Origin of the sequence: Pseudomonas sediminis (assembly GCF_002741105.1) — a bacterium.
GTDB lineage: Bacteria > Pseudomonadota > Gammaproteobacteria > Pseudomonadales > Pseudomonadaceae > Aquipseudomonas > Aquipseudomonas sediminis.
Genome location: NZ_NIQU01000013.1, coordinates 1 through 57,671 on the forward strand (window position 1 = coordinate 1; position 57,671 = coordinate 57,671).

At 63.4% G+C, this 57,671-nt stretch carries 51 protein-coding genes; 34 read left to right on the plus strand and 17 right to left on the minus strand.

The annotated features are described in order from the left end of the window. Positions 1 to 666: 666 nt before the first annotated feature. Together CDO35_RS22295 and CDO35_RS22300 are read right to left on the minus strand one after the other, a co-directional pair. Positions 667 to 1,890, minus strand: a complete 1,224-nt coding sequence (locus CDO35_RS22295) for a CaiB/BaiF CoA transferase family protein (RefSeq protein ID WP_099526748.1) — start codon at positions 1,888 to 1,890, stop codon at positions 667 to 669. A 58-nt stretch (positions 1,891 to 1,948) separates the two neighbouring features. Continuing rightward, entirely contained in the window at positions 1,949 to 3,127 is a 1,179-nt protein-coding gene (locus tag CDO35_RS22300) for an acyl-CoA dehydrogenase (protein ID WP_099526749.1), read from the minus strand. Positions 3,128 to 3,306: 179 nt separating this feature from the next. Between CDO35_RS22300 and CDO35_RS22305 the strand changes: the two genes are divergently transcribed. The 9 genes from CDO35_RS22305 (at position 3,307) to CDO35_RS22345 (ending at position 11,384) form a co-directional block, all read left to right on the plus strand. Further along, positions 3,307 to 4,203, plus strand: a complete 897-nt coding sequence (locus CDO35_RS22305; RefSeq protein ID WP_099526750.1) for a LysR family transcriptional regulator — start codon at positions 3,307 to 3,309, stop codon at positions 4,201 to 4,203. 467 nt (positions 4,204 to 4,670) lie between these two features. Further along, complete coding sequence (locus CDO35_RS22310) at positions 4,671 to 5,792, plus strand: Re/Si-specific NAD(P)(+) transhydrogenase subunit alpha (RefSeq protein WP_099526751.1); 1,122 nt, start codon at positions 4,671 to 4,673, stop codon at positions 5,790 to 5,792. 11 nt (positions 5,793 to 5,803) lie between these two features. Continuing rightward, positions 5,804 to 6,118 carry an NAD(P) transhydrogenase subunit alpha part 2 gene (locus tag CDO35_RS22315; protein WP_058171402.1) on the plus strand — a complete coding sequence of 105 codons (315 nt, stop codon included), beginning with the start codon at positions 5,804 to 5,806 and terminating at the stop codon, positions 6,116 to 6,118. Between the two features lie 2 nt (positions 6,119 to 6,120). Then, positions 6,121 to 7,557 carry an NAD(P)(+) transhydrogenase (Re/Si-specific) subunit beta gene (locus CDO35_RS22320; protein WP_099526752.1) on the plus strand — a complete coding sequence of 479 codons (1,437 nt, stop codon included), beginning with the start codon at positions 6,121 to 6,123 and terminating at the stop codon, positions 7,555 to 7,557. Positions 7,558 to 7,915: 358 nt separating this feature from the next. Then, the gene (locus CDO35_RS22325; RefSeq protein WP_099526753.1) at positions 7,916 to 8,131 is read left to right on the plus strand and encodes a DUF1127 domain-containing protein; all 216 of its coding nucleotides are present in this window, start codon (positions 7,916 to 7,918) and stop codon (positions 8,129 to 8,131) included. A 224-nt stretch (positions 8,132 to 8,355) separates the two neighbouring features. Continuing rightward, positions 8,356 to 8,559: a DUF1127 domain-containing protein gene (locus CDO35_RS22330; RefSeq protein WP_099526754.1), complete on the plus strand. Its 204-nt coding sequence runs from the start codon at positions 8,356 to 8,358 to the stop codon at positions 8,557 to 8,559. An 83-nt stretch (positions 8,560 to 8,642) separates the two neighbouring features. After that, on the plus strand, positions 8,643 to 8,966 hold the full coding sequence (locus CDO35_RS22335; protein ID WP_099526755.1) for a DUF2388 domain-containing protein: 324 nt from the start codon (positions 8,643 to 8,645) through the stop codon (positions 8,964 to 8,966). A gap of 145 nt (positions 8,967 to 9,111) precedes the next feature. Beyond that, positions 9,112 to 9,432, plus strand: a complete 321-nt coding sequence (locus CDO35_RS22340; RefSeq protein ID WP_099526756.1) for a DUF2388 domain-containing protein — start codon at positions 9,112 to 9,114, stop codon at positions 9,430 to 9,432. Next, on the plus strand, positions 9,429 to 11,384 hold the full coding sequence (locus tag CDO35_RS22345) for a DUF7844 domain-containing protein (protein ID WP_099526757.1): 1,956 nt from the start codon (positions 9,429 to 9,431) through the stop codon (positions 11,382 to 11,384). The genes CDO35_RS22340 and CDO35_RS22345 overlap by 4 nt, the downstream gene beginning before the upstream one ends. Positions 11,385 to 11,413: 29 nt before the next feature. Here CDO35_RS22345 and CDO35_RS22350 read toward each other — a convergent pair whose 3' ends face one another. Beyond that, positions 11,414 to 11,818, minus strand: a complete 405-nt coding sequence (locus CDO35_RS22350; protein ID WP_099526758.1) for a GFA family protein — start codon at positions 11,816 to 11,818, stop codon at positions 11,414 to 11,416. Between the two features lie 107 nt (positions 11,819 to 11,925). On the opposite strand from CDO35_RS22350, the gene CDO35_RS22355 reads away from it, so the two are divergent. Beyond that, positions 11,926 to 12,792 carry an AEC family transporter gene (locus tag CDO35_RS22355; RefSeq protein WP_243699129.1) on the plus strand — a complete coding sequence of 289 codons (867 nt, stop codon included), beginning with the start codon at positions 11,926 to 11,928 and terminating at the stop codon, positions 12,790 to 12,792. A 4-nt stretch (positions 12,793 to 12,796) separates the two neighbouring features. Here the strand turns inward: CDO35_RS22355 and CDO35_RS22360 are convergent, their stop codons facing one another. Continuing rightward, positions 12,797 to 13,537 carry a substrate-binding periplasmic protein gene (locus CDO35_RS22360; RefSeq protein ID WP_099526760.1) on the minus strand — a complete coding sequence of 247 codons (741 nt, stop codon included), beginning with the start codon at positions 13,535 to 13,537 and terminating at the stop codon, positions 12,797 to 12,799. 188 nt (positions 13,538 to 13,725) lie between these two features. Between CDO35_RS22360 and CDO35_RS22365 the strand changes: the two genes are divergently transcribed. Next, positions 13,726 to 14,856, plus strand: a complete 1,131-nt coding sequence (locus CDO35_RS22365) for a PilT/PilU family type 4a pilus ATPase (protein ID WP_099526761.1) — start codon at positions 13,726 to 13,728, stop codon at positions 14,854 to 14,856. Between the two features lie 87 nt (positions 14,857 to 14,943). Next, entirely contained in the window at positions 14,944 to 16,584 is a 1,641-nt protein-coding gene (locus CDO35_RS22370; RefSeq protein ID WP_099526762.1) for a Na/Pi cotransporter family protein, read from the plus strand. 1 nt (position 16,585) lies between these two features. On the opposite strand, the gene CDO35_RS22375 is transcribed toward CDO35_RS22370, so the two are convergent. The 3 genes from CDO35_RS22375 to CDO35_RS22385 all read right to left on the minus strand — a co-directional run bounded on the left by CDO35_RS22375 (position 16,586) and on the right by CDO35_RS22385 (position 21,888). Beyond that, positions 16,586 to 18,094 (minus strand): uracil permease, encoded by a 1,509-nt coding sequence (locus CDO35_RS22375; protein ID WP_041975370.1) that lies wholly within the window; start codon positions 18,092 to 18,094, stop codon positions 16,586 to 16,588. A gap of 114 nt (positions 18,095 to 18,208) precedes the next feature. Further along, on the minus strand, positions 18,209 to 20,767 hold the full coding sequence (locus tag CDO35_RS22380; RefSeq protein WP_099526763.1) for a TRAP transporter permease: 2,559 nt from the start codon (positions 20,765 to 20,767) through the stop codon (positions 18,209 to 18,211). A 149-nt stretch (positions 20,768 to 20,916) separates the two neighbouring features. Continuing rightward, complete coding sequence (locus tag CDO35_RS22385; RefSeq protein WP_099526764.1) at positions 20,917 to 21,888, minus strand: TAXI family TRAP transporter solute-binding subunit; 972 nt, start codon at positions 21,886 to 21,888, stop codon at positions 20,917 to 20,919. Between the two features lie 171 nt (positions 21,889 to 22,059). Here CDO35_RS22385 and CDO35_RS22390 point away from each other — a divergent pair, with 171 nt between their 5' ends. From CDO35_RS22390 to CDO35_RS22400, 3 genes are all read left to right on the plus strand, one after another. Then, positions 22,060 to 23,088 (plus strand): AraC family transcriptional regulator, encoded by a 1,029-nt coding sequence (locus tag CDO35_RS22390; RefSeq protein ID WP_099526765.1) that lies wholly within the window; start codon positions 22,060 to 22,062, stop codon positions 23,086 to 23,088. Positions 23,089 to 23,279: 191 nt separating this feature from the next. Then, a complete protein-coding gene (locus CDO35_RS22395; protein ID WP_099526766.1) occupies positions 23,280 to 24,281 on the plus strand; it encodes an LLM class flavin-dependent oxidoreductase in 1,002 nt (333 codons plus the stop codon). A gap of 84 nt (positions 24,282 to 24,365) precedes the next feature. Further along, entirely contained in the window at positions 24,366 to 24,791 is a 426-nt protein-coding gene (locus CDO35_RS22400; RefSeq protein WP_099526767.1) for an OsmC family protein, read from the plus strand. A 59-nt stretch (positions 24,792 to 24,850) separates the two neighbouring features. Here CDO35_RS22400 and CDO35_RS22405 read toward each other — a convergent pair whose 3' ends face one another. Beyond that, positions 24,851 to 25,273 carry a PA0061/PA0062 family lipoprotein gene (locus tag CDO35_RS22405; RefSeq protein WP_099526768.1) on the minus strand — a complete coding sequence of 141 codons (423 nt, stop codon included), beginning with the start codon at positions 25,271 to 25,273 and terminating at the stop codon, positions 24,851 to 24,853. A gap of 124 nt (positions 25,274 to 25,397) precedes the next feature. Here CDO35_RS22405 and CDO35_RS22410 point away from each other — a divergent pair, with 124 nt between their 5' ends. Both CDO35_RS22410 and CDO35_RS22415 read left to right on the plus strand, forming a co-directional pair. Further along, positions 25,398 to 26,459 (plus strand): aminopeptidase, encoded by a 1,062-nt coding sequence (locus tag CDO35_RS22410; RefSeq protein WP_099526769.1) that lies wholly within the window; start codon positions 25,398 to 25,400, stop codon positions 26,457 to 26,459. A gap of 64 nt (positions 26,460 to 26,523) precedes the next feature. Then, positions 26,524 to 26,754 (plus strand): DUF1161 domain-containing protein, encoded by a 231-nt coding sequence (locus CDO35_RS22415; protein ID WP_099526770.1) that lies wholly within the window; start codon positions 26,524 to 26,526, stop codon positions 26,752 to 26,754. 9 nt (positions 26,755 to 26,763) lie between these two features. Here CDO35_RS22415 and CDO35_RS22420 read toward each other — a convergent pair whose 3' ends face one another. From CDO35_RS22420 to CDO35_RS22435, 4 genes are all read right to left on the minus strand, one after another. Beyond that, positions 26,764 to 27,417: an HAD family hydrolase gene (locus CDO35_RS22420; protein ID WP_099526771.1), complete on the minus strand. Its 654-nt coding sequence runs from the start codon at positions 27,415 to 27,417 to the stop codon at positions 26,764 to 26,766. A 59-nt stretch (positions 27,418 to 27,476) separates the two neighbouring features. Next, positions 27,477 to 28,448 carry a hypothetical protein gene (locus tag CDO35_RS22425; RefSeq protein ID WP_099526772.1) on the minus strand — a complete coding sequence of 324 codons (972 nt, stop codon included), beginning with the start codon at positions 28,446 to 28,448 and terminating at the stop codon, positions 27,477 to 27,479. Positions 28,449 to 28,593: 145 nt separating this feature from the next. Continuing rightward, positions 28,594 to 29,094 carry a GNAT family N-acetyltransferase gene (locus tag CDO35_RS22430; protein ID WP_208019989.1) on the minus strand — a complete coding sequence of 167 codons (501 nt, stop codon included), beginning with the start codon at positions 29,092 to 29,094 and terminating at the stop codon, positions 28,594 to 28,596. Continuing rightward, positions 29,091 to 29,633 carry a gamma carbonic anhydrase family protein gene (locus CDO35_RS22435; protein WP_099526773.1) on the minus strand — a complete coding sequence of 181 codons (543 nt, stop codon included), beginning with the start codon at positions 29,631 to 29,633 and terminating at the stop codon, positions 29,091 to 29,093. The genes CDO35_RS22430 and CDO35_RS22435 overlap by 4 nt, the downstream gene beginning before the upstream one ends. 130 nt (positions 29,634 to 29,763) lie before the next feature. Here CDO35_RS22435 and prlC point away from each other — a divergent pair, with 130 nt between their 5' ends. Both prlC and CDO35_RS22445 read left to right on the plus strand, forming a co-directional pair. Next, positions 29,764 to 31,812, plus strand: coding sequence for an oligopeptidase A (prlC, locus tag CDO35_RS22440; RefSeq protein ID WP_099526774.1), 2,049 nt, complete (start codon positions 29,764 to 29,766; stop codon positions 31,810 to 31,812). Further along, positions 31,809 to 32,096, plus strand: coding sequence for a YheV family putative zinc ribbon protein (locus CDO35_RS22445; protein WP_099526775.1), 288 nt, complete (start codon positions 31,809 to 31,811; stop codon positions 32,094 to 32,096). Before prlC ends, CDO35_RS22445 begins: the two co-directional genes overlap by 4 nt. Before the next feature lie 224 nt (positions 32,097 to 32,320). Here CDO35_RS22445 and CDO35_RS22450 read toward each other — a convergent pair whose 3' ends face one another. Next, positions 32,321 to 33,112: an AraC family transcriptional regulator gene (locus CDO35_RS22450; protein ID WP_099526776.1), complete on the minus strand. Its 792-nt coding sequence runs from the start codon at positions 33,110 to 33,112 to the stop codon at positions 32,321 to 32,323. 81 nt (positions 33,113 to 33,193) lie between these two features. Between CDO35_RS22450 and CDO35_RS22455 the strand changes: the two genes are divergently transcribed. The 13 genes from CDO35_RS22455 to CDO35_RS22515 all read left to right on the plus strand — a co-directional run bounded on the left by CDO35_RS22455 (position 33,194) and on the right by CDO35_RS22515 (position 48,698). After that, entirely contained in the window at positions 33,194 to 34,180 is a 987-nt protein-coding gene (locus CDO35_RS22455) for a bile acid:sodium symporter family protein (RefSeq protein WP_099526777.1), read from the plus strand. Positions 34,181 to 34,255: 75 nt separating this feature from the next. Further along, positions 34,256 to 35,317, plus strand: coding sequence for a PA0069 family radical SAM protein (locus CDO35_RS22460; RefSeq protein WP_099526778.1), 1,062 nt, complete (start codon positions 34,256 to 34,258; stop codon positions 35,315 to 35,317). Positions 35,318 to 35,377: 60 nt separating this feature from the next. Next, positions 35,378 to 36,283 carry an AraC family transcriptional regulator gene (locus tag CDO35_RS22465; RefSeq protein ID WP_099526779.1) on the plus strand — a complete coding sequence of 302 codons (906 nt, stop codon included), beginning with the start codon at positions 35,378 to 35,380 and terminating at the stop codon, positions 36,281 to 36,283. Positions 36,284 to 36,510: 227 nt separating this feature from the next. Further along, positions 36,511 to 37,821 carry an ABC transporter substrate-binding protein gene (locus tag CDO35_RS22470; protein ID WP_099526780.1) on the plus strand — a complete coding sequence of 437 codons (1,311 nt, stop codon included), beginning with the start codon at positions 36,511 to 36,513 and terminating at the stop codon, positions 37,819 to 37,821. A gap of 228 nt (positions 37,822 to 38,049) precedes the next feature. Continuing rightward, a complete protein-coding gene (locus CDO35_RS22475) occupies positions 38,050 to 38,982 on the plus strand; it encodes a carbohydrate ABC transporter permease (protein WP_099526781.1) in 933 nt (310 codons plus the stop codon). Positions 38,983 to 38,992: 10 nt separating this feature from the next. Next, positions 38,993 to 39,826: a carbohydrate ABC transporter permease gene (locus tag CDO35_RS22480; protein WP_099526782.1), complete on the plus strand. Its 834-nt coding sequence runs from the start codon at positions 38,993 to 38,995 to the stop codon at positions 39,824 to 39,826. A gap of 15 nt (positions 39,827 to 39,841) precedes the next feature. Then, a complete protein-coding gene (locus CDO35_RS22485; protein ID WP_099526783.1) occupies positions 39,842 to 40,945 on the plus strand; it encodes an ABC transporter ATP-binding protein in 1,104 nt (367 codons plus the stop codon). A gap of 26 nt (positions 40,946 to 40,971) precedes the next feature. Beyond that, a complete protein-coding gene (locus tag CDO35_RS22490; protein WP_099526784.1) occupies positions 40,972 to 42,447 on the plus strand; it encodes a mannitol dehydrogenase family protein in 1,476 nt (491 codons plus the stop codon). Positions 42,448 to 42,463: 16 nt separating this feature from the next. Further along, positions 42,464 to 43,426, plus strand: coding sequence for a transaldolase (tal, locus tag CDO35_RS22495; protein ID WP_099526785.1), 963 nt, complete (start codon positions 42,464 to 42,466; stop codon positions 43,424 to 43,426). A 2-nt stretch (positions 43,427 to 43,428) separates the two neighbouring features. Further along, positions 43,429 to 44,928 carry a xylulokinase gene (xylB, locus tag CDO35_RS22500; protein ID WP_099526786.1) on the plus strand — a complete coding sequence of 500 codons (1,500 nt, stop codon included), beginning with the start codon at positions 43,429 to 43,431 and terminating at the stop codon, positions 44,926 to 44,928. 29 nt (positions 44,929 to 44,957) lie between these two features. Further along, entirely contained in the window at positions 44,958 to 45,911 is a 954-nt protein-coding gene (locus CDO35_RS22505; RefSeq protein WP_099526787.1) for a carbohydrate kinase family protein, read from the plus strand. Positions 45,912 to 45,924: 13 nt separating this feature from the next. Then, positions 45,925 to 47,589, plus strand: coding sequence for a glucose-6-phosphate isomerase (gene pgi / locus CDO35_RS22510; RefSeq protein WP_099526788.1), 1,665 nt, complete (start codon positions 45,925 to 45,927; stop codon positions 47,587 to 47,589). Positions 47,590 to 47,969: 380 nt separating this feature from the next. After that, positions 47,970 to 48,698, plus strand: a complete 729-nt coding sequence (locus CDO35_RS22515; RefSeq protein ID WP_099526789.1) for a carbonic anhydrase — start codon at positions 47,970 to 47,972, stop codon at positions 48,696 to 48,698. Between the two features lie 250 nt (positions 48,699 to 48,948). Here the strand turns inward: CDO35_RS22515 and oadA are convergent, their stop codons facing one another. Then, entirely contained in the window at positions 48,949 to 50,760 is a 1,812-nt protein-coding gene (gene oadA / locus CDO35_RS22520; RefSeq protein ID WP_099526790.1) for a sodium-extruding oxaloacetate decarboxylase subunit alpha, read from the minus strand. A 97-nt stretch (positions 50,761 to 50,857) separates the two neighbouring features. Further along, entirely contained in the window at positions 50,858 to 52,273 is a 1,416-nt protein-coding gene (locus tag CDO35_RS22525) for an acetyl-CoA carboxylase biotin carboxylase subunit (RefSeq protein WP_099526791.1), read from the minus strand. Between the two features lie 154 nt (positions 52,274 to 52,427). Between CDO35_RS22525 and CDO35_RS22530 the strand changes: the two genes are divergently transcribed. Both CDO35_RS22530 and CDO35_RS22535 read left to right on the plus strand, forming a co-directional pair. Then, entirely contained in the window at positions 52,428 to 53,402 is a 975-nt protein-coding gene (locus tag CDO35_RS22530; protein WP_099526792.1) for a LysR family transcriptional regulator, read from the plus strand. 71 nt (positions 53,403 to 53,473) lie between these two features. After that, a complete protein-coding gene (locus CDO35_RS22535; protein ID WP_099526793.1) occupies positions 53,474 to 54,661 on the plus strand; it encodes an XdhC family protein in 1,188 nt (395 codons plus the stop codon). Positions 54,662 to 54,944: 283 nt separating this feature from the next. Here CDO35_RS22535 and CDO35_RS22540 read toward each other — a convergent pair whose 3' ends face one another. Next, entirely contained in the window at positions 54,945 to 57,182 is a 2,238-nt protein-coding gene (locus CDO35_RS22540) for a xanthine dehydrogenase family protein molybdopterin-binding subunit (protein ID WP_099526794.1), read from the minus strand. Between the two features lie 13 nt (positions 57,183 to 57,195). Further along, a complete protein-coding gene (locus tag CDO35_RS22545; RefSeq protein WP_099526795.1) occupies positions 57,196 to 57,654 on the minus strand; it encodes a (2Fe-2S)-binding protein in 459 nt (152 codons plus the stop codon). Between the last annotated feature and the right edge of the window lie 17 nt (positions 57,655 to 57,671).

A 57,671-nucleotide genomic window follows, 5' to 3' on the forward strand; every position in this document is an offset into this window, starting at 1 on the left:
TTGCATGTGTTAGGCCTGCCGCCAGCGTTCAATCTGAGCCATGATCAAACTCTTCAGTTCAATACTGCTTGGGTTTTGAGAAAACCCTAAACTTGGCTCAGCAATCGCAAATAAACTCTCGAATTCACGAGTGTTACTTGTGATGCTGATAATCAATTGACTATCAGTCTTACCTCACAAGCACCCACACGAATTGCTTGATTCAGTTGTTAAAGAACAGTTGGTTAAGCTTTTCGTCTCAACCGAGGCCGCGCATTCTACAGCAGCCTTACTACCTGTCAAGCTGTTTTTCGAATTTGTTTCCAGAGAAACTTCTTTCTACTCAACCACTTGCGCCTTCGATCCGAACTTCTTCTCTCCAGCGGGAGGCGCATTCTACAGCGTTCAAAACCGCTGTCAACACCTCTTTTCTACCGCTTTCGATCCATTCGACCGAACCACCAACAGGACTAAACCACCACCCTGTCGACCGGCGCGCATTCTACACGCCAGATCCAGCTTTGCAAGCCCTTCGCTCAACTTAACTTATTGATTAATAAGAAGTTTTTGAAGCGCTTCATCGCTGAAGTGGCGCGCATTCTACATGAGCACGACGAGCTGTAAACCCCTGACATGCAAATAATTGCGTAAATCGGAGCAACTACTCTCCCGCCTATATATAGAGGCTCAGAGAACCCCTGCCTCGCGTAACTCGGCAATCTGCGCTTCACTCATGCCGAGCAACCTCTGCAGCAGGCTATCGGTGTGCTGGCCCAGCAGTGGCGGAGCCGAACGATAGGCCACCGGTGTAGCGGATAGGCGCAGCGGACTGGCGACCTGCGGAGTAGAACTCCCCAACGCATTGGGCAGATCGAGACGCAACCCTCGCGCCTGAACCTGAGGGTCGGCGAACACCTGCTGCAGATCATTGATCGGCCCACAGGGTACGCCGGCCTTTTCCAGCAGCTCGATCCACTGCGCCGTGGTCTTGAATACCGTGGCCTGGCGCAGTAGCGGGATCAATTCAGCACGGTGCGCGACACGCGCCTTGTTGGTGACGAAGCGCGGGTCATCGGCAAGGTTCGCAATACCCGCCACCTCGCAGAACTTTCGGAACTGTCCGTCGTTACCCACAGCAAGGATGAAGTTGCCATCGGCACTGGGGAAGTCCTGATAGGGCACGATATTGGGATGGGCGTTGCCCAGACGCCTCGGTGATACACCTGTCGTCAGGTAGTTCATGGCTTGGTTGGCCAGACAGGCGACCTGCACATCAAGCAACGCCACATCTATATGCTGACCTATACCCGATTGCTCACGCTGATTCAGCGCAGCCAGCACACCTACGGTGGCATACAGCCCGGTGAGGATATCGGTCAGCGCCACGCCGACCTTCATCGGTCCGGCACCCTCTTCATCTTCCGGCCGCCCGGTCAGACTCATCAGACCACCAAGCCCCTGGATCATGAAGTCGTAACCCGCGCGCTTGGCATAGGGCCCGGTCTGACCGAAACCAGTAATGGAGCAGTAGATCAGCCTTGGGTTGATCACTTTCAGCGACTCGTAGTCGAGCCCATAAGCCGCCAGGCCGCCGACCTTGAAGTTCTCCAGCAGCACATCGCACTGCGCGACCAGCTCACGCACCAGGCGCTGGCCTTCGGGTTGGGTGAAATCGAGAGTCAGCGACTGCTTGTTGCGATTGGCACTCTGGAAGTAAGCCGCCTCACGCGAATCGTTACCCTCGGCATCCTTTATATAGGGAGGCCCCCAATGCCGGGTGTCGTCGCCCGAGCCCGGTCGCTCGACCTTGATCACCTCGGCACCCAGGTCACCCAGGATCTGCCCGCACCAAGGGCCGGCCAGTACGCGGGACAGATCGAGCACGCGGATATGGGAAAGGGCGCCAGACATGGAGATTCTCCGCAGGGTGCGCCACGCGCACCATGGATCGTAAGAAAGGCGTGCGCCCTTAGAAGAAGGCCTGTATGCCGGTCTGAGCGCGACCGAGGATCAGTGCATGCACATCGTGCGTGCCTTCATAGGTATTAACCACTTCGAGGTTGACCAGGTGGCGGGCGATGCCGAACTCGTCGCTGATGCCATTGCCGCCCAGCATGTCGCGCGCCATGCGGGCGATATCCAGCGCCTTGCCGCAACTGTTGCGCTTCATGATCGAGGTGATCTCCACAGCGGCGGTGCCTTCGTCCTTCATCCGCCCTAAACGCAGACAGCCTTGCAGGGCCAGGGTGATCTCGGTCTGCATATCGGCCAGCTTCTTCTGAATCAACTGGTTGGCCGCCAGAGGGCGACCGAACTGATTGCGATCGAGCACGTACTGGCGCGCGGTGTGCCAGCAGAATTCGGCAGCGCCCAGCGCCCCCCAACTGATGCCATAGCGCGCAGAGTTCAGACAGGTGAACGGGCCGCGCAAGCCACGCACATCCGGGAAGGCGTTCTCTTCAGGGCAGAACACGTTGTCCATGACGATCTCGCCAGTGATCGACGCGCGCAGGCCGACCTTGCCATGAATCGCCGGAGCAGAGAGGCCTTCCCAGCCTTTTTCCAAGACGAAGCCGCGAATCTCGCCAGCATCATCCTTGGCCCAGACCACGAAGACATCAGCGATCGGGCTATTGGTGATCCACATCTTGCTGCCAGTCAGGCGGTAGCCGCCGTCGACCTTCTTGGCGCGGGTCACCATGGCGCCAGGGTCGGAACCATGATTCGGCTCGGTCAGGCCGAAGCAGCCGATGTACTCGCCGCTGGCCAGCTTGGGCAGGTACTTCTGCTTGGTCGCCTCGCTACCGAACTCATTGATCGGCACCATCACCAGCGACGACTGCACGCTCATCATCGAGCGGTAACCAGAGTCGATGCGCTCCACTTCGCGCGCGATCAGGCCGTAGCACACATAGTTCAGGCCACTGCCGCCGTAGGCTTCGGGGATGGTCGCTCCCAGCAAGCCGGTTTCGCCCATCTCACGGAAAATCTTCGGATCGGTCTGCTCATGACGGAAGGCTTCCAGCACACGGGGCGCCAACTTGTCATCGGCGAACTGCTGGGCGCTGTCGCGCACCATGCGCTCTTCTTCAGTCAGTTGCTGATCCAGCAGCAGCGGGTCGATCCAGTTGAAGCTTGCCTTGGCCATTACGAGAAACCTCGAAGCAGGGTGTGAGCGGTCGATCCAGCCGACCCGGAATTTCATTGATCCTAGGCCGGCTTCAGGCAATGGACAAACGCAGATTTTGCACAGACCTGTGCTTTTTGCTCACTTCGAGCTAGCTTAACCAGCCATAAATACCGCTCATGAGTGAGGCTTTTGCATCAATGCGTCGCAAGATCCCCAGCACCGCCGCCCTGGTCGCCTTCGAGTCGGCCGCTCGTCACCAGAGCTTCACCAAGGCGGCCGATGAGCTCAACCTCACGCAGAGTGCGATTTGCCGGCAAATCGGCGGACTGGAGAGCTTTCTCAATGTGGAACTGTTCCGTCGATCACGGCGCGGCGTAATCCTGACCGAAGCAGGCGTTGCCTACAGTCGCAAGGTCGCGGCACAACTCGATGCCGTGGAGCGCGACACCCTGGCACTGATGGGCACTCAGGGCACCACCAGCATCGAGCTGGCTGTGGTGCCGACCTTTGGCACCCAGTGGCTGCTCCCGCGCCTGCGTGCCTTTCAGCAGTTGCACCCGGAAGTGACAGTACACCTGACCAACCGCACCCGGCCCTTCCTGTTCGCCGACACCCACTTCGATGCAGCCATCTATTACGGTGATGCCGAGTGGTCAGGCACCGAGGCCCACTTTCTGATGCACGAACACTTGCTGCCGGTTTGCAGCCCGGCATTGCTGGGCGATACGCCTGCGACAGTCGAGCGCATCGCCGCGCTACCCCTGCTGCAACAAACCACCCGCCCATATGCGTGGCGCCAGTGGTTCGCCGCCCAGGGCATGAGCGTGGCTCGCGACATGACAGGCCCAAGACTGGAACTGTTTTCCATGCTGGCGCAGGCCGCTCAGCATGAAATGGGTATTGCACTGATCCCACCCTTCCTGATCCAGCGCGAACTGGAAGAAGGCAGCCTGGTGATTGCCTTCGACCGCGCCGTACCAAACAACGACCGCGCCTATTACCTGATGGTGCCGGAGCGCAAGGCCGAGTCTGCAGCACTGAAGGCCTTTCGAGATTGGCTTCTGGCCCAGGCCGACGCCTATCGAGACTCGTAACCATCGTCAGAGCAAGATCACTTTAGGCTCGAAGATAATAGATACGCCCAAGAAAAGAACCCGTAGCAAACAAACAGTCACACTACAAAGATTTTTCAGGAAAAGTGCATAGAGACCACTACTTTCGGGCTATAGCACTATTCTGAACGGATCGTTCGTTACTCTCCACACCCCTCCCAATTCGACCGGCGGTCGCCCTCCGCGTGACTACCTATACTGCCCTGCAAGCTGCGCAAAACGTGCTGCCGGCCTTAACCCGCGCGGGCTGCGGGCAGTATAAAAATCCCTTATAGACCCATTACTTGTAGTAATGCATTTTTTTTACTCCATAACTTCTTGTAAGGGTTTGCGTTCGATTGCACAATCGCCGCGCTCGCCACCTCCGGCGGGTTATGTGCTGATCCCCAATCGCCGGCGCGCCAGCGCAGTGCCCCGGTTCACAAAAAAGATCACGCAGGAGATTAGAAGTGCACATCGGTGTTCCTCTCGAAACCCATGCCGGGGAGACGCGGGTTGCCGCGACCCCAGAGACCATCAAGAAGCTGGTCGGCCAAGGTCATCAGGTGACCGTCCAGGCCGGCGCAGGCATCAGCGCCAGCATTCCAGACAGCGCTTACGAGGCCGCTGGCGCGACCATTGGCAACGACTCTGCCGCGTTTGGCGCAGACCTCGTGCTGAAGGTGGTCGCACCGACCGACGCCGAGCTTGCTCATATGAGAGTCGGAGCCGTGTTGGTTGGCATGCTCAACCCGTTCTGCAACGAGACCATCGCACGCATGAACGCTCGCGGCGTCACCGCCTTCGCCCTGGAGGCCGCACCGCGCACCTCTCGTGCGCAGAGCCTGGACGTACTGAGTTCGCAGGCCAATATCGCCGGCTACAAGGCCGTACTGCTGGCAGCCCATCACTATCCACGCTTCATGCCGATGCTGATGACTGCTGCCGGTACCGTTAAGGCCGCGCGTATTTTGATTCTCGGTGCCGGTGTTGCCGGTCTGCAGGCCATCGCCACGGCCAAGCGCCTGGGCGCAGTGATTGAGGCCTCCGATGTGCGTCCGGCAGTCAAAGAGCAGATCGAGTCGCTCGGGGCCAAGTTCGTCGACGTCCCGTTCGAGACCGACGAGGAGCGTGAGTGCGCGCAAGGCGTGGGCGGCTATGCCCGGCCGATGCCGCAGTCCTGGATGGAGCGTCAGGCCAAGGCCGTGCACGAACGCGCCAAGCAGGCCGATATCGTCATAACCACTGCACTGATTCCGGGCCGCAAAGCGCCGACGCTACTCCATGAGAGCACAGTGGCCGAAATGAAGCCCGGCTCCGTGGTCATCGACCTGGCCGCCGCCCAGGGCGGCAACTGCCCGCTGACCGAAGCCGACAAGGTGGTGGTCAAGCATGGCGTGACCTTCGTCGGCCACACCAACCTGGCTGCATTGGTGCCGGCAGACGCTTCCGCCCTGTACGCACGCAACCTGCTGGACTTCCTCAAGCTCGTGATCGACAAGGAAGGCCAGTTCCAGCTCAACCTCGAAGACGACATCGTCGCGGCCTGCCTGATGTGCAATGCCGGCGAAGTCGTGCGCAAGAACGGCTAAGGAGTAGGGACATGGATCTGATTTCCGACGGCATCTACAACCTGATCATCTTCGTGCTGGCCATCTATGTCGGCTACCACGTGGTGTGGAACGTCACCCCGGCCCTGCACACCCCGCTGATGGCCGTGACCAACGCCATTTCCGCCATTGTGATCGTCGGCGCCATGCTGGCCGCCGCGCTCACCGTCACCCCACTGGGCAAGACCATGGGCACCCTGGCCGTGGCACTGGCCGCAGTCAACGTGTTTGGCGGCTTCCTGGTCACCCGACGCATGCTGGAAATGTTCAAGAAGAAAGCGCCCAAGGCGCCTGTGGAGAAACACTGACCATGAGCATGAACCTGATCACTGTTCTCTACCTCGTCGCCTCGGTGTGCTTCATCCAGGCGCTCAAGGGCCTGTCGCACCCGACCACGTCGCGGCGCGGCAACCTGTTCGGCATGATCGGCATGGCCATCGCCGTGCTGACCACCGTCGGCCTGATCTACAAACTCGGCAGCGAGCTGGCCGTTCAGGGCCTAGGCTTCGTCATCGTAGGCCTGCTGGTCGGCGGCAGTGTCGGCACCATCATGGCCAAGCGCGTCGAGATGACCAAGATGCCGGAACTGGTCGCCTTCATGCACAGCATGATCGGCCTGGCGGCTGTGTTCATCGCCATTGCCGCTGTAGTCGAGCCGCAGTCGCTGGGCATCGTCGCCGCGCTGGGTGATGCGATTCCATCCGGTAACCGCCTAGAGCTGTTCCTCGGCGCCGCCATCGGTGCCATCACCTTCTCCGGTTCGGTGATCGCCTTCGGCAAGCTGTCCGGCAAGTACAAGTTCCGCCTGTTCCAGGGCGCGCCTGTCGTGTTCAAGGGGCAACACCTGGTCAACCTGGTGATCGGCCTGGCGATTCTCGGCCTGGGCCTTTACTACACCTTCACCGGTGACATCACGGCCTTCGCCGTGCTGGTAGCCCTGGCTTTCGTCATCGGCGTACTGATCATCATCCCTATCGGTGGCGCCGATATGCCAGTGGTGGTGTCGATGCTCAACAGCTACTCGGGTTGGGCGGCTGCCGGTATAGGCTTCTCGCTGAACAATTCGATGCTGATCGTCGCAGGGTCCCTGGTCGGTTCTTCGGGTGCCATCCTCTCGTACATCATGTGCAAGGCGATGAACCGTTCGTTCTTCAACGTCATCCTCGGTGGCTTCGGCGCCGATGCAGATGCCGGTGCAGCCAGCGGCAGCCAGGAGCAACGCAGCGTGAAGTCGGGCTCTTCCGACGACGCCGCCTTCCTGCTGACCAACGCCGACACAGTGGTCATCGTGCCCGGTTATGGTCTGGCCGTGGCCCGCGCCCAGCACGCACTGATGGAGCTGGCCGAGAAACTGACCCACCGTGGCGTGACTGTTAAGTACGCGATCCACCCGGTCGCCGGCCGTATGCCGGGCCACATGAACGTGCTGCTGGCCGAGGCCGAGGTGCCTTACGAGCAGGTGTTCGAGATGGAGGACATCAACTCCGAGTTCGGTCAGACCGACGTGGTGCTGGTGCTCGGCGCCAACGACGTAGTCAACCCGGCAGCGAAGAACGATCCGAAGTCGCCGATCGCCGGTATGCCGATCCTCGAGGCCTACAAAGCCAAGACCGTAATCGTCAACAAGCGCTCGATGGCCAGCGGCTATGCCGGTTTGGACAACGAACTGTTCTACATGGACAAGACCATGATGGTCTTCGGCGATGCCAAGAAGGTCATCGAAGACATGGTCAAAGCCGTGGAATAAGCCCTGACCAGTCAGACAGGAAACCCGGCCATGCGCCGGGTTTCCTGTTTATGAAGCCAGCAAAAAAGCTGATTTTCAGGTCAATCATCGCAACAGATCAATTCCAAACTGTACTGCTTTAAATACCAAGATAAACGGGTTGCACCCAGTGAATAATCTCGCAAAAAACGGTTGCACCCAGTCTTTTCACTTATGGCAAGTACAGTTATATCGATTCCTGACCGAACAGTTACAAAGCAACCTATCTAATAGCACAACAATTTCATTCAGCTGTGACTACTGAGCCATCACTGCGCTCGGGATAATTTGCCCATCGAAAGCAAACACCAGCGCCGCCACAAGCGGAAGGATGACCACCATGGAACGTACCCTCAGTTCCGCCCTGCTCCAAACCCACAGTGTTGCCAGCGACAAATCGGCCTGGCTGCTCCGCACTATCGCCACCCTCAGCACGTGGCAGCGCCGCATCGTCAGCCGTCGTCAACTGGCTCGACTGGATGCCCGCCTGCTCGCTGACGCCGGCATCAGTGAAAATCAGCGTTACGTCGAACTGCAGAAGCCGTTCTGGCGTTAACACCCTCTCTTTGCTCCATCCCAAGTTGGGATCTTCTGAGAGCTCCACCGTCTCTGCTGCGGTGGGGCTTTCGTTTTATCTGCAACAGTCATCGCCATGGCGAGCAGTACAGTTGCCATAAACCTTCCACTGCCCCCGCACAATTCCCTCCGTTTGTATCTGCTCGTTCGCGAGCGCTTGCGACACCATGAGCTGCCACCCTTGTCTCTCGACAGGAACACGCCATGGACCGCACTCACAAACCACTCTCACACCCTGCATACAACAAGCCCCTGCACTGGCTCGGCTTCTACTCGACGCTCCGTCAATGGCAGCGCAACCGCCGTACCCGTCGACAGCTGGCGCTGCTCACCGAGCAACCACTGGCTGACGCCGGCATCAGCACAGCTGAGCGTGAACAGGAACTGGCCAAGCCGTTCTGGCGCTGAGCCAGTAATGGAGCCAGGAATGCCGTTGGGCTAAGCTGCGGATGCGGGCAGAACAGCGTCCCGCACTACCGGAGTAAGCCCATATGCACCTGAACAAATTCCTGATTGCAGCGCTTCTGTCATTAGGGCTGGCAGGTACCGCCTACGCCAGCAGCCTGGTCGCGACCACTGATACCCTGGGAGCAGCCCTGGCCGGCACCGTCGAGGGCACATCGGACGCGACCAGCTCGCTGCGCGACATGAAACAGCTGCGCGCGGCCCGTGATGACGCCGCCAGTTTCGTCGCCAGTGATGGGGCGATCCGCAGCGCGCGGCTCGAGGCGGCCCTGGCGTATATCCGCCGTCACGACAGCGAGCTGGCGACAGCGGATGACCTGGCCCTGGCTCAGGCCATCCTCAGCCTGTGAAAACTTTGCACACGTCTATCGATCAGCTCGCTGCTGACCGGTGCTGCCTGGCCCCGTAAACTTCGTCTACCTGCCTGGTCGCGGGGAACCGCGCCGGCCTGTCCGCGTCAAATCGTCCGTTCTGCAGTTCTCGGAGCTACTTATCATGCGTCGTTCATTCGTCATCGCCGTCGCCGCCTGTGCCCTATTAAGCGGCATCGCCCAGGCGCAATCCGTGGTCGCCACCAGCAACATCGTGGTGCGCGCCCTGGATCGCAGCATCAACTTCACGTCCGACACCACCACCTCGCTGCGCGACATGAAAGCCGTGGTGCAGGCCCGTGACGATGCGGCCAGCTTCGTCGCCAGTGCCGGTGAGATTCGCGGCGCACAACTGGAAGCCGCGCTACAGACCATCCGCCAGCAGCTGCCACAAGCGCAGACCGCCAGCGATCTGCAACTGGCCGAAGCTATTCTCGCTCTGTGATCCGCATCGCCGCCTGGTGCTGCGTCGCGCTGCTGGCGATTGCCGCAGGCGGCGCCCAGGCGCAGTTGCGTCTGGATCTGGACGGCAGCGATCTTGATCCTGCCGAACGCCAGGCGAGCCAGACCCTGCTTGACGAGGCCGTGGCGGCATTGCCCCCGCGCTTCGTCCAGCATCTGGACCGTGAAGTGAAGGTCCGCTGGCGCACAGCAATGCCCGCAGAGGTCTACGGCCAGGTCGGGCGCTTCAGCGGTATTGAACTCAACGCCGAACTCCTGCCGAAGCTGGTCGATGGCTCAGCAGCAGAGAATCGTACCGGTCGCCCGCACGGCACCGAGCGCCAGGAATTACTGGCCACTCTGCTGCACGAGCTGACCCACCTGTACGACCGCGCCCGCCTCTGGCCTGCGAGCGATCACCGCCACATCAGCCAATGCCGACAGCGCGCCAACTCGGTAGGCCTGGTAGGGCTGCCAGAGGATTGCCGTGGCCAGACCGAGCGCCGCTTCACCCTCAGCGATGACCCGCGCCTGCTCGATCTGGCCGGCTGGCAGCAACGTGTCGGCCAACGTGGCGCGCGCGATCTGAACAACGGCCAGGTCGCACGCAGCCCGGACAGCTACGAGCTGACCAACCCGCTGGAATTCGTCGCGGTCAACCTCGAATACTTTCTGCTCGACCCCAGCTATGCCTGCCGCCGCCCCTCGCTGGCGCGCTACTTCCGCGAGCACTTCGACTGGGCGCCCTCCAGCGAGGCCTGCGCCACCGACTATCCCTACCTCAATGCCGGGCGCGACTTCGCCTTGCAGCCACTGGGACGACTCGATCCTGAGCGCGTGTATGAAGTCGACTACCTGCTCGCCGAGGCCAACGATGCCTGGATGAGCCGCTGGGGTCACAGCATGCTGCGTCTGGTGGTCTGCGCACCGGGCCGGCCGCGTGGCCCGGACTGCCGCCTGGATCTCGAGCACCATCTGGTGCTTTCCTACCGCGCCTTCGTCGGCGACCTGCAACTGTCGAGCTGGGACGGCCTGACCGGCGTCTATCCATCACGCCTGTTCGTTCTGCCGCTGGAGCAGGTGATCGACGAATACACCAAGGTCGAGCTACGCAGCCTGGCCTCGGTGCCGCTGCGCCTGTCGCGCGACGAGGTCGAGCAACTGGTGGCACGCGCTGCCGAACAGCATTGGAGCTATGACGGCGACTACTACTTCGTCTCCAACAACTGCGCGGTGGAAACCCTCAAGTTGCTGCGCAGCGGCACCGACAATCCACGCCTGCATGCACTCGACAGCATCCTGCCCAACGGCCTGCTGGAATTGATGGATGCCCGCGGCTTGGCTGATACCACCGTGCTCGACGATCCGCGCGAGGCGCTACGCCTGGGCTATCGCTTCGACTCCTTCCGCGAGCGTTACCAGGCCATGTTCAAGGTGCTGCGAGAACGCTTGCCGATCACTCAGGACAGCGTCGAAACCTGGCTGGAACAACCAGCCGAAACGCGGCGCAACTGGTTCGCCCAGGCCGACCTGCGCGCCAGCGCCGCCCTGCTGCTGCTGGAGCAGGCCGCGCTGCGCCGGCAGCTGCTGCTGGCTCAGGACGAACTCAAGCGCCGCTACCTCACAGGCCGTGCAGCTGGAGACCCGAGCCTGAACAAGGCCGGTGCCGCGCTGGAGCAAATTCTCGCCAACAGTGGCTTCCTCAGCCGCCCGGCCGAACTGCTCGAAGGTGGCTACGGCTTGCCACAACAGCAGGAATGGGAGCGTCTCGAGGCCAGCAGCCGTGACCGCCAGCAGCAGCTGCGCCAGCTCAGCGACGAGCTCGACGGGGAAGTACGCAACCTGCTGCAACCCGAGCGCCTGGCCGAACTGGAAGCCAACGAGGCCAACCTGGTCGCCCTCGGCGAGCATCTGCGGGCCTTGCACAAGGCCAGTGGCGGGCTCGAACTGCCCTAGATTCGCGAGCGAGACTTCGGCTCAAGGCACTAGGGAATGATCTCCTGATCTTCTTCCGGCAATTGCGGATCGACCCTCAACCACGGTAGCCGGCTGCCCACCCAGATATGCCGATCCGCCGGAGCCTGTTCCGGCTCGTCCAACGTGGCGACGGTCACGTCCAGCGTGTGCGGGCTGAGCGAAGTGAACAGCGCCAGATGTGCGCCGCAGTCCGCACAGAAATAACGCGTACAACTGGCCGACGACTTGAAAGCCTTCGGCGTGCCGCTTAACCAGCGAAACGTCTCATGGGGCACGGTGACCCAGGTGGTGAGAATCCCGCCCGTGCTCCGCCGGCAGATCGAGCAGTGGCAATGAGCGATGTCCTCCAGCGGCGCATTGATCTGATAACGCAGCGCACCGCACTGGCAGCCACCCTGATGTTCAGACTTCATCCCGCCTCCGCCTTGCATTGCCCCGCGCCGCTGACCAAGATAGGCGCTCACCACCACCGGGGGTTCCCGTGATAGACCTGTTGCTGGCCCTGTGGCCGCTGTTCGCCATGATAGTCGCCGGCTACTGGCTGCGCCTGCGCGAGTTCCCCAGCGAGGCCTTCTGGCCGGGCGCCGAGCGCCTCAATTACTTCATCCTGTTCCCTGCCCTGCTGTTCTCTAGCCTGGCCCGTGCGCCGTTGAACAACCCCGCCTTGCCGCGCCTGGCGCTTGCGGTGCTGCTCGGCCTGGGCATCGCCTGGCTGGCACTGCTGCTGGTGCGCCGCTTGCGCGGCTGGCCCGCTGGGCGTTTTGGCGCCTTCACTCAGGGCATCCTGCGGTTCAACACCTATTTGGGCCTGGCCGCAGTCGGCAGCCTTTTCGGCCAGGAAGGCCTGACCCTCGCCGCGCTGATGCTGGCCTTGATGGTACCGACGGTGAACGTGTTGTCGGTCTGGTCGCTGACGGCCGAACGCGGCATCAGCGCACGCAGCCTGCTGCTGCCGATCATCAAGAACCCACTGATCCTCGCCTGCGTCGGCGGAGCGCTGTTCAACCTCACGGGTATCGGCCTGCCGGGTGGCAGCGACCGCCTGCTCAACCTGCTGGCTGCTGCCAGCCTGCCGCTGGGCCTGCTCTGTGTGGGTGCCGCACTCAAGCCAGAGCAACTGGGCGGAGAAATCCCGGCGCTGACCTGGAACAGCGCGCTACGCCTGCTGGCCATGCCACTGCTGGCCTGGGGCGTGGCCTGGGCGCTGGCATTGCCGGCGATGGAGAGCGCAGTGCTGGTGCTGTTCTTCGCTCTGCCCACCGCCCCTACGGCCTATGTGCTGACTCGCCAACTCGGCGGCGACAGCCAGTTGATGGCCGGCATCATCACCCTGCAGACGTTGCTGGCAGCGGGTAGTCTGGTGGCGATCATGATGATGCTGGCGTGAGCCGCTACTGCGCATAACTCTCGATCAGCCGCTGATATTCTCCGCGTGCCTTGAGCGTTTCGAGCCCGCGGTTGAACCGCTCGATCAACTCGGCAGAGCGCGGATGCTGTCGCGAAACGATGAAGTGCAGCGTACTGCTCTGAAACGGCACTCGTGAGCGATGAAACTGCTGCATATCGGCACCGGTAGCGCGTAAGGCGCTACCTCCCAGGTGGCGGTCGGCGATGAACAGGTCGTCACGCTTGAGCAACAACAACCGCGCACATTCCTGCAGCCCCAACGGAGAATGCCGACGCAACACGCCCTGATCGAGCAGTTGCTGAATCGCCGCTGGCGGTTGCCAGCCCAGCGGATAACAGACCTGTCGACCAGTCATGGCGGACAGATCAGCGACCTCGATGTGATCACCGGCTCGGCTGAAGATGTACTGCTCGGCCACATAAATGGGCGCCGAATAGAGAAACTCCGCCTCGCGCTCGGCAGAGCGGACGTAGGGAAAGGTGGCATCGTAGTCACCGCGCTTGGCTTTCAGATAACCGCGATTCCAGGGCAACCAGTCGAGCGTGATCGCCGTGCCCTGCTCGGCCAATGCCGCACGCACCACCTGGGTAAGCATGCCTTGGCCGGGCAGGGCCTTGCCGGTGAATGGTGCATAGTCGTCACCGGTAGCCAGGTGCAACACCTCCGCTCGCACCGATGCGCACAACAGCAGGCCCAGCAGAGCCGCCCCCCAGAATCCCACCATCAATCTCCAATAACAGGCGTGCATGCGCCTTACAAACCCTGATCATTGACTCTCGCTTTCGCGAGCCAGGCTGTCCAGTGCAACCCGGCTATAGGGCGACAATTCGTCCCGTTCTCTTGATACGGAACAAGAGGCATTGCAAGACCACGACTATCCTTGCCGCATCACCAGCTAACAGCGACACGCCGATGACCGACACCAGCAGCACCGATCAAGCCGACGTTTTCCCCTACCTGCAGCTGATGCATCAACATGCCGGCTCGGACCTGTTCTTCAGCGTCGGCGCGCCGCCGCACATGAAGGTCGAAGGGCATAGCCAGCCCGTCGGCCAGCGCATCATGAAGGCCGGTGAGGTGCAGCAGCTGGCCTATCAACTGATGACGCAGAAGCAGATCGCCGAGTTCGAACGCGACCTGGAGATGAACCTGGCCGTCAGCCTGCAGGGCGCCGGACGCTATCGGGTCAACGTCTATTACCAACGCGGCGAAGTGGCCATGGTGGTGCGCCTGATCAAGAGCGAGATCCCTGGTTTCGAGGCGCTCGGTCTACCCAAGCTGCTGGAGAAACTGGCCATGCAGGACCGCGGGCTGATCCTGGTCACCGGCGCAGCCGGCTCGGGCAAGTCCACCACCCTGGCGGCGATGCTGGATTTTCGCAATCACCACAAGAGCGGGCATATCGTCTGCATCGAAGACCCCATCGAGTTTCTCCACAGCCATCAGCGCTCGATCATCGACCAGCGTGAGGTCGGCCTCGATACCCACAGCTTCGATGACGCCCTGCGCAACGTGCTGCGTGAAGCACCGGACGTGATCATGCTCGGCGAAATCCGCGACGCCGCCACCATGCAGCACGCCCTGCACTACGCCGAAACAGGCCATTTGTGCGTCGCCACCCTGCATGCCACCAGCAGCAGCCACGCCATCGAACGCATCGCCCGCTTCTTCCCCGACGACGCCCGCAAACAGGTACTGGCCGACGTGGCGCACAATCTGCTCGCGGTGATCGGCCAACGCCTGGTGCCGGGCATCGAGCAGAAGCGCGTCGCAGCGATTGAGCTGCTGCTGGGCACGCCCTATATCCGCGATCTAGTCCAGCGCGACGAGCTGGATGAACTGCGCGAGGCCATCGCACGAGCCGCCGAGCAGGGTTTGCAGACCTTCGACCAGCATCTGTTCGCCCTGCTCGAGGCCGGACGCATCAGCCTGGCCGAAGCGCTCAAGTTCGCCGACTCGCGTACCGACCTCAGCCTCAAGTTCAAACTCGAGCGCGGCTTCTCCGCCGACGAGGCCGAACTCAAGGTGCTGCGCGACGGTTGACTGGCTTTCTGAATGATTTCGGCCGATGCTCATCTATACAGGCCGAAACCATAACCTCTAATCGGCCGTCTTTCAGGGGGCCGATTTATGCTGACCCTGCTGCATTTGCTGTCAGCCATTGCCCTGTTGGTCTGGGGCACACACATCGTACGTACCGGCATCCTGCGCGTGTTTGGTTCACAACTGCGCAAGGTGCTCAGTCACAACATCGGTCGTCGGCCGCTGGCGTTCGTCGCCGGCATCGGCGTCACGGCGCTGGTGCAGAGCAGCAACGCCACCGCGCTGCTGGTCACCTCCTTCGTCGCTCAGGGCCTGATGGCACTGGCGCCGGGGCTGGCGATCATGCTCGGGGCCGACGTCGGCACCGCGCTGATGGCACGCGTGCTGACCCTCGACCTGAGCTGGCTCAGCCCGCTGCTGATCTTCCTCGGGGTGATCTTCTTCCTCTCGCGACGGCAGACCCGAGCAGGACAACTCGGCCGCGTGGCCATAGGCCTCGGGCTGATGCTGCTGGCGTTGGAGTTGATCGTTGCCGCCGCCACGCCGATCACCGAGGCACGTGGGATTCGCGTGCTGTTCGCATCGTTGACCGGCGATCTGTTGCTCGATGCCCTGGTCGGCGCGATGTTTGCCCTGCTCACCTATTCCAGCCTCGCAGCGGTGCTGCTCACCGCGACCCTGGCTGGCGCCGGGCTGATCAGCCTGCCGGTGGCCATCGGGCTGGTGATTGGCGCCAATATCGGCAGCGGCCTGCTGGCCTTTCTTACCAGCAGCCTGCAGAACCCAGCCGGGCGCCGCGTGGCACTGGGCAGCCTGATCTACAAGCTGATCGGGCTGTTGCTGGTACTGCCCGTACTGCAACCACTGGCCGATTGGCTGGACAGCCTGAACTGGCGCCCGGCGGAGCTGGTGATCTTTTTCCACCTGCTCTACAACAGCCTGCGCGCGGTACTGATGTTGCCCAGCGTCGGGCTGATGGCGCGCTTCTGCAACTGGCTGCTGCCGGACCGAGCCGACGATAGCGGCATCGCCCGACCACGCCACCTCGACCCGACAGCACTGGCCACGCCGAGCCTGGCGCTGGCCAACGCCGTGCGTGAAACCCTGCGCGTGGGCGACAAGATCGAAGCCATGCTCAACCGTCTGCTACCGGTGCTGGAGCAGAACCAGCCAGCACTGAACAAGGAGCTGCGCAGCCTCAATGACGATGTCGCCAGTCTCTGTCGCGCGGTCAAACTCTATCTCGCGCAGATCCCGCGAGAAGCGCTGAGCGAGCATGACAGCCGGCGCTGGGCGGAGATTCTCGAACTGGCGGTCAACCTCGAGCAGGCCGGCGATCTGATCGAGCGCATGCTCGGCAAGATCCAGAACGAGAAGACTGCGCAACGCCGGGCCTTCTCCGAAAAGGGGCTGGAGGAGCTCACCAGCCTGCACGGACAACTGATGGCCAACCTGCGCCTGGGCCTGAACGTGTTCCTCAGCGCCGACCACGCCAGCGCCAGCCAGCTGCTGCGCGAGAAGCGCCGCTTCCGCGCACAGGAGCGACGCCTGGCCCACGCCCATATCGGCCGTCTGCAACGTCAAGTGGTGCAGAGCATCGAAACCAGCTCCCTGCACCTGGAGCTGATCGCCGACATGAAGCGGCTCAACTCGCTGTTCTGCGCCAGCGCCTACGTGGTGCTAGAGGGCGGCGAAACCGGCGCCCTCAAGCTCGAAGGCGGCGAATGACTCAGTCGGCGCCGGTCACGCGCTCGGGCTCGGCCGGCTCGACGCCGCGCCAGGCGTACCAAGCGAAGAACAGCGCCATCAGCAGATAGCCGTGAACGAAGTCTGGCGCCGCGTACCACGCCAGCTTCGGCGCGTGCATCAGGCCGACGAAAGCCATGGCCGCCGCCACCAGGGCGAAGGTGGTGGCCTGGCGGAACTGGCGATCGATCACCGCCACGCACATCGCGCCCAGCAGGATGGCGCTGAACATGGCGCCCTGCCCTAGCGCGCCGATGGCGCTGGAAATACCCTCGACCACTTCGGGTGCACCACGGTTGAAACGCGTCGCCAGGTAGTTGGCGAAGTAAGGCAGCATTGCCAGGGCGACCGCCGGGTAGTAACGGGCGTGGTTGCTGTTGAACGCGGTGGCGATCATCGACATGCCGACGAACACCAGGATCGGCGCCACCACCGATACCGGGATCAATGCGGCGATGAAGGCGATCAGACCGAACATGGTCGCCAGACCGTACACCGCGCCATTGAGCAGGCTGTAACCGCGCCCGGCACCCATCCACTTCGAGCCCACGGTGGCGATGTACACGGTGGTCGGGAACACGCCGCCGAACAGCGCACCGAGCGAGGTGCCGAGCCCATCCACGGCCTGGCATTCGCGCACGCTGTAGCTGTCACCGGCGGCGCTCATGGCCTCGACGTTGTTCATGGTCTCGATGGCGTTGTACAGGGTGATCGGCAGGATCACCGTCATCAGCGCCAGCAGGCTGGTGAACAGCAGGCCCAGGCCTTCGTACCAGGCCAGGTTGGGCAGCAGCGGGTAGAAACCCAGGTGGGTGAAGGCATCGCTGAACTTGCCGCCGTCAGCCGCGCCGATCAGGTAGGCCAGCGCGGTGCCGACGACGATGGCGAACAGCGAGGCCGGCAGACGGAATGGCATGCTCACCCGCGCCACCAGGCCGACGATGGTGATGGCCAGCACCAGCAGGCCGATCACCGGAATTTCCAGAGTCTTGAACAGCATTTCCCCAGCGATGAAGGTCAGTGCCACCCCGGCCACCGCACCGAGCATGGCCGCACGCGGCAGATGACGCTGCACCCAGTTGCCGATCAGGCTGATGGCGGCCTCGATCAGACCACTGATGAAGCACGCGGCCACCGCCACCTTCCACGCAAGTTCGGCATCGCCGGTGAGATTCTTCGCCGGCAGCAGCACGCCGAACAGGAAGACGAACATCACCGGTGTACTGATGCCGTAGGACAGCGCCGTCACGTCGGCACGGTTCTCCTTGCGCGCCAGTCGCGCGGCACTAAAGGCGTAGTAGAAGTTGCCGGCCATCACCGCCACCGCCGCGCCTGGCAACACCTGACCGAACACGATCTCGGCAGGAAAACCCATGCCCAGCATGCTGATGGCGATGATCACGAAGTTGGCGATGTTGTTCTGAAACAGGGCGAAAAAGGCGTCGGTGTCTTCCTTCTTGTACCAGGGATAGTGCACGCGTGGCGTCGACATGACTGGCTGAGTCCTTGTTGTCTGAATGGTCAGGTCGGCGAGTCTAGCAACCCGTCGCCGGGGCATAAACGAACAAGGCAGCCGAAGCTGCCTTGTTGGAGGTCGAGACGCGCGCTATGTACGCTGCGCGACCAGACGACGGCGCTGCAGCAGCACGACCAGGCCGAACAGCAGGAAGCCCGGAATCCACATCAGTTCCTTGATCCAGCGGTCGGTCGGTGCCCGCACGCTGAGGATCTGCTGATCGAACTCCAGGCCAGCGTCGGCGGCCAGGCTGCCGAAGGTGACGCTGTCCACCAGCACCTTGTCGCCTTCCTCATAGAGGTTCAGGCCAAGCTTCTCCAGGCGCGCCTGGCCCGAAGCGCCATCCGGCACCGGCAGCAGCACGGTGAACTCACGCGGGTCGCCCACGGCGTTCTCGCCGAGAATACGCAGGCGCAGCGAGCTGCCGTCCTCTACCCCATCGAGCGCTTGCGCCAGCTCGGCCGGCGGCACTTCCTGATAAGGATCGTGCAGCATGTCCATCCAGAAGCCGGGACGGAACAGGGTGAACGCCACCAACAGCAGCAGCACGCTCTCGTACAGGCGGCTGCGCACCAAGAAGAAACCCTGGGTGCCAGCAGCGAATATCAGCATGGCGATGGTCGCCACGATGAAGATGATCACGCCGTGCCAGAAGTCGACGTCGATCAGCAGCAGGTCGGTGTTGAAGATGAACAGGAACGGCAGCGCTGCGGTACGCAGGCTGTAGAAGAACGCCACGATACCGGTCTTGATCGGATCGCCCTTGGACACCGCGGCCGCGGCGAACGAGGCCAGTCCCACCGGCGGGGTCACGTCGGCCATGATGCCGAAGTAGAAGACGAACAGGTGCACCGCGATCAGCGGCACGATCAAGCCATTCTGCTGCCCCAGCGCCACCACCACCGGCGCCAGCAGGCTGGACACCACGATGTAGTTGGCAGTGGTCGGCAGGCCCATGCCGAGGATCAGGCTGAACACCGCCACCAGCATCAGCATCAGCAGCAGGTTGCCCATCGACAGCAGCTCGACCAGGTCGGCCAGCACCAGGCCAACACCCGTCTGCGAAACCGCACCGACGATGACACCGGCCGCCGCGGTGGCGATACCGATGCCGATCATGTTGCGGGCGCCAGCTATCAGGCCTTCACGCAGGTCGACCACGCCATCGATGAAGCTGCCATGGTCATGGCTGCCATCGCGGCGCATCCAGCTCAGCAACGGGCGCTGGGTGAGCAGGATGATGATCAGCATCACGCTGCCCCAGAAGGCCGACAGGCCGGGCGACAGACGCTCGATCATCAGGCACCAGACCAGCACCACTACCGGCAGCAGGAAATGCAGGCCCGAGAGCAGCACCGCGCGGGTCTGCGGCAGTTCTTCCAGCGGCGCATTGGGGTCTTCCGGCGGCAGTACCGGCACACTGGCGGCGACTTTCAGCAGCGCCAGGTAGACCACCGCGAGCAGAGCGCCGATCACCGGCAGGGCATATTCGCCGAGCGCCGGCTTGAGCCAGCCGAGGCCGTAGTAGACCGCCAGCGACAGACCGCTGATCAGCGCTGCACCGAAGGCGAAGCCGGTCAGGCGACGCAGCCAGGGCTTGGGCTGATGGCCGCCAATGGGCTGCAGGCCGAGCTTGAGCGCCTCGAGATGGACGATGTAGAGCAGCGCGATGTAGGAAATCGCGGCAGGCAGGAAGGCATGCTTGATGATCTCGACATAGGGCATGCCGATGTATTCGACCATCAGGAAGGCCGCAGCCCCCATCACCGGCGGCATGATCTGGCCGTTGACCGAAGAGGCCACTTCCACCGCGCCGGCTTTCTCCGAGGAGAAGCCGGTACGCTTCATCATCGGAATGGTGAAGGTGCCGGTGGTCACCACGTTGGCGATCGACGAGCCGGAGATCATCCCGGTCAGGCCGGAAGCCAGCACCGCCGCCTTGGCGGGACCACCACGAAAGTGGCCGAGCATGCTGAATGCCAGCTGGATGAAGTAATGCCCGGCACCCGCGCGCTCGAGCAACGCGCCGAACAATACGAAGAGGAACACGAAGCTGGTGGATACGCCCAGGGCGATACCGAACACGCCCTCGGTGGTGATCCACTGGTGGTTGGCCAGCGCGTTGAAGCTGACCCCGCGATGCGCCAGCAGGCCGGGCATGTAGGGGCCGGCCAGGCTGTAGACGAGAAACACCAGGGCGATGATCGCCAGGGGTGGGCCAAGCGCGCGGCGCGTGGCTTCCAGCAGCAGCGGGATACCGATGCAGGCGGCGACCAGGTCGCCCGTGGTCAGGCTGCCAGGGCGCAGGGCCAGCTGCTGGTAGAAGATGAACAGATAAGCGGCACTGGCAGCAGCGACCAGACCTAGGGCGATATCCAGCAGCGGTACGCGATCACGTGGCGATCTCTTGAATGCCGGATAGGCGAGGAAGGCCAGCAGCAGGGCGAACGCCAGGTGAATGGCGCGGGTCTGGGTATCGTTGAGTACACCAACGCCGAAGATGAACGGCAGTGGTGAGGCGATCCACAATTGGAACAGCGACCAGAGCAAGGCAAGGCCGGTGATCACCTGAGCCATCGGGCCGACGGGCATACGCGCGCCGACATCCTGGGCGATCAGTTCCTCGGTGGAAAGTTGCTTGTCATGCATGGGGCGAACCTGCATTCGAGTAATCGGAGAACGGCAAAACCCGCGGGCCTGCGCCTGCGGGTTTGTTTAACACTAGAAGCGAATCGAGTGATGCGCCTGGCGACGCATCACTAATGGCCCTGGCGGATCGACCGGCAGAGCCAGAGGGCTTACAGCCAGCCGCGTTCCTTGTAGTAACGCTCGGCGCCCTCGTGCAGCGGGGCAGTCAGACCGACCTTGATCATGTCCTCTTCCTTCAGGTCAGCGAAGGCCGGGTGCAGACGCTTGAAGCGATCGATGTTGTCGAATACCGACTTGACCAGTTGGTAGACCACTTCCGGGTCAGCCTTGGCGCTGGTGGACAGCACGGCCTTGCCGCCGATGGACGGAGTCGGCTGATCGTTGCCCTTGTACAGACCGCCAGGGATGTCGGCCTTGGTGTAGTAGGTCTTCTCGGCCAGCAGCTTGTCGATCTCGGCGCCGGTCACCGGAACCAGGACGGCGTCGGTGGTGGTGGTGGCTTCCTGGATCGCGCCGTTGGGATGACCGACGAAGTAGGTCATGGCGTCGATATTGTTGTCGCCCAGAGCACTGGCCTGTTCAGCCGGCTTCAGCTCGGCAGCCAGGGCAAAGGCGGACCGATCCCAGCCTTTGACGGCCATGATCTCTTCCAGAGTGTCACGCTGGCCGGAACCCGGGTTGCCGACGTTGACGCGCTTGCCCTTGAGGTCGTCGAAGCTGGTGATGTTGGCGCTACGACGGGCGAGGACGGTGAACACTTCGCTCTGCAGCGAGAACACCGCGCGGATGTCGCTCATTGCACCTTCGGCTTCGAACGGCGCAGCGCCGTTAAGGGCCTTGAACTGGTGGTCGGACTGCATGATGCCGAAGTTGAATTCGCCGCTGCGAATGCCATTGACGTTGGCCACGCCGCCGCCACTGGCTGGCGCGTTGCACTTGATACCGTGCTCAGCCGAGCCACGGTTGAGGAAACGGCAGATGGACTGGCCGGCAACGTAATAGACGCCTGTCTGGCCGCCGGTGCCGATGGTGACGAATTTTTCTTCAGCCTGTGCCGTACCACTCAGGGCAGTGCCCGCGAGTGCAGCGGACAGGACCCATGCCAAGGATTTGCCTTTCATGGGAAATCTCCTTTTTTCTGTTGTTTTGAGCGAGCGTGCCTTGTGAGCGACGTCCGGGAGGGAAGTCTAACCGCTCAGGACGAATATGCACGCCTTGTTGGCCAATCGGTCGTAACCGCTTATGTGAGGCGCGGGCTATCGCCCATTCCCGGCATTGGGCAGAATCGGCCAATGCCCAACGCCCTTCACGAATCCGCGCAGGCCTCGGTCAGCGCCAGCCTGACCCAGGCCGTACTGCATGCAGCCAGCCGCCTCGGCCTCGACCGTCAGGCGCTGCTCAGTGCCTGTGGCCTGACTGACGAGCACCTGGCCGACCCCGACGCACGCATCCCGTTCAGCGTCCAGCAGACGCTATGGCATGAGCTGGATTTACACCTGCCGCATCCAGAACCCGGCCTGCTGCTGGGACGTAACCTGACTCCCGGCCCCTTCAGCGTGCTCAGCTATCTGCTGCAGAGCAGTGCCACTCTGGGCGATGCGCTGAACGCCGCACTGCGCTATCAACGTCTCGGTGGCGAGGGCGGCGAGCTGCATATCGAGACGCGCGACGACAGCCTGTTGCTGCTGTACCGCCCGCTGCATCCGCAGCATCCGGCGACCCGCATCCGTGTACTGGCGATGCTGGCCTGCTGGGTGCAGATGACCACGCCGCTGCTCGACGGCTTCCATTTGCTCGGCGCGCAATTTCGTCACGATGCACCGGACGACCTCGGGCCCTATCAAGATGTATTCGCCTGCCCCCTGCAGTTCGCCAGCAGCGATTACGCCATCGCCCTGCCCCGCGCGCTGTGCCAGAGGCCCCTTATGCAGGCCAGCCTGCCGCTGCAGCAACTGCTGCGTCAACATGCCGAGACCCTGCTCGCCCGCCTGCCCAGTGCCAGCCTGAGCGCGCGGGTCATCGGCCAGCTCGGCGAACAACTGGCGCATGGCGAGCCCGACCGCGCCGAACTGGCCCGTGCGCTGAACCTGAGCGAACGCACCCTGCAGCGAAGGTTGGCCGAAGAGGGTTGCAGCTACCAGCAACTGCTGGCCGACACACGTCGCCAACTGGCCGAACAACACCTGCGCGACGGCCGCCTGCCAGCGGCGGAAATCGCCCTGCTGCTGGGTTACTCCGAGCCCAGCGTGTTCTTCCGTGCCTTCCGCCAATGGACCGGCCTGACGCCTGGCGAGTACCGCACCCAGCACGCCGCTGGCTGAGTCGCAGGCTCGTTCGCCAACACGGCTATGCGCGAGCCATGTGGCCCCATCATGGCCAGGCAGCCCGGACCGTAAACGGTCGCCACGGTATCAGCGCATCACCTGCGTCGATGATGACTATGCCTGCGCCTGGCGTGCCAGCCTGAACCCGAGAGGTTAGAGTAGCCGGCCACGCAACGAGGAGACTCCCTATGAGCCGACTGGCCTCCATCAAGCTCTCCACCCTCGATCTGGCGCCGATTCGCGACGATGGCGATGCCGCTCAAGCCCTGCACAATTCGCTGGCGCTGGCTCGCCACGTCGAGAGCCTCGGCTTCGAAAGATTCTGGGTGGCCGAGCACCACAACATGGACGGCATCGCCAGCTCCGCCACCTCCGTGCTGCTCGGCTACCTGGCCGCCGGCACCTCGAAGATCCGCCTTGGTTCTGGCGGGGTGATGCTGCCCAACCATGCGCCGCTGGTGATCGCCGAACAGTTCGGCACCCTGGCCACGCTCTACCCCGGACGAATCGAGCTGGGTCTGGGTCGCGCGCCCGGCGCCGATCAGTACACCGCCCATGCCCTGCGCCGCAGCCGTGATGGCAGCGCCGACGACTTCCCCAATGACGTCGAAGAACTGCAGGCCTACCTCGGCCCGCGCCAGGAAGGACAGCGGGTGATCGCCATGCCTGGCGCAGGGACCAATGTGCCGATCTGGTTGCTCGGCTCCAGCCTGTTCAGCGCTCAGCTGGCCGGAATGAAAGGCCTGCCCTATGCCTTCGCCTCGCACTTCGCACCACGCTACATGCACGAGGCGGTGCGCACCTACCGCAACCACTTCCGCCCCTCGGCAGTGCTGGACAAACCCTACGTGATGCTCGGCGTACCGTTGCTGGCAGCCGATAGCGACGAGCAGGCGCAATACCTGGCCACCTCCGCGTTCCAGCGCATCCTTGCGCTGATCCGTGGCCAGAGTCTGGTGCAGCGCAAGCCGGTGCCAAGCATGGACGGCCTATGGCTGCCGCACGAACGTCAGGCAGTCGGCGAGTTCTTCGGCCTGGCTACCATCGGTGGGCCGCAGACCGTGCGCCAGCGCCTGGAACAATTGCTGGAGCAGACCGAAGCGGACGAGCTGATCTTCACCTGCGACATGTACGACTTCGCCGACCGCCTGCACGCCTTCGATATCCTCGCCGAGCTGAAGAACGGTTGAAGGCGAACTTTGTGTGCGTTACCGCCCTCTGAATCAGAACAGGCCGCCAGACCGGTGGCCCCGTTCATACGATGGGAGACGCACATGAAGAAGACAGCTTCAGCCCACTGGCAAGGTGGTATCAAGGACGGCAAAGGCACCATCTCCACTGAAAGTGGTGCCCTCAAGGAATCGCCTTATGGCTTCAACACCCGCTTCGAAGACAAGCCCGGCACCAACCCTGAGGAGCTGATCGGCGCCGCTCATGCGGGCTGTTTTTCCATGGCACTGTCCAAAGAGCTGGGTGACGCTGGCATGACTGCCGAGAGCATCGACACCAAGGCGCAAGTGACCCTGGAGAAGGTGGAAGGCGGCTTCGAAATCAGTACCGTGCACCTGACGCTGCGCGCGAAAATTCCAGGTGCAGATCGCGCTGCCTTCGAGAAAGCGGTGGAAGCGGCCAAGACTGGCTGCCCGGTCTCCAAGGTACTGAAGGCCACGATCACCCTGGAAGGCATACTCGAAGCCTGACCTCGCAGCGGCGGCGCACCCGACGATCAGCGAGGTGCGCCGTGCGCAACAGCCCCGGCCTAGATGGCTGTCCCACAACGCATTACCTCACCCCGCGCCAGCACATTGCGCTGCTCGTCATACAGCCACGCCTGCGCCTTCATCAGCTGCTGGCGTGCCTCGACGCGGTAGCGCTGGCCGGCCGCAAAGTCGTCGTAACGCAGGCGAATCTCGCAGGTCATGCGCAATGGCTCGCTCTGCATACCTATCGAGCCACCGCTACGCACCTCGAACTGAAAGCGCGTTTCCAGCTCATGCTTGCCGGGCGTCAGCTGGAAGTAGCGGCCATCCGGCCAGCGCTTGCCGTCCAGGCGATCGGCCATCAGCAAGGTATCGGCGCTGGAATACAGTTCGACCCAGGCCTGCTGCGGGTCCGGCTTGGGCAGGGGAGAAGCACAGGCCCCGAGCATCATCAGGGCGGGAGCGAGAAACAGGGCGCGCATGGCGACCTCCACGGTAGGGTTCATGCACCAGCCTACATCGGGAGGCAGGCAAAACCGAGGCGAAACGGGCGTATTCGAACCGGTGGGGCTGGAGACAACCCCTGCGATCAGCTAGCGTGACGACATGCCCAACGCCTTCCCTAAAGACCTACTGCGCCGCTACGCGGTTCCCTTGCTCGCCCTGCTGCTGGGCGGCTGCTCGACCCTTGATTACTACACCCATCTTGGCCAGGGCCAATGGCACTTGCTGCAGGCGCGCCAGCCGGTCGAACGGCTGGTAAGCAACCCTGCCACAGACCCCGATCTGGCCAGGCGCCTGACGCTGAGCCAGCAGGCGCGGGACTTTGCCAGCGCGCAGCTGCAACTGCCCGAGAACCGCAGCTATCGCCTGTACGCCGACCTGGAGCGTCCCTTCGTGGTGTGGAATGTCTTCGCCACGCCGGAGTTCTCCCTCGACCCCGAGCTACATTGCTTCCCCATCGCCGGTTGCGTCGCCTACCGCGGCTACTACCAGCAGGGTCGAGCCCGCGGTGCTGCCGCGCTACTGCGCCAAGAGGGCCTGGACACCTACATCGGCGGCGTCGAGGCCTACTCCACCCTGGGCTGGTTCGATGACCCACTGCTCAACACCATGCTGCGCTGGAGCGACGAGCGCTTCATCGCGGTGATATTCCACGAGTTGGCGCACCAGCAGTACTACCTGCCAGGCGATACGGCCTTCAACGAGTCCTTCGCCACCTTCGTCGAGCGCGAGGGGCTGCGTCAGTGGCATTCGGCCCGCAATGAAACACCGCCGGCCAGCGATGATCGCCAACGCCAGCAGTTCATCGAGCTGGTGCTGGCCAGCCGCGAGCGCCTGCAACAGCTCTACGCCAGCGACCTGCCGGAGTCAGCCATGCGCATCGCCAAACAGGCCGAGTTCGAGCGCCTGCGCCGCGACTATCGCGCCTTGCGCCAGCGCGAATGGGGCGGCCAGGGTCGCTATGACACCTGGATAGAAAGCTCGTTGAACAACGCCAAGCTGCTGCCCTTTGGCCTCTATGACCAATGGGTGCCGGCTTTCGCCGCACTGTTCGCCCGGGAAGAACGAGACTGGCGCGCGTTCTATGCCGCAGTGGCAGCACTCGGTCGGTTGCCGCAGGCAGATCGTCGGGCCGCGTTGGAAAGCCTGATGCAAGACGACTAGAACTGATTGGCACATTGCCAGTCCAACCTACTCAGGTTTTCGCCCAACACCGGAGGTACAAGCGATGCAACGACTGATTCCCGCCCTGGCCCTGACGCTCCTTGCTGGCGGTGCGCTGGCCGCGCCCAAGCCCTGCGAAGAACTCAAGCAGGAAATCGAAGTGAAGATTCAGGCCAACAACGTGCCCAGCTACACCCTGGAAATCGTGCCCAACGCCGAAGTTCAGGATCAGAGCATGGTCGTCGGCAGCTGCGACGGCGGCACCAAGAAGATCGTCTATCAGCGCAACGGCTGATACACCTCTCTAAACGCCGGGCAGAAATGCCCGGCGCATCTCGTCCAGCGTCTCGAAGTGAAAGTCCGGCGCCTCGCCGAGCAACTCCTCACGACTACCGAATCCGTAACCAACCGCCACCGCCTGCAAGCCATTGCTGCGCGCACCGATCAGGTCATGCTTGCGGTCGCCAATCATCAACGCCGAGCCGGGCGCCAGTCGTTCCGACTCCAGCAGGTGTGCCAACAGCTCCACCTTGTTGGTACGGGTGCCGTCCAGCTCACTGCCATAGATGCGCTTGAAGTAGCGATCAAAGCCGAAGTGCCGGGCGATTTCCTCGGCGAACACCGTGGGCTTACTGGTCGCGATATACAGCGTTCGCCCCTGCGCCAGCAGCGCCTCGAGCAGCGTCTCTACGCCATCGAAAACCCGATTTTCATACAGCCCGGTCACCCGGAAGCGCTCGCGGTAGTGATTGACCGCCTGCCAGCCGGTGGCCTCATCCAGCGCGTAGCTGGCCATGAAGCACTGCAACAAGGGCGGGCCGATGAAATGCTCCAGCGCCGTCAGGTCCGGCTCGTCGATGCCCAGCTTGGCCAGCGCATACTGCACCGAACGGGTGATGCCCTCACGCGGGTCGGTCAGGGTGCCGTCGAGGTCGAAGAGAATGGTGGAGTGATGCATGGCGGGCGCCTATTCGCAATCGAAACAGCCGCGAAGGATACCCGCCTTTTACCGCTGGCTCACGCCTCAGCGGCCTGCGCGAGATAGCCCCAACGCAGCCCGAGGCGAGTGAATGGCCACAGCAGCACCAGTTGCAGCAGGCTGAAGAGCAGCATCAATACGAGGCTGTTTCCCAGGCCAAGCCAAAGCAGCGCCAGCAGTACAATGCCGCAAAGCAGCGCACTGCCTATCCACAATGACAGAGTGATCGCCACCGCCGCTGCCAGCCGTCCACCCTTGAATCCTCGCACCTGCGCTGGCAGTGCCGCACGTGCGGTGAAGAACGCGACCAGCAGATACAGCCCGGCATTCACCAGGTTGACCAGTGCCTCCCAGCCCTGCAGCTCGTACCCGTAGGCCATGCCGCTCAGCAGCTGGGTGGTCATTCCGGCCAGTTGCAGGGAAGCCACCACGACGGCCAGCGCGAAGCACCAGGCCAGTGTCGCCCCCGGCACCTGCAAATCGTCAGCGACTACTTCGGCCTGGTGTCGAAACAGGTGCAGCAGCAGCCAGAGCGGTAGCAGCACCTCGAGGCAAAAGGTCAACAAACCGACGCCCCACCAGCCGAAGCCCATCAGCAGGCGTCCACTGCCGTAGGTATCCGTCTGCTCATACAACCACATGTACAAATGCCCCGAGGCGTACCCCAGCCCCCAGCTCAGCAACAGATACAGCACCCCATAGCTCACCAACAGCACTGCCGGCTGCCGGTAAGTCGCCACGCTGTGGCGCTCCATATAGGCATTGGCCAGCCAGTAGACACCCAGACCGGCCATCAGCAAATGGGTTAGCCAGTAGCTGGCGACGTAACGCAGCCAGAACATGGCATCGGTGGCGACATCGTTCATCAGCCACCCGATCAGCGTGACCGCGATGCTGACCACGCTTATCAGCAGCGCCACACCCACCAGATGCAGCGGCAACACCGGCAGTTGCCTTGCGCCCAATGTCGGCGCGAGCGGTTCGGGAGCGAAGGGATTGGGTTCGGTCATGGGGCGATCCTTGTCGTCGAAACAGTCCGTTGGAGGTAGTCGGAGAATAACTACCTTGTTGACGCTGGAAAGTGCAAAAGCCCATTTGCGTGCTGCAGTCGATGCAGACACCAGGCTACTCATCCGCCTTACTAGCGCGTGCTTATCAGTCCAGCAAACTACGAAACATCACATGGCAATCTACCAAACCATGCCGGGCGTGGCGGTAGGCCTTGGGCAAGGTGCCGACTATCGCGAAGCCGTGTTTCTGCCACAGCGCGACCGCGACCTCGTTGGTGGCCACCACGCTGTTGAACTGCATGGCGCTGAAGCCCAGCTCGCGCGCCACCTGCAGCGAATGAGCGCAGAGCCGGCTGGCGATGCCGCGGCCACGGGCAGCCAGGGCGGTCATATAGCCGCAGTTGCATACGTGGTCACCCGGCCCAGCGGCATTGGCCTTAATGTAGTAGGTGCCAAGAATCTGCCCACCGTCTTCGGCGACGAAGGTAGCGCGCGGCAGTTCGACCCAGGTTTTCCAGGCCGTTTCGCGATCCATGTTCGGGTCGAAGGCGTAGGTTTCTTGCGCCTGCACCACGTCACGGATGATCGGCCAGACCTGGTCGAAATCGGCCGCTTCGATGGACCGGATGATCAGTTCATCGCTCACTGGTCGTAGCCTTCAGCCAGGTGCAGATCCTTGAGTTTCACGTAGTTACCGGCCGTGTAGCTGAAGAAGTTGCGTTCCTTGTCGGTCAGCGGGCGGGCCTGTTTCACCGGGCTGCCGACGTAGAGATAGCCGCTTTCCAGGCGTTTGCCCGGCGGCACCAGTGAGCCTGCGCCGATGATCACTTCGTCCTCAACCACCGCGCCGTCCATGACGATGCTGCCCATGCCGACCAGAATCCGGTTGCCCAGGGTGCAGCCATGCAGGGTGACCTTATGCCCGACGGTCACTTCGTCACCGATGATCAGCGGGTAGCCATCGGGGTTGAACGGCCCGGCGTGGGTGATGTGCAGCACGCTACCGTCTTGCACGCTGGTGCGCGCGCCAATGCGGATGCGGTGCATGTCGCCACGGATCACGGTCATCGGCCAGACCGAGCTATCCTCACCCAGTTCGACGTCACCGATGACCACGGCGCTGGCATCGACGAAAGCCCTTTCGCCAAGCTGTGGAGTGGCTTGTTGGTAAGTACGAATCGCCACGATAGAAATCTCCTGGGCTGCGGGAAAGCTTGATTCTAATTAAGATCACCCCCATGTCGGTTGTAATCGCGCCAGAATTATTACTGCTCTGCGCCGCAACCCCACATTCATTCGCCACAGGTGCCTCGTCGTGACCGCGAACAATCCCCTGCTGCAAGACTTCGACCTGCCGCCCTACTCGCAGATCAAACCGGAACACGTCGAGCCCGCCGTCGACCAGATTCTGGCGGACAGCCGCACCGCCATCGCCAAACTGCTCGAGGCGCAGCAGACCAATCCGAGCTGGGATGGTCTGGTGCTGGCGCTGGACGAGCTGGGCGCGCGCCTGGGTCGTGCCTGGAGCCCGGTGAGCCACCTCAACGCCGTATGTAACAGTGCCGAACTACGCACCGCCTACGAGGCCTGCCTGCCCAAGCTGTCGGAATACTGGACCGAAATGGGCCAGAACAAGCCGCTGTTCGAGGCCTATGACGCGCTGGCCAAGAGCCCGGCAGCCGAAGGCTTCGACGTGGCGCAGCAGACCATTCTCGAACACGCCCTGCGTGACTTCCGCCTGTCCGGCATCGACCTGCCGGCCGAGCAGCAGAAGCGCTATGGCGAAATCCAGATGCGTCTGTCCGAGCTGACCAGCAAGTTCTCCAACCAGTTGCTCGACGCCACCCAGGCCTGGACCAAGCACATCACCGACGAGACGCGCCTGAGCGGCCTGACCGACTCGGCCAAGGCGCAGATGAAACAGGCCGCCGAAGCCAAGAGCCTGGAAGGCTGGCTGATAACCCTGGAATTCCCCAGCTACTACGCGGTGATGACCTACGCCGACGACCGCGCGCTGCGCGAAGAGGTGTACGCCGCCTACTGCACCCGCGCCTCCGACCAGGGCCCGAATGCCGGGCAGAACGACAACGGCCCGTTGATGGCCGAAATTCTCGACCTGCGCCAGGAACTGGCGCGCCTGCTCGGCTTCGCCAATTACAGCGAGCTGAGCCTGGCCAGCAAGATGGCCGAGAACACCGACCAGGTGCTGAGCTTCCTGCGTGACCTGGCGGTGCGCAGCAAGCCCTTCGCCGAGCAGGATCTGAGCGAGCTGAAAGCCTTCGCCACCGAGCAAGGCCTGGATGACCTGCAAAGCTGGGACGTCGGCTACTACAGCGAGCGCCTGCGCCAGCAGCGCTACAGCATCTCCCAGGAAGAAGTGCGCGCCTGGTTCCCAGTGGACAAGGTGCTCACCGGCCTGTTCGCCATCGTGCAGAAGCTCTACGGCATCGAGATTCGCGAGCTGAAAGGCTTCGACACCTGGCACCCGGACGTGCGCCTGTTCGAGATTCAGGAGAACGGCCAGCACGTCGGTCGCTTCTTCTTCGATCTCTACGCCCGTGCCAACAAGCGCGGCGGCGCCTGGATGGACGGCGCACGCGACAAACGCCGCACTGCCGACGGCCAACTGATCGCCCCGGTAGCCAACCTGGTGTGCAACTTCACCCCGCCGGTCGCTGGTAAACCGGCGCTGCTGACCCACGACGAGGTCACCACCCTGTTCCACGAGTTCGGCCATGGCCTGCATCACCTGCTGACCCGCGTCGAGCACGCCGGCGCCTCGGGCATCAACGGCGTGGCCTGGGACGCGGTCGAGCTGCCGAGCCAGTTCATGGAGAACTGGTGCTGGGAGCCGGAAGGCCTGGCGCTGATCTCCGGCCACTATGAAACCGGCGAGGCGCTGCCACAGGCCATGCTGGACAAGATGCTGGCGGCGAAGAACTTCCAGTCCGGGCTGATGATGGTGCGCCAGCTGGAGTTCTCCCTGTTCGACTTCGAACTGCATGCCACCCACGGCGACGGCCGCAGCGCGCTGGACGTGATCGAGGCGATCCGCAGCGAAGTCTCGGTGCTGCGTCCGCCGGCCTACAACCGCTTCGCCAACGGCTTCGCACACATCTTCGCCGGTGGCTATGCGGCCGGCTACTACAGCTACAAGTGGGCCGAAGTGCTCAGCGCCGATGCCTTCTCGAAATTCGAGGAAGAAGGCGTGTTCAACGCCGATACCGGCCGCGCCTTCCGCGAAGCTATCCTCGCCCGTGGCGGCTCGCAGGCGCCGATGGTGCTGTTCGTTGACTTCCGCGGTCGTGAGCCGAGCATCGACGCCCTGCTGCGTCACCTCGGCCTGAGCCAGGAGGCCGCATGAGCGACGCCCCGGTGAACAGCACGCCAAAACGCTTCATCGCCGGTGCCGTGTGCCCGGCGTGCAGCGAGACCGATAGCATCAAGATGTGGAACGTCGACGGCGTGCCGCACCGTGAATGCGTCAAGTGCGGCTATGCCGACACCCTCGACGCACGCGGCAACTCGGTGCCCAAGGAGATTCCCACGCGGGTCAACGTCAGCAGCCTGAAGCCCAAGGCTGCCGACCCCAACGTGCAGGCGGTGCAGTTCTTTCCCAATCCCAAGCTGAAGAAGCCAAGCGAGTGATCCGTAGCCCGGATGCAATCCGGGGAATGCTTGGCGCGCTGCCCCGGATTGCATCCGGGCTACACAACGGCCGCTTGTTAGTTCCGTAGGGTGGGTTAGCGGCGCCGAGCGTCGATTTCGCAAGCACCATTAGAGGTCGCGTGCTCGGATGGCCGCCCCACGTAATCCACCAAGCGATGGATCGTGTTGCGCCGATGATGCAGGCGAGTTGCACCCGCATGACTTTACTCGCGGAAGAACTCCCCGGGCGTCGCACCGAACTGGCGGCGAAAAGCAGCGATAAACGCCGATAGCGAGTCATAGCCGCAGGCCAGCGCCACATCGGTGACACGCTCGCCCTGCTCCAGCGGGGTGAGCGCATCGAGCAGGCGTTGGCGCTGGCGCCACACGCGAAAGCTCAGGCCCGTTTCACGCAGGAACAACCGGCTCAGGGTCTTTTCCGACACCCCCAGGCGCTCGCCCCATTCGGCCAGCCCCAGCTGACGCAGCGTCGCATCCTCCAGCCCCTGACAGACCTCGCGCAGCCGCGCGTCTTGCGGCAACGGCAGCATCAGCGCCACGTCCGGTGCAGCGCGCAGCTCGTCCAGCAACACCGCAGCCAGCCTGCCTGGTGCGCCCTGCTCGTCATACTCGGCCGGTAACGCACTGAAGCCGCGAATCAGCTCGCGCAGTAGCGGGCTGACCGCCAGCACTCGGCATTCGGCCGGGCCCCAGGGCACCGCGCTGCCGTCGATGTACAGACTGCGCATCTCCGTGCGCGGCGAACTGAACACCTGGTGCTCGACACCTGCCGGTACCCACACCGCGCGCTGTGGCGGAGCGACGAAGCGCGCGCCAAGAGTCTGCACCTCGAGTACCCCGGCGATAGCGTAGGACAGTTGCACCCAGGGGTGCGTATGGCGAAAGGTCAGGGCGCGGTTGGTCAGCGATTCGGTGCGGCCATAGAGTGGCCGAGGCAGGCTCGGCAGCTCGGGCAGGCTGCGATGCAGGGTGGCGGGCTGTCTGTTTGTCGACACTTGCTGGCTCTTTAGCGTTAGCCGGAAATTTTCGATGACGATAGTCTGGCGCCCTCCTGTATCGCAAGTCCGAGATTCGCCATGTTCCTGCGCCGCCTGCTGCCTGACAATTTCACCCTGACCCTGCTCGCCGTGGTACTCGCCGCCACGCTGCTGCCTGCCAGCGGTCAGGTCGCCACGATCTTCGAGTGGATCACCAACCTGGCCATCGCCCTGCTGTTCTTCATGCACGGCGCCAAACTGTCGCGCCAGGCGATTCTCGCTGGCGCCGGACACTGGCGTCTGCACCTGCTGGTGTTCGCCTGCACCTTCATCCTTTTCCCGCTGCTCGGCCTGGCACTCAAGCCGGCTCTGGAGCCGCTGCTGGGCAAAGAGCTGTACCTGGGCATGCTCTACCTGTGCGCCCTGCCGGCCACCGTACAATCGGCCATCGCCTTCACCTCGCTGGCGCGCGGCAACATCCCGGCGGCGATCTGCAGCGCAGCAGCCTCCAGTCTGCTGGGTATCTTCCTCACTCCGCTGCTGGTGGCCTTCCTGATGGGCGTGCACGGCGACAACGGCTCGACCCTCGATGCCATCGGCAAGATCAGCCTGCAGCTGCTGCTGCCGTTCGTTCTCGGCCAGATCGCTCAGCGCTGGATCGGCGGTTGGGTCAACCAGAACAAGAGCTGGCTGAAATACGTCGACCAGAGCTCGATCCTGCTGGTGGTCTACACCGCCTTCAGCGCCGCGGTGATCGGCGGCCTGTGGCAGCAGGTGCCGCTGGCCACTCTGCTGCTGGTGATTGCCGCCTGCTGCGTGTTGTTGGCGCTGGCCCTGGTGCTGACCCATATGCTGGGCAAATGGCTGGGCTTCAGCCTGGAAGACCGCATCACCATCCTCTTCTGTGGCTCGAAAAAGAGCCTGGCCACCGGCGTGCCGATGGCACAGGTGCTGTTCGCCGGCAGCGCCATCGGCGTGCTGATCCTGCCGCTGATGCTGTTCCACCAGATCCAGTTGATGGTCTGCGCGGTGCTGGCACAGCGTTACGCCAAACGCGAGGAGGCACCGCAGACCGCGGCCGTCTGATCGACGCCGCGATAGAAGGACTTGCTCGGGCGCTAAATAACTGTATTTTTATACAGTATATTTTGGAGTCCGAGCATGTCCGTCAGCCTGCCGCCACGTGGCCGTGGCACCGCCAGCAACCCGCACAACCGCTATGCGCCAACCCGCTCGCAGCAGGAAGACGACGGCTGGTATCAGGACGAAACACCGCCAAGTCGCGCCACCGAAGTGCGCAAGGAGCAGGCGAAGACGGCGATCACTCGCAATAACTCACCGGACGTCGGCTTCGACCGCTCGGTGAATCCCTACCGCGGCTGTGAACATGGCTGCATCTACTGCTTCGCCAGGCCAACTCACGCCTACTGGGACATGTCGCCCGGCATCGACTTCGAAACCCGTCTGATCGCCAAGACCAACCTGGCCGAGCGCCTCGAGGAGCAACTGCAGAAACCCGGCTACGTGCCACAGCCGATTGCCCTTGGCATGAATACCGACGCCTACCAGCCCATCGAGCGTGAACAGCGCCTGACCCGCCAGACCCTGGAAATACTGCTGCGCTACAAGCACCCGCTGCACCTGATCACCAAGGGCTCGCTGATCCTGCGCGACCTCGACCTGCTCAGCGAGCTGGCCCACCACAACCTGGTCAGCGTGGCCTTCAGCCTGACAACCCTGGATGACGAGCTGAAACGCATCATGGAGCCGCGTACCGCCGCTCCAGCAGCTCGCCTGCGTGCCATGCGCACGCTGCACGAGGCGGGTGTTCCGGTGAGCGCGATGTGCGCGCCGATGATCCCCATGATCAACGACATGGAACTGGAGACCCTGCTCGAAGCCTCAGCCGATGCTGGCGCGCGCTCGGCCGGCTACGTGCTGCTGCGCCTGCCGCTGGAGATCGCCGGGTTGTTCGAGGAGTGGCTGCAGGTACACTTTCCGGATCGCGCCGCGCACGTGATGAGCCTGATTCGCCAGAACCGCGGCGGCAAGAATTACGACAGCCGCTTCGGCAGCCGCATGCGTGGCGAGGGCCAGTTCGCTGAACTGCTGGAACAGCGTTTTCGTCTGGCGCGACGCAAGCTCGGCCTGGATCGGCGCGGCAGCGTGATGCTGGACTGTTCGCAGTTCTGCCCGCCGGGTGCGCAATTGAGCCTGCTCTGACTTGGCAGCCCGTCTCGATATGTTAAAACGTGGTGATCGAGGTACTGGCCAACGACAACCATGAACCGCACATCCCGCGTAGCCGACCCGTCCTACGAACTGATGGACGACCACGAAGGCCATTCGCTGATCTACCGTCAGCACGGCTTTCCCTCGCCCCTGGTGCGCTGGCACTTTCACAAGGAATACGAGCTGCACCTGATCGTCGCCAGCTCCGGCAAGGTATTCATCGGCGACTACATCGGCAACTTCTCCCCCTACACCCTGTTCCTCACCGGCCCTGGTCTGCCGCACAACTGGATCAGCCAGGTCGAGGAAGGCGAGGTGGTGGAAACACGCGACATGCTGGTCAACTTCACCGATGAAGTACTGGAAAGCGGTACCGCCGTGTTCGCCGAGCTCAATATCCTGCAACCCTTGCTGGCCCGCGCGCAGTTCGGTATCGAGTTCCGTGACCCGCAGATGATTCGCGAAGCCGGTGTACTGATGGGCAAGATCGCCAGTAGCCGGGGCATCACGCGCCTGGGCCACTTTTTCATCCTCATGGAACTACTCGCCGGCAGTGAGGATTACCAGCTGCTCTCGGCCGTGACCTCGTCGGAGCTGGGCGACGAGCAGCATGTCGAACGCATCAACCGGGCAGTGGACTACATCTTCCAACACTACGCGCAAGGCATCAGCCAGGAAGAAGTCGCCGACCACCTGGGCATGACCACCACCTACTTCTCGCGCTTCTTCAAGCAAGCCACCGGCCGCGGCTTCGTCGAGTTCGTCAATCGCCTGCGGGTGAGCAAATCCTGCGAACTGCTGAGCAAGAGCGACAAGCCGGTGACCGACGTGTGCTTCGAGTCCGGCTTCAGCAACATTTCCAACTTCAACCGCCGTTTCCAGCAGCTCAAGGGCATGACCCCATCGGGCTATCGCAAGCTCGCGGTACAGCGCCTGACCGAGCAAAACCTGTACTGAATCAGCAGCAGCACTCTGCGCCAATATCGCCCACAACCCTCATGCCAGGCAGTTTCTCCGACGGCCTGATTGGTTTGCGCTTCCTCTTCGAGTGCAAAAAAGTATCGATAGCTGTGCGTTCAAGGATTTGTCCGCACGCGCTTGCGGGGGTGTAATCCGGCCCGAGCGAAACAAAAACAATAATGTTCTTCCGTAGCCGTGCTGGCGCGGGAGAGGAGTTCACAAACATGAACAACTCGATCAAAGCACTCGTTGCAGCCTCCTGCCTGTCCCTCACCGTGGTCGCCCAGGGTGCCGAAACCCTGACCATCGCCACGGTCAACAACAGCGACATGATCCGCATGCAGCGGCTCGCCAAGACCTTCGAAGAACAGAACCCCGACATCCGCCTGAAATGGGTGGTGCTCGAGGAAAACGTGCTGCGCCAGCGCCTGACCACCGATATCGCCACCCAGGGCGGCCAGTTCGACGTGCTCACCATCGGCATGTACGAGGCCGCGTTGTGGGGCGAGAAAGGCTGGCTGGAGCCGATGACCGAGCTGCCGGCCGACTACGACCTCGACGACGTATTCCCCTCGGTGCGCGAAGGCCTGTCGGCCAAGGGCACGCTGTATGCCCTGCCGTTCTATGCCGAAGCCTCGATCACCTATTACCGCAAGGATCTGTTCGAGCAGGCCGGCCTGGAAATGCCCGAGCAACCGACCTGGGAGCAAATGGCCGAGTTCGCCGACAAGCTGCATCAACCGGACAAAGGCGTCTACGGCCTGTGCCTGCGCGGCAAGGCCGGCTGGGGCGAGAACATGGCGCTGATCACCACCCTGGCCAACGCCTACGGTGCGCGCTGGTTCGACGAGCAGTGGCAACCGGAATTCACCGGCAGCGAGTGGAAGAACGCCCTCAACTTCTACGTCGACAACATGAAGAAGTATGGCCCGCCCGGCGCGTCCAGCAATGGCTTCAACGAGAACCTGGCGCTGTTCAACAGCGGCAAGTGCGCACAGTGGGTCGATGCCAGCGTCGCTGGCTCCTTCGTCACCGACACCTCGCAGAGCAAGGTGGCCGACTCGGTCGGTTTCACCTTCGCGCCGACCCAGGTCACCGACAAGGGCGCTTCCTGGCTTTATTCCTGGGCGCTGGCGATTCCTACCAGTTCCAAGTCCAAGGACGCCGCCAAGACCTTCAGCGCCTGGGCCACTTCCAAGGCCTATGCCGAGCTGGTCGCCGAGAAGGATGGCGTGGCCAACGTACCGCCAGGCACGCGCGCCTCGACCTACAGCGATGCCTACATGCAGGCTGCGCCGTTCGCCAAGGTCACTCTGGACTCGCTGAAGAAGGCCGACCCGGCCAACCCCAGCGCCAAGCCGGTGCCTTACGTGGGCATCCAGCTGGTGACCATTCCCGAGTTCCAGGCCATCGGCACCAGTGTCGGCAAGCTGTTCGCCGCCGCGCTGACCGGGCAGATGCAGCCTGAGCAGGCGCTGCAGGCTGCCCAGCAGAGCACGGCCCGGGAAATGAAACGCGCCGGGTATCCGAAGTAGCCATCTTGCGGTCCCGTAGGGTGGGTTAGCGGCGCCATCCAACAGCCGTCAAAGCGCCGCAAATGAAGCGCGGCGCGTAACCCACCAGGCGGTAGTCGGCGTTGCGTCGATGGTGGGTTACGGCGCCATGTTGACCGCGCAGCGACAGGGATGCTCGACAGGGCACCTAACCCACCCTACGTAACGCGCCATCCGCCATACCTCACCCATTCCGCCTTCGGAGGCATGATGAATTCTCCGGCCATCGATACCCCCGCCGCGCAGGCCAGCACGCCGGTGGCGCACAAGCCTCGGCGCCTGGCGCCCGGCTGGTTTCTGGTCAGCCCTTCGGTCGCTTTGCTGCTGATCTGGATGATCGTGCCGCTGGGCATGACGGTCTATTTCTCGCTGATCCGCTACAACCTGCTCTACCCCGGCGAGAACGACTTCGTCGGCCTGGAGAACTTCGAATACTTCGTCACCGACGCCGCCTTCCTGTCCGGCGCCGGCAATACCCTGCTGCTGGTCGGCAGCGTGCTGTTGATCAGCGTGGTGCTCGGCGTGCTGATCTCCGCGCTGCTGGAGGCCAGCGAGTTCTTCGGTCGCGGCATCGTGCGGGTGCTGCTGATCTCGCCGTTCTTCATCATGCCCACGGTCAGCGCACTGCTGTGGAAGAACCTGATCTTCCATCCGGTATCGGGGATTCTCGCCGCCATCTGGCAATTCTTCGGCGCCCAGCCGGTGGACTGGCTGGCGCACCACCCGCTGTTCTCGATCATCATGATCGTGTCCTGGCAGTGGCTGCCGTTCGCCATCCTGATCCTGATGACCGCCATGCAGTCACTGGATCAGGAGCAGAAGGAAGCCGCGCGCCTCGACGGCGCCGGCCCCATCGCCATCTTCTGGCACCTGACCCTGCCGCACCTGGCGCGGCCGATTGCCGTGGTGGTGATGATCGAGACCATCTTCCTGCTCTCGGTATTCGCCGAGATCTACACCACCACCAGCGGCGGCCCGGGTTACGAGTCGACCAACCTCGCCTACCTGATCTACACCCAGGCGCTGCTGCAGTTCGACGTCGGCATGGCTTCGGCGGGCGGGCTGATCGCGGTGGTGATCGCCAACATCGCTGCCATCGTGCTGATCCGCATGATCGGCAAGAACCTGACCGACAAGCAGTGAGGGCCCTGAGATGCTGACGCTGAAACAATCCCGTCGCCTGCAGAGCCTGATCATCGGCGCCCTGGCCTGGGCAATCGCCGCGGTGATCTTCTTCCCGATCTTCTGGATGGTGCTGACCAGCCTGAAGACCGAGATCGACGCCTTCGCCACGCCGCCGCAGTTCATCTTCACCCCAACGCTGGAGAACTACCTGCACATCAACGAGCGCAGCGACTACTTCGCCTTCGCCTGGAACTCGGTGCTGATCTCCGTCTCGGCGACGCTGCTGTGCATGTGCCTGGCCGTACCGGCGGCCTATTCCATGGCCTTCTTCGAAACCCGCCACACCAAGCGCACGCTGCTGTGGATGCTGTCGACCAAGATGCTGCCGCCGGTGGGCGTGCTGGTGCCGATCTACCTGCTGGCCAAGCAGTTCGGCCTGCTCGATTCACGCCTGGCACTGATCATCATCTACACCCTGATCAACCTGCCGATCATCGTGTGGATGGTTTACACCTACTTCAAGGACATCCCCGTGGACATCCTCGAAGCGGCGCGCCTGGATGGCGCCACCACCTGGCAGGAGATCGTCCGCGTGCTGCTGCCGATCGCTCGCGGCGGCCTGGCCTCGACCATGTTGCTGTCGCTGATCCTGTGCTGGAACGAGGCGTTCTGGTCGCTCAACCTGACCAGCTCCGCCGCCGCCCCGCTGACCGCCCTGGTGGCCTCCTACTCCAGCCCCGAGGGCCTGTTCTGGGCCAAGCTTTCCGCCGTTTCGACCCTGGCCTGTGCGCCCATCCTGATCTTCGGCTGGATCAGCCAAAAACAACTTGTACGCGGCCTGTCTTTCGGCGCGGTGAAATAACGGGAGACTTTCCACATGGCTGATCTGAAGATCCGCAATCTGCAAAAAGGCTTCGACGGCACGGCGATCATCAAGGGCGTCGACCTAGACATCCGCGACCGTGAATTCGTGGTTTTCGTCGGCCCCTCGGGCTGTGGCAAATCCACCCTGCTGCGCCTGATCGCCGGACTCGAAGAAGTCAGCAGCGGCCACATCGAACTCGATGGCCAGGACATCACCGACATGGCCCCGGCGCGACGCGACCTGGCCATGGTGTTCCAGACCTATGCGCTGTATCCGCACATGACCGTGCGCAAGAACCTGTCCTTCGCCCTCGACCTGGCCCGCGTGGGCAAGCAGGAGATCGAGGCCAAGGTCGCCAACGCCGCGCGCATCCTGCAGCTCGACGCCCTGCTCGAACGCAAGCCCAAACAGCTCTCCGGTGGCCAGCGCCAGCGCGTGGCCATCGGCCGCGCCATCGTGCGCAACCCGAAGATCTTCCTGTTCGACGAGCCGCTGTCCAACCTCGACGCCGCCCTGCGCGTGCAGACCCGCCTGGAACTGGCACGGCTGCACAAGGACCTGCAGGCGACCATGATCTACGTGACCCACGATCAGGTCGAAGCCATGACCCTGGCCGACAAGGTGGTGGTGCTCAATGGCGGGCGTGTCGAGCAGGTCGGCTCGCCGCTGGAGCTGTATCACCACCCGGCCAACCTGTTCGTCGCCGGCTTTCTCGGCACACCGAAGATGGGCTTTCTGCGCGGCACCCTGAACAGGGTCGAGGCCGACAACTGCGACGTGCAACTGGAGTGCGGCACGCACCTGACGCTGCCGCTGTCCGCCGCCGGCCTCAGCGTCGGCAGCACGGTGACCCTGGGCGTACGTCCGGAGCACCTCAACGTGGTCAGCACCGGCAACGGCCGCATGCAAGTGACAGCCGACGTCAGCGAGCGCCTGGGCAGCGATACCTTCTGCCATGTGTCCTGCGCCTCGGGCGAGATGCTCACGGTGCGCGTGCGTGGCGACTTCGCGCCGCGCTACGGCGACACCCTGACACTGGATTTCGATACGGCGCACTGCCACCTCTTCGACGCCGATGGCCAAGCCGTCGCCAAACCACTGCAGCAGGCCGCCTGACGCCGCTCCACCACGGGATTTTTCAGATGAAACTCAATCGCCAGCAGCTTTCCCGGCTTGGCGGCGCCGTCGCGCTGCCCAGCTACACCGCCGACATGATCCGCACCGGCATCGCCCATTTTGGCGTCGGTGGTTTTCACCGCGCCCACCAGGCGGTCTACACCGACGCCCTGATGAACCAGGGCCTGGCGCTGGACTGGGGTATCTGCGGGGTCGGCGTGCGCAGTGAAGACCGCGCCATGCGCGATGCCCTGGCCAGCCAGGATTACCTCTACACCCTGGTCGAACTGGGCGACGAGCCGAACCTGCCGGTGCGGGTGATCGGCGCAATCAACGACATGCTGCTGGCCGAAGAGTCGCCGCAGGCGCTGATCGACAAACTGGCCGACCCGGCGATTCGCATCGTCTCGCTGACCATCACCGAGGGTGGTTACTGCATCGACGACAGTACTGGCGAATTTCTCGCCGAGCTGCCAGCCATCCAGCACGACCTGCAACATCCCGAGTCGCCAAAGAGCGTGTTCGGCTTTCTCTGCGCCGCCCTGGCCAAACGCCGTGCCGCCGGCATCCCGGCCTTCACCCTGATGTCCTGCGATAACCTGCCGCACAACGGCGATGTCACGCGCAAGGCGCTGCTGGCCTTCGCCCACCTGGCCGACCATGAGCTGGCCACCTGGATCGACCACCACGTGAGTTTTCCCAACGCCATGGTCGACCGCATCACGCCGATGACCAGCGCCGCCCATCGCCAGCAACTGGCTGAGCAGCACGGCGTCGACGATGCCTGGCCGGTGGTCTGCGAGCCCTTCGTGCAATGGGTGCTGGAGGACAAGTTCGTCAGCGGCCGCCCGGCCTGGGAAGCGGTCGGCGTGCAGTTCACCGACGACGTCACGCCCTACGAGGAAATGAAGATCAAGCTGCTCAACGGCAGCCACCTGGCGCTGACCTACTTGGGCTTTCTCAAGGGCTATCGCTTCGTCCACGAAACCATGAACGACCCGCTGATGCGCCAGTACGTCCGCACCTTCATGGACCTCGACGTGACGCCGCAGCTGGCGCCGGTGCCAGGCATCGACCTGAGCACCTACAAGGACACGCTGATCGAGCGCTTCTCCAACCAGGCCATCGCCGACCAGCTGGAGCGGGTCTGCTCCGATGGCTCGTCGAAGTTTCCCAAGTTCATCGTGCCCACCCTGCATCGCCTGATTGAGGACGGCAAACCGCTGGACCGCGTGGCCCTGCTGGTCGCAGCCTGGGCGTTGTACCTCAAGGGCGTGGACGAAACCGGCGCCAGCTACCGCATACCCGACCCCCGCGCCGAACACTGCCAGGCACTGGTGGCAGACGATGCGCAACTCACCGCACGAGTGCTCGGCGAGGAGGCGATCTTCGGCAGCGCACCGGGGCGTTCGGCCGAGTTCGTCGCCGCCTTCGAGCGCAGCCTGGCCAGCCTGCGCGAGCAGGGCGTGAGCCAGACCCTGCACAACCTGTTGCACGCCTGAGGCCCTGGAGACGCATATGCCCAGCCTGCTCGCGCAACTCAAGCAGCACAGCGTGGTGGTCGCCGATACCGGCGACCTGGCCGCCATCGATCGTTTCCAGCCCGAGGACGCCACGACCAACCCATCGATCATCCTCAAGGCGCTGCAAGCCGGGCAGTACCAGCAGCAGGTAGACCACGCGCTGCGCCAGGCAATGGCCAGCGGCATTTCGGTCCCGGCGATCATTGCCGATGCCTGCGACCGGCTGGTGGTGAGCATGGGCGTGGAAATCCTCGCGGCGATCAGCGGCAAGGTCTCCACCGAAGTGCCGGCGGCGCTGTCCTTCGACACCGCGGCCACGCTGACGCGGGCACGCTCGCTGCATCAGCGCTACCTGCAGCTGGGCATTCCCGGCGAGCGCGTGCTGGTGAAGATCGCTGCCACCTGGGAAGGCATTCAAGCGGCGCGGCAACTCGAGCGCGAAGGTATTCACTGCAACCTCACGCTGATCTTCAACCTGGCCCAGGCACGCGCCTGCGCCGAGGCCGGCATCTATCTGGTGTCGCCCTTCGTCGGGCGCATTCTCGACTGGCACAAGCAGCAAAACCCGAATGCCAGCTTCGACGCCGAGAACGATCCCGGTGTGTTGTCGGTGCGTCAGGTCTATCGCTTCTTCAAGCAGCATAACTACGCCACGGTGGTGATGGCAGCGAGCTTTCGCAACATCGGCGAAGTGCTCGCCCTGGCCGGTTGTGACCGGCTGACCATCAGCCCTGCACTGCTCGCCGAACTGGAGCAAAGTAGCGGCGAGCTGCAACCGGCATTGGTGGATGATGGCCGCCGCACACCCGCGCCGACCTGCCTCGACGAAGCGCAGTTTCGCTGGCAGATGAACGAAGACCCCATGGCCACGGAGAAACTCGCCGAGGGTATTCGCCAGTTCCATGCCGATCAGCTCGCCCTGGAAGCGCTGCTGATCGAGCGCATGCGGGAGCTCTGAACATGTACCTCGGTATCGACTGCGGTACTCAGGGCACCAAGGCCCTGGTGCTGGATGCCGACAGCGGTCAGGTGCTCGGCGCCGGCAGCGCCAGCCATACGCTGCAGAGCGGCGCCAATGGCCGCCGCGAGCAGCAGCCGCAGCAGTGGCTGGAGGCCTTCGAACAGGCCACTCGACAGGCGCTGGCGGCCGCCGGAATCAGCGGCGAGCGGATTCTCGGTATCGGCGTCTCCGGCCAGCAGCACGGCCTGGTGCTGCTCGATGAACAGGGTGCGGTGCTGCGCCCGGCCAAGCTCTGGTGCGACACCGAATCGACCCCGGAGAACCAGCGCCTGCTCGATCACCTGGGTGGCGAGGGCGGTTCGCTACAACGCCTGGGCGTGGCCATCGCGCCCGGTTACACGGTGTCCAAACTGCTCTGGACGAAAGAACAGCACCCGGACCTGTTCGCCCGCATCGCGCATATCCTGCTGCCGCACGACTACCTCAACTACTGGCTCACCGGCCGGGCCTGCAGCGAGTACGGCGACGCCTCCGGTACGGGCTATTTCGACGTGCGTACGCGCAGTTGGGACCGCGAGCTGCTGAACGTCATCGACCCCAGCGGGCGCCTTTGCAACGCGCTGCCAGAGCTGATCGAGCCGGATCAGCCGGTGGGCCAGATCCTCCCGCAGATCGCCCGGCAACTGGGCCTGAACCCGGATGCAGTGGTGGCCAGCGGCGGCGGCGACAACATGATGGGCGCCATCGGCACCGGCAACATCCGCCCGGGTGCAATCACCATGAGCCTGGGCACCTCCGGCACCCTCTACGCCTACAGCGACCACGCGATGATCAGCCCGCACGCGCAGGTGGCGACCTTCTGCTCGTCATCCGGCGGCTGGCTACCGCTGATCTGCACCATGAACCTGACCAGCGCCACCGGGCTGATCCAGCAATTGCTGGAGCTGGACATCCAGACCTTCGGCGAGCTGGTCGAGCAATCGCCCATCGGCGCCGAAGGCCTGCTCATGCTGCCGTTCTTCAACGGCGAACGGGTGCCGGCATTGCCCAGCTCGCGCGCCAGCCTGCTGGGTATGGACAGCGACAACCTGACCCGCGCCAATCTGTGCCGGGCGGTGGTCGAAGGCACCAGTTTCGGCCTGCGCTACGGCCTCGACCTGCTGCGCGCTAGCGGCCTGCAGAGCCAGACCATCCGCCTGATCGGCGGCGCGGCGAAGAGCCCGGTATGGCGCCAGGTGATCGCCGACATCATGGGCACGCCACTGGTCTGCCCGCAGCACACCGAAGCCGCCGCGCTGGGCGCCGCCATCCAGGCCGCCTGGTGCCTGACGCCCGGCGCGGATCGCCAGGCGCAGCTGGTCGCGCTGTGCGAGCGTTGCGTGCATCTGGATGCCAGCACCCAGACGCAGCCAGACCCAGCGCGCACGGCGCAGTACGAAATGGTCTATCAACGCTACCGCGAGCACGTCAGCCTGCTTGCCGATAGCACACCGGCGTGAGAGCGCCACGACTTTAGACGGAGACGCACATGTACCTGGTCTGTGGCGAAGCGCTGTTCGACGTGTTCATCCAAGGTGACAGCGCACGTGGCAATGAGCTGGCCTTCAAGGCCATCGCCGGTGGCTCGCCGTTCAACGTGGCGCTGGGCTTGCGCCGGATGGGCGCCGACTCGGCGCTGTTCACCGGGATTTCCTCAGACAGCCTCGGCCAACATTTGCGCCAGGTACTGCGCGACGAGGGCGTGAGCGATACCTATCTGATCGCCAGCGATGCGCCGACCACCCTGGCGATGGTCGGCCTGGACGCCGCCGGCTCGCCGCACTATTCCTTCCGCGGCGAAGGCTGCGCCGACCGCCTGCTGCTCGCCGAGCACCTGCCAACACTGGATGCCCACGTGCGCGGCCTGCATGTCGGGTCGTTCTCACTGGTGGTGGAGCCGGTGGCCAACACCCTGCTGCAGCTGGTACAGCGCGAACATCAGCAACGCCTGATCAGCCTCGACCCCAACGTACGTCTCGGCCCGGCGCCGGATATCGCCCTCTGGCGCGAACGCGTCGAGACCTTCGCCCGCTACGCTCATCTGATCAAGGTCAGCGAAGAGGATCTGCAACTGCTTTACCCCGAGCGCGACCCGCAGCAGGTCGCGGCAAGCTGGCTCAATGAACGCTGCCAACTGGTGTTTCTCACCCACGGCAGCAAAGGCGCCAGCGTCCACAGCCGCCACGGGCACTGGTCGGCACCGGCGGTGGAGGTACACACCCGCGACACCGTCGGCGCTGGCGATACCTTCCAGGCCGCGCTGCTCAGTTACCTCACCCGCCACGCACTGGACACTCCCGAAGCGCTGGCGACGCTGAGCCGTGAGCAGATCAACGACATGCTGCGCCTGGCTATCGAGGCGGCCGCGCTGACCTGCTCGCGAGTCGGCCCTGACCTGCCCTATCTGCACGAGCTGGACCGCCATCACCTGGCAGCGCGCTGAAGAGGATTACCCGATGCCTTACGCCCCGTCCGCCCAGGACGTCACCCGACTGCCCAGCTGGCAGGCGCTGAGCAAACATCGCCAGGCGCTGGACGGCTTCAACCTGCGCCAGGCATTCGCTGAAGACCCACAGCGTTTCGAACGCTTTTCCCTGGATGACTGCGGCCTGTTCCTCGATTACTCGAAGAACCTGATCGACGAGCGCACGCGTGGCCTGCTGGTCGACCTGGCCAGGGACGCCGGCCTGACGCAGGCCATCGCGGCGTTGTTCGAGGGTGCGCAGGTCAATGCCTCGGAGCGCCGCCCGGCCTTGCATACGGCGTTGCGCCGGCCGCTGGGCGACCGCGTGCTGGTCGATGGCGAGGACGTGATGCCAGAGGTGCATCGCGCCCTGCTACGCATGAGCGAGCTGGTCGGGCGCGTGCATCACGGCCTGTGGCGCGGCTATAGCGACAAGCCCATCACCGATGTGGTCAATATCGGCATCGGCGGCTCCTTTCTCGGCCCGCAACTGGTCTCCGAGGCGCTGCTGCCCTTCGCCCAGCGCGGCGTACGCTGCCACTACCTGGCCAATATCGACGGCAGCTCGTTTCAGGAGCTGGCCGCCAAGCTGAGCGCCGAGACCACGCTGTTCATCGTTTCGTCGAAAACCTTCAGCACTCTGGAAACCCTGAAGAACGCACAAGCGGCGCGCGGCTGGTACCTGGCCCAAGGCGGCCCGGAGGAAGAACTGCACCGGCATTTCATGGCGGTGTCGAGCAACGTCGAGGCTGCCAAAGCCTTCGGTATAAGCGAAGAAAACATCCTGCCGATGTGGGATTGGGTCGGCGGGCGCTACTCGCTGTGGTCGGCCATCGGGCTGCCGATCGCCATGTCCATCGGCATCTCCAATTTCAAGGAGCTGCTCACCGGCGCCTATCGCATGGACCTGCACTTCCAGCAGGCGCCGTTCGAACGCAACATGCCGGTGCTGCTGGCCCTGCTCGGCGTCTGGTACGGCAACTTCTGGGGCGCGCAGAGCCACGCCATCCTGCCGTACGACCATTACCTGCGAAACATCACCAAGCACCTGCAGCAGCTGGACATGGAGTCCAACGGCAAACGCGTGCGCCAGGACGGCAGCGCCCTGCAGATCGCCAGCGGTCCGGTGATCTGGGGCGGTGTCGGCTGCAACGGCCAGCACGCCTACCACCAGTTGCTGCACCAGGGCACGCAGCTGATCCCCGCGGACTTCATCGTTCCGGTGAGCAGCTACAACCCGGTGGCCGACCATCACCAGTGGCTGTTCGCCAACTGCCTGTCGCAAAGCCAGGCGTTGATGCTTGGCAAGAGCCACGCGGAGGCCGAAGCCGAGCTGCGCGCCCAGGGCCTGAGTGAAGACGAGGTACAGCGCCTGGCGCCGCACAAGGTGGTACCAGGCAACCGCCCCAGCAATACCCTGGTGCTGGAGCGGGTCAGCCCTGGTCGCCTGGGCGCACTGATCGCCCTCTACGAGCACAAGGTCTTCGTGCAGAGCGTGATCTGGGGCATCAACGCCTTCGACCAGTGGGGCGTGGAGCTGGGCAAGGAATTGGGCAAGGGCGTCTACTCGCGCATGGTCGGCAGCGACCCCAGCGGCGCCGAAGACGCCTCCACCCAAGGTCTGATCAATTTCTTCCGCAGCCACCATCGCGGCTGACCACAGAACCTGTTCACGATCTGCTGCGCGTCGGCCATGCTGCGTTGAAACCAGACTCGTGCGCGAGTCCGATCAAAATGCTCACTTACAGCTCGTAAGCTGCGCTTTTTCGCCTGCTTGATTCGCTTGCGCTCACCCTTCGGGCCAGCCTTTGGCTGTTACTCCCGCTGGTCGTTGCGCCTTGCCTGGCTCTAGCTCGCGAGATCGTGAACAGGTTCTTAGACGCGCCAGCGGCTGGCCCAGCCGCTGGCGCCGTGCATCAATTGCAAAGATCTGCCAGTTGTCGCCCGGCTTGCCGAAGGCGACACTTGCGTGTGACTCGCACCCCGCTGCCGCTGTCGTTTTAGCAGCGTATTTTCGATAACGAAGAGGTTCAGGGCATGCCTTACAAACACCAGGTGATTCCGCTTCAGACCCACGAGGGCAACGAGACCGCCGATCAGGCACTGCACAGCATCGTCGATGGCTTCAAGCGCTTTCGCAACGAGGTCTTCCCGCAGCAGGAAGAGCTGTTCAAGAAGCTCGCCACCGCCCAGAACCCCCGCGCCATGTTCATCACCTGCGCCGACTCGCGCGTGGTGCCGGAACTGATCACGCAAAGCTCGCCCGGCGACCTGTTCGTCAACCGCAACGTCGGTAACGTGGTGCCGGCCTATGGGCAGATGATGGGCGGCGTTTCCACCGCCATCGAATACGCGGTGATGGCCCTGGGCGTGCAGCACATCGTCGTTTGCGGCCACTCCGACTGCGGCGCGATGAAGGCCGTGCTCAACCCGGCATCGCTGGAAACCATGCCCACGGTAAAAGCCTGGTTGCGCCATGCCGAGGTCGCCCGCAGCGTGGTGGCAGAGAACTGCAACTGCAGCGACGACAAGGAAACCCTGGCAGTGCTCACCGAGGAAAACGTGGTGGCGCAGCTCAACCACCTGTGCACGCACCCATCGGTGGCAGCCAAGCTGGCGCGCGGCCAACTGTTCATCCACGGCTGGGTGTACGACATCGAAACCAGCCAGATCAAGGCCTACGATGCCGAGCTGGGCAGCTTCCTGCCGCTCGATGGCGACAAGATCCCGATGGCCACACCTCGCTCGCGCTTCCCGCAGGACTGAAACGCACCGGCCGGAGTCAAGGCTCCGGCCGGCTGAAGGGAAAAGGCCATGCCCCGCGCAAGCGGTGCTGATCGCCTGCGCTGTGCTTGCGCACCTGGGGCATGGCCAGAGAACTGCAGTAAAAAAGGAGCCTTGCGGCTCCCGGGTCTCAAACCCTGTGGCGCCTCATGCGAAGCGCCTGCGAATAAAAAAGGAGCCCGGGTTACGCCCCGTCAAACTTGCCCATCCAACAGGCCGGGCTCCATAGAGGTTAACCTTCGATTTCCACCAGTACCTCGCCCGGATTGACGCGGTCGCCCTTGGCCACGTGAACGGCCTTGACGGTGCCGGCAATCGGCGCCTGTACTTCGGTTTCCATCTTCATTGCTTCGGTGATCAGCACCGCCTGCCCCGCCTTGACCGTGTCACCTTCCTTGACCAGTACATCGACGATGTTGCCTGGCATGGTGGTGGATACATCGCCCGGTGCAGCGGCCTGCTTGCGCTTGCCACCGCTGCCTGCGACGAAATCGTTGAGCGGCTCGAACACCACCTCCTCCGGCATGCCGTCGATGGACAGGTAGAAGTGGCGCTTGCCGTCACCCTTGACGCCGACACCGGTGATGTCCACGCGGTAGCTTTCGCCATGCACGTCGACCACGAACTCGGTCGGCACACCTTCACCGCCCACCGGCGCCGCCTTGCCCTGACCATTCGGCATGGGCAGCAGCTCTTCCGGTTTGAGGGTGCCGGCCGCGCGCTCTTCGAGGAACTTGCGCCCGATATCGGGGAACATGGCGAAGGTCAGCACGTCCTCTTCGGACTTGGCCAGGCTGCCGATCTCTTCACGCAGGCGCGCCAACTCTGGCTTGAGCAGGTCGGCCGGGCGCACGTCGATCACTTCTTCGCTGCCGATGGCCTGCTTGCGCAGTTGCTCGTCGACCTTGCCCGGTGCCTTGCCGTAGCGGCCCTGCAGATACAGCTTCACTTCGTTGGTGATGGTCTTGTAGCGCTCGCCGGCCAGTACGTTGAAGAACGCCTGGGTGCCGACGATCTGCGAAGTCGGCGTTACCAGCGGCGGGAAACCGAGGTCGGCACGCACGCGCGGAATCTCTTCCAGCACTTCGTTCATGCGGTTCAGCGCACCCTGCTCCTTGAGCTGGTTGGCCAGGTTGGAAATCATCCCGCCCGGCACCTGGTTGACCTGCACGCGGGTATCCACACCGGTGAACTCGCTCTCGAACTGGTGGTACTTCTTGCGCACGGCGTGGAAGTACATGCCGATTTCCTGGATCAGCTCCAGATCCAGGCCGGTGTCGTATTCGCTGCCCTTGAGTGCGGCGACCATCGACTCGGTGCCCGGATGGCTGGTGCCCCAGGCCAGGCTGGAAATAGCGGTGTCGATATGGTCGGCACCGGCTTCGATGGCCTTGAGCTGGCACATGGCGCCGAGGCCAGCGGTGTCGTGGCTGTGGATGAACACCGGCAGATCGACTTCGCTCTTCAGCGCCTTGACCAGTTCGAAGGTGGCGTACGGCGTGAGCAGGCCGGCCATGTCCTTGATGGCGATGGAGTCGATGCCCATCGCCTGCATGGCCTTGGCCTGGCCGACGAAGGCTTCGTTGGTGTGCACCGGGCTGGTGGTGTAGGCGATGGTGCCCTGGGCATGCTTGCCGGCAGCCTTGACCGCCTCGATGGCCACACGCAGGTTACGCACGTCGTTCATAGCATCGAAGATGCGGAACACGTCAATGCCGTTGACCGCCGCCTTGGCCACGAACGCCTTGACCACGTCATCGCTGTAGTGGCGGTAGCCGAGCAGGTTCTGCCCGCGCAGGAGCATCTGCAGGCGGGTGTTGGGCAGCGCCGCCTTGAGTTGGCGCAGGCGCTCCCAGGGGTCTTCCTTGAGAAAGCGCACGCACGAGTCGAAGGTGGCGCCACCCCAGACTTCCAGCGACCAGTAGCCGACGCGATCGAGCTTGTCGCAGATCGGCAGCATGTCCTCGGTGCGCATGCGCGTGGCCAGCAGCGACTGGTGGGCATCGCGCAGGACGGTATCGGTAACGGTGATCTTCTTGCTCATCAGATTCTCCTTCAGAGCTACAGGCCTCAGGCTTCAGGCTGCAGGCAAAGCACCTTCGCGCTTGCCTGCAGCTTGGGGCCTGTAGCCCGCAGCCGCTTTATAGTCCCGCGTGGGCAGCGATGGCGGTGGCGATGGCGATGGCCAGGTGCGACGGGTTGCGCTTGATCGAGTATTGGGTCAGTTCCGGGTGGCTTTCGACGAAGCTGGTATTGAACTGGCCGCTACGGAATTCCGGGTTACGCAAAATTTCCTGGTAATAGGGCGCGGTGGTGCGCACGCCCTGCACGCGCATGTCGTCCAGTGCGCGCAGGCCACGATCCATCGCCTCTTCCCAGGTCAGCGCCCAGACGATCAGCTTCAGGCACATCGAGTCGTAATAGGGCGGAATGGTGTAACCGGTGTAGATCGCCGTGTCGGTGCGCACGCCAGGGCCGCCGGGCGCGTAGTAACGGGTGATCTTGCCGAACGAGGGCAGGAAGTTGTTCTTCGGGTCCTCGGCGTTGATACGGAACTGCAGGGCATAACCGCGATGGATGATGTCTTCCTGCTTGACCGACAGTGGCAGGCCGCTGGCGATGCGAATCTGCTCACGAACGATATCGATACCGGTGATTTCCTCGGTGATGGTGTGTTCCACCTGCACCCGGGTGTTCATCTCCATGAAGTACACCTCGCCTTCGGCAAGCAGGAACTCCACGGTGCCGGCGTTCTCGTAGCCCACGGCCTGCGCAGCGCGCACCGCCAGGTCACCGATATAGGCCCGTTGCTCGGGGGTGAGCTGCGGGCTGGGGGCGATTTCGATCAGTTTCTGGTTACGGCGCTGGATCGAGCAGTCCCGCTCGTACAGGTGCACGGTGTTGCCGAAACTGTCGGCGAGGATCTGCGCCTCGATGTGCTTGGGGTTGACGATGCATTTTTCCAGGAACACTTCGGCGCTGCCAAAGGCCTTGGTCGCTTCGGAGATCACCCGCGGGTAGGCCTGTTCCAGCTCCTCACGGCTGTTACAGCGGCGGATACCACGACCGCCACCACCGGAGGTGGCCTTGAGCATCACCGGGTAGCCAATGCGCTCGGCTTCACGCAGGGCTTCGGCCAGATCGGCGACGTTGCCTTCGGTGCCCGGGGTGCAGGGCACGCCTGCGGCCATCATGCTGCGGCGGGCTTCGGTCTTGTCACCCATGCGGCGGATAACTTCCGCGCTCGGGCCTATGAATTTGATCCCGCGTTCGGCGCAGATCTCTGCAAGTTCGGCGTTTTCAGAAAGAAAACCGTAACCAGGGTGCAGCGCATCGCAGCCGGTTTCCACGGCCAGGTTGACCAGCTTGCGCGGGTTCAGATAGCCGGCCAGCGGGTCTTCGCCAATGCTGTGCGCTTCGTCAGCACGCTTGACGTGCAATGCATGACGGTCCGCTTCGGAATAGATCGCCACCGAGCGAATGCCCATCTCGGCGCAGGCCCGCACGATGCGGACGGCAATCTCACCACGGTTGGCGATCAGTATTTTTCTTATCACGATCCAATCCTCAGCGCAGAGCTGCAAGGGCCGCTGCAACAGTTGGTTGCAAACGTGGTGAAACCCTATCCGGCTGTACGAATTAACAAAAATGAATAATTATTTGATCGCGCATAAGTAATTACTTATGCATTGACCGAACGAGGGCGAAAACGTGCGTAAAACCCTGCTGCGCATGACCTTGCGCCAGCTTCAGGTGTTTCGGGCGGTGTGCGAACACGGCTCCTACAGCCGCGCGGCCGAGGACATGTCACTGACTCAACCGGCCGTGAGCCTGCAGATTCGTCAACTGGAGGAGCTGGTCGGCCAGCCCTTGTTCGATTATGTCGGCAAGAAGCTTTACCTGACCGAGGCAGCCGAGGCACTCAAACGGGCCAGCAGCGATATCTTCGGCCGCCTGGAGAGCCTGGATATGCAGCTGTCAGACCTGCAGGGCTCACTGCAGGGGCAGCTCAATTTGTGCATCGAATCCAGCGCGAAGTACTTCATTCCCCACCTGTTCGCCGAATTTCGCCGCCAATACCCGGATGTCATTCTTAACCTGACAGTGGTCAACCACGCCCTGGTGGTGCGCCGCCTGACCCAGAGCCGCGACGACCTGATGATCATGAGCCAGGTGCCGCAGGACATGGCGCTGGACTTCATGCCCTTCCTCAACAACCCGATCATCGCCGTGGCGCCGCCCGATCACCCGCTGTGCGAGGCGGACAGCCTGCAGTTGCAGGACCTCACCATCTACCCACTGCTGATCCGCGAAAGCGGTTCGGGCACTCGCCGCGCCTGCGAGGAGTACTGCCACCAGAAACGCGCGCACTTCCCGCTTACACTGGAAATCGGCTCGCTGGAGTCGCAGCGCGAAGCGGTGCTAGCCGGCCTTGGCATTGCCCTGCTACCGCGTGATGCCGTGCGTCTGGAGTTGCAGCATGGCCTGCTGCGCGAGCTGCCGGTGGCCGAGTTGCCCTTGCAGCGCAGCTGGTGCGTGGTGAATATCCGCGGCCGCCGCCTGTCCCCAGTGGCGCAGGCCTTCGTCGACTTCATCCGCACCGAACGCGCGCGCATCGTCAAACTGGCCGAACGCTTTCAGGCCAGCAGCGCAGGATCGGGCAAGAATCTCGCAGGATCGGCCTAACCCTTCTTAACTGGCATACGGGACATTGGCAGCCTGGGATCGCTCCACCAAAACCTGCCTGGGAGAAACCTATGCTGTCGGGAATCAGCGCCCTGCTCGGCGCCATCAGCGCGCTCGAACGCGACAACGGCCAGGCCGTGCTCGCCACCGTGGTCAAGGTCGAAGGCTCGGCCTACCGCCGCCCCGGCGCGCGCATGCTGATCCCGCTCTACGGCGGCACCGTGGGCACCATCAGCGGCGGCTGCCTGGAATCGGAAGTAGCGAAGAAGGCCTGGTGGCTGACAGATAGTGGTGACGCCGTGATCCGCCGCTACAGCACGGCCACCCAGGACGACGATGACGATCAGGACGCCGCACTGACCTTCGGCCTCGGCTGCAACGGCACCGTGCACGTATTGCTCGAACGCCACAGCGCGGAAAAGCCGCTGGCGGTGCTCGAGTTGCTGCGCCAGGTGCGCGAAAGCGGCCAGGCCGGGGCGGTCGCCACGGTGATCGGCAGCTATCGCAACGCCCGTGTACGCGTGGGCGAGCGTCTGTATCTGCATCCATCACTGAGCGACGGCAGCCGCCTACTCGATTCCGCACTCGACGCCGAGGTTCGCGCCGATCTGCAACGAACTGTGACCGATGGTCGCTCCTCGCTGCGCAGCTACCGTGATGCGCGTGGCGAGATCGAGGTGTTCTGCGAGTACCTGGCACCGCAGCGACGCCTGGTGATCTTCGGCGCTGGGCATGACGCCCAGCCGCTGACGCACATGGCCAAGCTGCTGGACTGGCACGTCACCGTGGTCGATGGCCGCGCCCATTTCGCCCGCGCCGAGCGCTTCCCCGATGCCGACGCCGTGCTGCAGGTCGATGCCCGCCCACCTTACGAGCTGCACACACTCACCGACGGCGCCATGGTGGCGATCATGAGCCACAGCTACAGTCAGGATCGCCATTGGCTGGGCAGCGTATTGCAGGGCGTGCCTGCCTATATCGGCCAACTGGGGCCACGTGACCGCACCGAACGCTTGCTGGATGAGATTCGCCAACAAAGCGCGCAGTTACCAGCGCTGGATCGCCTGCACTACCCCATCGGCCTGGATATCGGTGGCGATACGCCGGAGAGCGTGGCCACGGCGATCCTCGCCGAGATGACCGCAGCCATTAACCAGCGCACAGGCGGCATGCTCAAGCATCGCCAGGCGGCGATCCATACGCCAACGCCGCTGGACTGCAGCGATATCGAGCCAGCGACCATACTGACCGCCTCCTGAGCAAAGCCCCGGATTGCATCCGGGCCACGGCCTGACAAAGATTCGTAGGGTGGGCCGGGCGGCGATCCGCTTCAGCCCACCACAGCTGGTGGGCTGAAGCCCACCCTACACAATGCATGGATGCAGGATGCCAGAGCCGAAAGGACCTCCCATACAAAGCGCCTTCTCTAACTCCATCCGATCTACCGCCCGGCGCGCCCCTTGTGGGAGGGGCTTTAGCCGCGACCGGCTGAAACAAAAACGCCCGGGCAACTGCCCGGGCGTTTGTTTACCGCGTCTTCGGTCAGGCCTTGATCTGCGCCGGGAATGGCAGCTTGCGCAGACGCACGCCAGTGGCCGCGAACAGCGCATTGGCCAGAGCTGGCGCCAGCGGCGGCACGCCCGGCTCACCGACACCGGTCGGGTTCTCCGCGGACGGCACGATATGCACCTCGACCTTGGGCATCTCGTTCATGCGCAGCACCTGGAAGTCGTGGAAGTTCGATTGCTCGACCCGCCCTTCCTTCAAGGTGATCGCGCTATGTCGGGCAGCCGCCAGGGCGAAGCCGATGCCGCCTTCCATCTGCGCCTTGATCACATCCGGGTTGATCGCGATGCCGCAGTCCACCGCGCACACCACGCGATCCAGACGGTAGCTGCCATCGGCCTTCACCGTGACCTCGGCGACCTGCGCCACGAACGAGCCGAACGATTCATGCACGGCAATGCCACGCCCGCGCTTCTCACCCTCGGCGCCCGCCGCCAGCGGTTTGTCCCAGCCGGCCTGCTTGGCGGCCAACTCCAGCACACCGCGATGACGCGGATGGCTGTCCAGGAGCGCATGGCGGAAGCTGTAAGGGTCCTGCCCAGCCGCGACAGCGGCCTCATCGATCATGGTTTCGGCGACGTAACCGGTGTGGGTATGCCCCACCGAGCGCCACCACAGCACCGGTACCTTGATATTGGTCGGCGTGCTCAGCTCCACCTGCAGGTTGGGTACGGCATAGGAGAGGTTGGAGACACCTTCGACGGAAGTGTGGTCGATCCCCTCCTTAACCAGGAACGGCTCCATTGAGGTGCCGGCAATGATCGACTGACCGACGATACGGTTGTGCCACGCCTGCAGCTTGCCGGCCTCATCCAAGCCGATGCGCACGCGGTGCAGGTACAGCGGCCGGAAATAACCGCCACGGGTATCGTCCTCACGCGTCCAGACCATCTTCACCGGTGCATCTACGCCCTTGTCACGCGCGGCCTTGGTGATCGCCACCGCCTCCAGCAGGTAGTCCGACACCGAACCGGCGCGGCGACCGAAGCTGCCGCCGGCATACAGCTGGGTCAGCGAAACCTGCTCGGGCGTCAGGCCCAGGTAGCTGCTGATGATGGCTTGGTCGACGGTCTGAAACTGCTCGCCGTTCCAGATTTCGCAGCGGTCGCTGGCAAGCTTGACCAGGCAGTTCATCGGCTCCATCGCCGCGTGCGCCAGATAAGGAAACTCGTAGTCGGCCTCGACAGTTTTCGCCGCTTGGGCCAGCACCGCATCGGTATCGCCCTTGCTCGTGGCCGGCCGACCTGGCTTGCCCGCATCCTCGCGGTATTGCGCGAGAATTTCCTCGCTGCCAAGGGTGAAGGCCTGGCTCTCATCCCAGTCGATCACCAGCGCATCGCGCCCCTGGCGCGCCGCCCAGGTGTTCTTCGCCAACACGGCGACGCCCGAACGACCATGGGGCAGGTCACGAAACTCCACCACCTCGACCACATCACGCACGGCCTTGGCCTTGCTGCTGTCGACCGAGCGCGGCACACCGCCGAAACGCGGCGGATAGGCGACCATGGCCACCAGCATGCCGGGCAGCTTGAAGTCCTGGGTGAAGATGGCGCTGCCATCGGTCTTGCCCGGGCTGTCCTTGCGGCGCAGCTCACGCTTGCCGATCAGCTTGAAGTCCTTCGGGGCCTTGAGCTGCACCTGCTCCGGCACCGGTAGCGAGGCTGCCGCCTCGACCAGCTCACCGAAGCCGGCACTGCGGCCAGAACCGGCGTGACTGACCACGCCCTTGTCGACGCTGATTTCACTTACCGGCACGCTCCAACGCTGCGCGGCCGCAGCCACCAGCATGGCCTTGGCGGTCGCACCGGCGTTGCGCATCTGCTCCCAGGAATTGGCCATGGCGGTGCTGCCGCCGGTGCCCTGCATCGGGCCGAAGGCGAGGTTGTTGTAACGCTTCACATCGGCCGGCGCGCCTTCGACGCGCACCTTGTCCCAGTCGGCATCCAGTTCTTCGGCCAATAAGGTGGCCAGACCCGTGTAGCTGCCCTGGCCCATTTCCAGGTGTTTGGCCAGGACGGTCACCGTGCCATCGAGGTCGATACGCACGAAGGCGTTCGGCTCCAGCGGGCCGCCTGCGGCCAGCGCGTCCACACCGCGCAGCAGCGGCGCGAAGAAGATGCCCAGCGCCAGGCCACCGGAGCCCTTGAGCAGAGTGCGGCGGCTAACATTGAGGATGCCGCGAGTGGCGCTATCGGGGGTTTCGATCTTGCCCATGATTCGATTCTCCTCAGGCCAGTTGGCCAGCCGCTTCGTGGATCGCAGCGCGAATCCGCACATAGGTAGCGCAACGGCAGATATTGCCGCTCATAGCCGCATCGATATCAGCATCGCTTGGCGCCTTGTTGCTACTCAGCAAGGCCGTCGCCGCCATGATCTGCCCGGACTGGCAGTAACCGCACTGCACCACGTCGAGTTGCCGCCAAGCCTGCTGGACCACCTTACCCACGGCATCTTCGCCGACCGCTTCGATGGTGTTGATGCGCTTGCCGACCACCGCCGATACCGGGGTGACGCAGGAACGCGTCGGCTGGCCTTCGACGTTAACCGTGCAGGCGCCGCACAGCGCCATGCCACAGCCGTACTTGGTGCCGGTGAGATTGGCGACGTCGCGCAATGCCCAGAGCAGCGACATATCGTCGGCCACGTCCAGCTCGTGGTCCTGGCCATTGAGATTCAGGATAATCATGGTCTGCCCACCTTGTT

Bases quoted from the DNA above. Each gene is read 5' to 3' on its own strand.
- CDO35_RS22295 (WP_099526748.1), bottom strand. From the start codon at position 1,890: ATGTCTGGCGCCCTTTCCCATATCCGCGTGCTCGATCTGTCCCGCGTA.
- CDO35_RS22300 (WP_099526749.1), bottom strand. From the start codon at position 3,127: ATGGCCAAGGCAAGCTTCAACTGGATCGACCCGCTGCTGCTGGATCAG.
- CDO35_RS22305 (WP_099526750.1), top strand. From the start codon at position 3,307: ATGCGTCGCAAGATCCCCAGCACCGCCGCCCTGGTCGCCTTCGAGTCG.
- CDO35_RS22315 (WP_058171402.1), top strand. From the start codon at position 5,804: ATGGATCTGATTTCCGACGGCATCTACAACCTGATCATCTTCGTGCTG.
- CDO35_RS22320 (WP_099526752.1), top strand. From the start codon at position 6,121: ATGAGCATGAACCTGATCACTGTTCTCTACCTCGTCGCCTCGGTGTGC.
- CDO35_RS22325 (WP_099526753.1), top strand. From the start codon at position 7,916: ATGGAACGTACCCTCAGTTCCGCCCTGCTCCAAACCCACAGTGTTGCC.
- CDO35_RS22330 (WP_099526754.1), top strand. From the start codon at position 8,356: ATGGACCGCACTCACAAACCACTCTCACACCCTGCATACAACAAGCCC.
- CDO35_RS22335 (WP_099526755.1), top strand. From the start codon at position 8,643: ATGCACCTGAACAAATTCCTGATTGCAGCGCTTCTGTCATTAGGGCTG.
- CDO35_RS22340 (WP_099526756.1), top strand. From the start codon at position 9,112: ATGCGTCGTTCATTCGTCATCGCCGTCGCCGCCTGTGCCCTATTAAGC.
- CDO35_RS22350 (WP_099526758.1), bottom strand. From the start codon at position 11,818: ATGAAGTCTGAACATCAGGGTGGCTGCCAGTGCGGTGCGCTGCGTTAT.
- CDO35_RS22355 (WP_243699129.1), top strand. From the start codon at position 11,926: ATGATAGTCGCCGGCTACTGGCTGCGCCTGCGCGAGTTCCCCAGCGAG.
- CDO35_RS22360 (WP_099526760.1), bottom strand. From the start codon at position 13,537: ATGGTGGGATTCTGGGGGGCGGCTCTGCTGGGCCTGCTGTTGTGCGCA.
- CDO35_RS22365 (WP_099526761.1), top strand. From the start codon at position 13,726: ATGACCGACACCAGCAGCACCGATCAAGCCGACGTTTTCCCCTACCTG.
- CDO35_RS22370 (WP_099526762.1), top strand. From the start codon at position 14,944: ATGCTGACCCTGCTGCATTTGCTGTCAGCCATTGCCCTGTTGGTCTGG.
- CDO35_RS22375 (WP_041975370.1), bottom strand. From the start codon at position 18,094: ATGTCGACGCCACGCGTGCACTATCCCTGGTACAAGAAGGAAGACACC.
- CDO35_RS22380 (WP_099526763.1), bottom strand. From the start codon at position 20,767: ATGCATGACAAGCAACTTTCCACCGAGGAACTGATCGCCCAGGATGTC.
- CDO35_RS22385 (WP_099526764.1), bottom strand. From the start codon at position 21,888: ATGAAAGGCAAATCCTTGGCATGGGTCCTGTCCGCTGCACTCGCGGGC.
- CDO35_RS22390 (WP_099526765.1), top strand. From the start codon at position 22,060: ATGCCCAACGCCCTTCACGAATCCGCGCAGGCCTCGGTCAGCGCCAGC.
- CDO35_RS22395 (WP_099526766.1), top strand. From the start codon at position 23,280: ATGAGCCGACTGGCCTCCATCAAGCTCTCCACCCTCGATCTGGCGCCG.
- CDO35_RS22400 (WP_099526767.1), top strand. From the start codon at position 24,366: ATGAAGAAGACAGCTTCAGCCCACTGGCAAGGTGGTATCAAGGACGGC.
- CDO35_RS22405 (WP_099526768.1), bottom strand. From the start codon at position 25,273: ATGCGCGCCCTGTTTCTCGCTCCCGCCCTGATGATGCTCGGGGCCTGT.
- CDO35_RS22410 (WP_099526769.1), top strand. From the start codon at position 25,398: ATGCCCAACGCCTTCCCTAAAGACCTACTGCGCCGCTACGCGGTTCCC.
- CDO35_RS22415 (WP_099526770.1), top strand. From the start codon at position 26,524: ATGCAACGACTGATTCCCGCCCTGGCCCTGACGCTCCTTGCTGGCGGT.
- CDO35_RS22420 (WP_099526771.1), bottom strand. From the start codon at position 27,417: ATGCATCACTCCACCATTCTCTTCGACCTCGACGGCACCCTGACCGAC.
- CDO35_RS22425 (WP_099526772.1), bottom strand. From the start codon at position 28,448: ATGACCGAACCCAATCCCTTCGCTCCCGAACCGCTCGCGCCGACATTG.
- CDO35_RS22445 (WP_099526775.1), top strand. From the start codon at position 31,809: ATGAGCGACGCCCCGGTGAACAGCACGCCAAAACGCTTCATCGCCGGT.
- CDO35_RS22455 (WP_099526777.1), top strand. From the start codon at position 33,194: ATGTTCCTGCGCCGCCTGCTGCCTGACAATTTCACCCTGACCCTGCTC.
- CDO35_RS22460 (WP_099526778.1), top strand. From the start codon at position 34,256: ATGTCCGTCAGCCTGCCGCCACGTGGCCGTGGCACCGCCAGCAACCCG.
- CDO35_RS22465 (WP_099526779.1), top strand. From the start codon at position 35,378: ATGAACCGCACATCCCGCGTAGCCGACCCGTCCTACGAACTGATGGAC.
- CDO35_RS22470 (WP_099526780.1), top strand. From the start codon at position 36,511: ATGAACAACTCGATCAAAGCACTCGTTGCAGCCTCCTGCCTGTCCCTC.
- CDO35_RS22475 (WP_099526781.1), top strand. From the start codon at position 38,050: ATGAATTCTCCGGCCATCGATACCCCCGCCGCGCAGGCCAGCACGCCG.
- CDO35_RS22480 (WP_099526782.1), top strand. From the start codon at position 38,993: ATGCTGACGCTGAAACAATCCCGTCGCCTGCAGAGCCTGATCATCGGC.
- CDO35_RS22485 (WP_099526783.1), top strand. From the start codon at position 39,842: ATGGCTGATCTGAAGATCCGCAATCTGCAAAAAGGCTTCGACGGCACG.
- CDO35_RS22490 (WP_099526784.1), top strand. From the start codon at position 40,972: ATGAAACTCAATCGCCAGCAGCTTTCCCGGCTTGGCGGCGCCGTCGCG.
- tal (WP_099526785.1), top strand. From the start codon at position 42,464: ATGCCCAGCCTGCTCGCGCAACTCAAGCAGCACAGCGTGGTGGTCGCC.
- xylB (WP_099526786.1), top strand. From the start codon at position 43,429: ATGTACCTCGGTATCGACTGCGGTACTCAGGGCACCAAGGCCCTGGTG.
- CDO35_RS22505 (WP_099526787.1), top strand. From the start codon at position 44,958: ATGTACCTGGTCTGTGGCGAAGCGCTGTTCGACGTGTTCATCCAAGGT.
- pgi (WP_099526788.1), top strand. From the start codon at position 45,925: ATGCCTTACGCCCCGTCCGCCCAGGACGTCACCCGACTGCCCAGCTGG.
- CDO35_RS22515 (WP_099526789.1), top strand. From the start codon at position 47,970: ATGCCTTACAAACACCAGGTGATTCCGCTTCAGACCCACGAGGGCAAC.
- oadA (WP_099526790.1), bottom strand. From the start codon at position 50,760: ATGAGCAAGAAGATCACCGTTACCGATACCGTCCTGCGCGATGCCCAC.
- CDO35_RS22535 (WP_099526793.1), top strand. From the start codon at position 53,474: ATGCTGTCGGGAATCAGCGCCCTGCTCGGCGCCATCAGCGCGCTCGAA.
- CDO35_RS22540 (WP_099526794.1), bottom strand. From the start codon at position 57,182: ATGGGCAAGATCGAAACCCCCGATAGCGCCACTCGCGGCATCCTCAAT.
- CDO35_RS22545 (WP_099526795.1), bottom strand. From the start codon at position 57,654: ATGATTATCCTGAATCTCAATGGCCAGGACCACGAGCTGGACGTGGCC.